The sequence below is a fragment of the Anaerorhabdus sp. genome, from assembly GCF_036641015.1.
In the GTDB taxonomy this organism is placed as follows: Bacteria; Bacillota_I; Bacilli_A; order Erysipelotrichales; family Erysipelotrichaceae; genus Anaerorhabdus.
The window spans coordinates 1-48,379 of record NZ_JAVWFO010000008.1 but is presented as its reverse complement, the minus strand read 5'-3'; the positions used below and the strand labels follow the sequence as shown (position 1 = coordinate 48,379).

General features: G+C 29.7%; 54 protein-coding genes and 1 tRNA gene. 38 read left to right on the top strand and 17 right to left on the bottom strand.

Annotated elements, in window-relative coordinates; all coding sequences use genetic code 11:
• Positions 1-298: 298 nt before the first annotated feature.
• Both RR430_RS02455 and RR430_RS02450 read left to right on the top strand, forming a co-directional pair.
• Positions 299-961, top strand: coding sequence for a glucosaminidase domain-containing protein (locus RR430_RS02455; protein WP_332486594.1), 663 nt, complete (start codon positions 299-301; stop codon positions 959-961).
• Positions 962-1,137: 176 nt separating this feature from the next.
• Positions 1,138-1,211, top strand: a tRNA-Gly gene (locus RR430_RS02450).
• Between the two features lie 274 nt (positions 1,212-1,485).
• Here RR430_RS02450 and RR430_RS02445 read toward each other — a convergent pair.
• Positions 1,486-2,634: a DUF4825 domain-containing protein gene (locus RR430_RS02445; protein ID WP_332486593.1), complete on the bottom strand. Its 1,149-nt coding sequence runs from the start codon at positions 2,632-2,634 to the stop codon at positions 1,486-1,488.
• A 247-nt stretch (positions 2,635-2,881) separates the two neighbouring features.
• Entirely contained in the window at positions 2,882-3,070 is a 189-nt protein-coding gene (locus RR430_RS02440) for a hypothetical protein (protein ID WP_332486591.1), read from the bottom strand.
• 620 nt (positions 3,071-3,690) lie between these two features.
• On the opposite strand from RR430_RS02440, the gene RR430_RS02435 reads away from it, so the two are divergent.
• From RR430_RS02435 to RR430_RS02385, 11 genes are all read left to right on the top strand, one after another.
• Entirely contained in the window at positions 3,691-4,203 is a 513-nt protein-coding gene (locus tag RR430_RS02435) for a hypothetical protein (RefSeq protein ID WP_332486589.1), read from the top strand.
• 96 nt (positions 4,204-4,299) lie between these two features.
• On the top strand, positions 4,300-5,211 hold the full coding sequence (locus RR430_RS02430) for a transglutaminase-like domain-containing protein (RefSeq protein WP_332486587.1): 912 nt from the start codon (positions 4,300-4,302) through the stop codon (positions 5,209-5,211).
• 12 nt (positions 5,212-5,223) lie between these two features.
• On the top strand, positions 5,224-6,255 hold the full coding sequence (locus tag RR430_RS02425; RefSeq protein WP_332486585.1) for a type II secretion system F family protein: 1,032 nt from the start codon (positions 5,224-5,226) through the stop codon (positions 6,253-6,255).
• Between the two features lie 2 nt (positions 6,256-6,257).
• Positions 6,258-6,563: a hypothetical protein gene (locus tag RR430_RS02420; RefSeq protein WP_332486583.1), complete on the top strand. Its 306-nt coding sequence runs from the start codon at positions 6,258-6,260 to the stop codon at positions 6,561-6,563.
• 5 nt (positions 6,564-6,568) lie between these two features.
• Positions 6,569-7,012 carry a DUF4860 domain-containing protein gene (locus RR430_RS02415; protein WP_332486581.1) on the top strand — a complete coding sequence of 148 codons (444 nt, stop codon included), beginning with the start codon at positions 6,569-6,571 and terminating at the stop codon, positions 7,010-7,012.
• 3 nt (positions 7,013-7,015) lie between these two features.
• Positions 7,016-7,390, top strand: coding sequence for a hypothetical protein (locus RR430_RS02410; RefSeq protein WP_332486579.1), 375 nt, complete (start codon positions 7,016-7,018; stop codon positions 7,388-7,390).
• A gap of 1 nt (position 7,391) precedes the next feature.
• On the top strand, positions 7,392-7,829 hold the full coding sequence (locus tag RR430_RS02405) for a hypothetical protein (protein ID WP_332486578.1): 438 nt from the start codon (positions 7,392-7,394) through the stop codon (positions 7,827-7,829).
• 10 nt (positions 7,830-7,839) lie between these two features.
• The gene (locus tag RR430_RS02400; protein ID WP_332486576.1) at positions 7,840-8,904 is read left to right on the top strand and encodes a type IV pilus twitching motility protein PilT; all 1,065 of its coding nucleotides are present in this window, start codon (positions 7,840-7,842) and stop codon (positions 8,902-8,904) included.
• Positions 8,901-10,079, top strand: coding sequence for an AfsR/SARP family transcriptional regulator (locus RR430_RS02395; protein WP_332486575.1), 1,179 nt, complete (start codon positions 8,901-8,903; stop codon positions 10,077-10,079). Before RR430_RS02400 ends, RR430_RS02395 begins: the two co-directional genes overlap by 4 nt.
• Before the next feature lie 73 nt (positions 10,080-10,152).
• Positions 10,153-11,373 carry a GGDEF domain-containing response regulator gene (locus RR430_RS02390; RefSeq protein ID WP_332486574.1) on the top strand — a complete coding sequence of 407 codons (1,221 nt, stop codon included), beginning with the start codon at positions 10,153-10,155 and terminating at the stop codon, positions 11,371-11,373.
• 3 nt (positions 11,374-11,376) lie between these two features.
• Complete coding sequence (locus RR430_RS02385; RefSeq protein WP_332486572.1) at positions 11,377-11,733, top strand: Hpt domain-containing protein; 357 nt, start codon at positions 11,377-11,379, stop codon at positions 11,731-11,733.
• Here RR430_RS02385 and RR430_RS02380 read toward each other — a convergent pair.
• Positions 11,717-12,601 (bottom strand): LysR family transcriptional regulator, encoded by an 885-nt coding sequence (locus tag RR430_RS02380; RefSeq protein ID WP_332486571.1) that lies wholly within the window; start codon positions 12,599-12,601, stop codon positions 11,717-11,719. The genes RR430_RS02385 and RR430_RS02380 overlap by 17 nt on opposite strands.
• Positions 12,602-12,709: 108 nt before the next feature.
• On the opposite strand from RR430_RS02380, the gene RR430_RS02375 reads away from it, so the two are divergent.
• The 4 genes from RR430_RS02375 (at position 12,710) to RR430_RS02360 (ending at position 15,944) form a co-directional block, all read left to right on the top strand.
• A complete protein-coding gene (locus RR430_RS02375) occupies positions 12,710-13,300 on the top strand; it encodes a chromate transporter (RefSeq protein WP_332486570.1) in 591 nt (196 codons plus the stop codon).
• Positions 13,297-13,872 carry a chromate transporter gene (locus RR430_RS02370; RefSeq protein ID WP_442878261.1) on the top strand — a complete coding sequence of 192 codons (576 nt, stop codon included), beginning with the start codon at positions 13,297-13,299 and terminating at the stop codon, positions 13,870-13,872. The genes RR430_RS02375 and RR430_RS02370 overlap by 4 nt, the downstream gene beginning before the upstream one ends.
• A gap of 81 nt (positions 13,873-13,953) precedes the next feature.
• Entirely contained in the window at positions 13,954-14,454 is a 501-nt protein-coding gene (locus RR430_RS02365; protein WP_332486569.1) for a flavodoxin family protein, read from the top strand.
• A gap of 116 nt (positions 14,455-14,570) precedes the next feature.
• On the top strand, positions 14,571-15,944 hold the full coding sequence (locus RR430_RS02360; protein ID WP_332486568.1) for a polysaccharide deacetylase family protein: 1,374 nt from the start codon (positions 14,571-14,573) through the stop codon (positions 15,942-15,944).
• 83 nt (positions 15,945-16,027) lie between these two features.
• Here the strand turns inward: RR430_RS02360 and RR430_RS02355 are convergent, their stop codons facing one another.
• Positions 16,028-16,747, bottom strand: a complete 720-nt coding sequence (locus tag RR430_RS02355) for an NAD-dependent protein deacylase (RefSeq protein ID WP_332486566.1) — start codon at positions 16,745-16,747, stop codon at positions 16,028-16,030.
• Between the two features lie 39 nt (positions 16,748-16,786).
• On the opposite strand from RR430_RS02355, the gene mutY reads away from it, so the two are divergent.
• Positions 16,787-17,782, top strand: a complete 996-nt coding sequence (gene mutY / locus RR430_RS02350; protein ID WP_332486565.1) for an A/G-specific adenine glycosylase — start codon at positions 16,787-16,789, stop codon at positions 17,780-17,782.
• Here the strand turns inward: mutY and RR430_RS02345 are convergent.
• Positions 17,750-18,709, bottom strand: a complete 960-nt coding sequence (locus RR430_RS02345) for a helix-turn-helix transcriptional regulator (RefSeq protein ID WP_332508600.1) — start codon at positions 18,707-18,709, stop codon at positions 17,750-17,752. The genes mutY and RR430_RS02345 overlap by 33 nt on opposite strands.
• 98 nt (positions 18,710-18,807) lie before the next feature.
• On the opposite strand from RR430_RS02345, the gene RR430_RS02340 reads away from it, so the two are divergent.
• Positions 18,808-19,344, top strand: a complete 537-nt coding sequence (locus RR430_RS02340) for a hypothetical protein (protein WP_332486563.1) — start codon at positions 18,808-18,810, stop codon at positions 19,342-19,344.
• Between the two features lie 58 nt (positions 19,345-19,402).
• Complete coding sequence (locus tag RR430_RS02335) at positions 19,403-20,569, top strand: cation diffusion facilitator family transporter (protein ID WP_332486562.1); 1,167 nt, start codon at positions 19,403-19,405, stop codon at positions 20,567-20,569.
• 24 nt (positions 20,570-20,593) lie between these two features.
• Here the strand turns inward: RR430_RS02335 and htpG are convergent, their stop codons facing one another.
• Positions 20,594-22,489 carry a molecular chaperone HtpG gene (gene htpG / locus RR430_RS02330; protein WP_332486561.1) on the bottom strand — a complete coding sequence of 632 codons (1,896 nt, stop codon included), beginning with the start codon at positions 22,487-22,489 and terminating at the stop codon, positions 20,594-20,596.
• A gap of 216 nt (positions 22,490-22,705) precedes the next feature.
• On the opposite strand from htpG, the gene RR430_RS02325 reads away from it, so the two are divergent.
• A complete protein-coding gene (locus RR430_RS02325; protein WP_332486560.1) occupies positions 22,706-23,104 on the top strand; it encodes a helix-turn-helix domain-containing protein in 399 nt (132 codons plus the stop codon).
• 291 nt (positions 23,105-23,395) lie between these two features.
• Positions 23,396-23,821: a DUF523 domain-containing protein gene (locus RR430_RS02320; RefSeq protein WP_332486559.1), complete on the top strand. Its 426-nt coding sequence runs from the start codon at positions 23,396-23,398 to the stop codon at positions 23,819-23,821.
• Here RR430_RS02320 and RR430_RS02315 read toward each other — a convergent pair.
• Positions 23,818-24,597, bottom strand: a complete 780-nt coding sequence (locus tag RR430_RS02315) for a putative RNA methyltransferase (RefSeq protein WP_332486558.1) — start codon at positions 24,595-24,597, stop codon at positions 23,818-23,820. The genes RR430_RS02320 and RR430_RS02315 overlap by 4 nt on opposite strands.
• Positions 24,598-24,678: 81 nt before the next feature.
• Between RR430_RS02315 and RR430_RS02310 the strand changes: the two genes are divergently transcribed.
• The 3 genes from RR430_RS02310 to RR430_RS02300 all read left to right on the top strand — a co-directional run bounded on the left by RR430_RS02310 (position 24,679) and on the right by RR430_RS02300 (position 27,759).
• On the top strand, positions 24,679-25,113 hold the full coding sequence (locus RR430_RS02310; protein ID WP_442878260.1) for a peptidylprolyl isomerase: 435 nt from the start codon (positions 24,679-24,681) through the stop codon (positions 25,111-25,113).
• Between the two features lie 9 nt (positions 25,114-25,122).
• Positions 25,123-25,992 (top strand): YitT family protein, encoded by an 870-nt coding sequence (locus tag RR430_RS02305; RefSeq protein WP_332486557.1) that lies wholly within the window; start codon positions 25,123-25,125, stop codon positions 25,990-25,992.
• A 135-nt stretch (positions 25,993-26,127) separates the two neighbouring features.
• Positions 26,128-27,759 carry a putative manganese-dependent inorganic diphosphatase gene (locus tag RR430_RS02300; RefSeq protein WP_332486556.1) on the top strand — a complete coding sequence of 544 codons (1,632 nt, stop codon included), beginning with the start codon at positions 26,128-26,130 and terminating at the stop codon, positions 27,757-27,759.
• A 38-nt stretch (positions 27,760-27,797) separates the two neighbouring features.
• Here the strand turns inward: RR430_RS02300 and mgtE are convergent, their stop codons facing one another.
• From mgtE to tgt, 4 genes are all read right to left on the bottom strand, one after another.
• Positions 27,798-29,141: a magnesium transporter gene (mgtE, locus tag RR430_RS02295; protein WP_332486555.1), complete on the bottom strand. Its 1,344-nt coding sequence runs from the start codon at positions 29,139-29,141 to the stop codon at positions 27,798-27,800.
• A gap of 161 nt (positions 29,142-29,302) precedes the next feature.
• Positions 29,303-29,971, bottom strand: a complete 669-nt coding sequence (locus RR430_RS02290) for an epoxyqueuosine reductase QueH (RefSeq protein WP_332486554.1) — start codon at positions 29,969-29,971, stop codon at positions 29,303-29,305.
• Complete coding sequence (gene queA, locus RR430_RS02285; RefSeq protein WP_332486553.1) at positions 29,964-30,992, bottom strand: tRNA preQ1(34) S-adenosylmethionine ribosyltransferase-isomerase QueA; 1,029 nt, start codon at positions 30,990-30,992, stop codon at positions 29,964-29,966. The genes RR430_RS02290 and queA overlap by 8 nt, the downstream gene beginning before the upstream one ends.
• A gap of 2 nt (positions 30,993-30,994) precedes the next feature.
• Positions 30,995-32,125 carry a tRNA guanosine(34) transglycosylase Tgt gene (tgt, locus tag RR430_RS02280; RefSeq protein ID WP_332486552.1) on the bottom strand — a complete coding sequence of 377 codons (1,131 nt, stop codon included), beginning with the start codon at positions 32,123-32,125 and terminating at the stop codon, positions 30,995-30,997.
• Between the two features lie 92 nt (positions 32,126-32,217).
• On the opposite strand from tgt, the gene RR430_RS02275 reads away from it, so the two are divergent.
• The 8 genes from RR430_RS02275 to rlmD all read left to right on the top strand — a co-directional run bounded on the left by RR430_RS02275 (position 32,218) and on the right by rlmD (position 39,011).
• Positions 32,218-32,682: a hypothetical protein gene (locus tag RR430_RS02275; RefSeq protein ID WP_332486551.1), complete on the top strand. Its 465-nt coding sequence runs from the start codon at positions 32,218-32,220 to the stop codon at positions 32,680-32,682.
• Positions 32,679-32,972 (top strand): ArsR/SmtB family transcription factor, encoded by a 294-nt coding sequence (locus RR430_RS02270; protein ID WP_332486550.1) that lies wholly within the window; start codon positions 32,679-32,681, stop codon positions 32,970-32,972. The genes RR430_RS02275 and RR430_RS02270 overlap by 4 nt, the downstream gene beginning before the upstream one ends.
• Before the next feature lie 12 nt (positions 32,973-32,984).
• The gene (locus RR430_RS02265) at positions 32,985-33,986 is read left to right on the top strand and encodes an alpha-hydroxy-acid oxidizing protein (RefSeq protein WP_332486549.1); all 1,002 of its coding nucleotides are present in this window, start codon (positions 32,985-32,987) and stop codon (positions 33,984-33,986) included.
• Positions 33,987-34,059: 73 nt separating this feature from the next.
• Complete coding sequence (locus tag RR430_RS02260) at positions 34,060-34,449, top strand: Inorganic pyrophosphatase (RefSeq protein ID WP_332486548.1); 390 nt, start codon at positions 34,060-34,062, stop codon at positions 34,447-34,449.
• A 155-nt stretch (positions 34,450-34,604) separates the two neighbouring features.
• Positions 34,605-35,159: a DUF4358 domain-containing protein gene (locus RR430_RS02255; protein ID WP_332486547.1), complete on the top strand. Its 555-nt coding sequence runs from the start codon at positions 34,605-34,607 to the stop codon at positions 35,157-35,159.
• A 3-nt stretch (positions 35,160-35,162) separates the two neighbouring features.
• Complete coding sequence (locus RR430_RS02250; protein WP_332486546.1) at positions 35,163-36,563, top strand: MBOAT family O-acyltransferase; 1,401 nt, start codon at positions 35,163-35,165, stop codon at positions 36,561-36,563.
• Positions 36,564-36,572: 9 nt separating this feature from the next.
• Positions 36,573-37,679 (top strand): DHHW family protein, encoded by a 1,107-nt coding sequence (locus tag RR430_RS02245; RefSeq protein ID WP_332486545.1) that lies wholly within the window; start codon positions 36,573-36,575, stop codon positions 37,677-37,679.
• A 9-nt stretch (positions 37,680-37,688) separates the two neighbouring features.
• Positions 37,689-39,011: a 23S rRNA (uracil(1939)-C(5))-methyltransferase RlmD gene (gene rlmD, locus RR430_RS02240; RefSeq protein ID WP_332486544.1), complete on the top strand. Its 1,323-nt coding sequence runs from the start codon at positions 37,689-37,691 to the stop codon at positions 39,009-39,011.
• 68 nt (positions 39,012-39,079) lie between these two features.
• Here the strand turns inward: rlmD and RR430_RS02235 are convergent, their stop codons facing one another.
• Both RR430_RS02235 and RR430_RS02230 read right to left on the bottom strand, forming a co-directional pair.
• Entirely contained in the window at positions 39,080-39,322 is a 243-nt protein-coding gene (locus tag RR430_RS02235; RefSeq protein WP_332486543.1) for a NifU family protein, read from the bottom strand.
• Positions 39,319-39,774, bottom strand: a complete 456-nt coding sequence (locus tag RR430_RS02230; RefSeq protein WP_332486595.1) for a divergent PAP2 family protein — start codon at positions 39,772-39,774, stop codon at positions 39,319-39,321. The genes RR430_RS02235 and RR430_RS02230 overlap by 4 nt, the downstream gene beginning before the upstream one ends.
• Positions 39,775-39,871: 97 nt before the next feature.
• Here RR430_RS02230 and RR430_RS02225 point away from each other — a divergent pair, with 97 nt between their 5' ends.
• The 5 genes from RR430_RS02225 to RR430_RS02205 all read left to right on the top strand — a co-directional run bounded on the left by RR430_RS02225 (position 39,872) and on the right by RR430_RS02205 (position 44,240).
• Entirely contained in the window at positions 39,872-40,240 is a 369-nt protein-coding gene (locus RR430_RS02225; protein ID WP_332486542.1) for a CvfD/Ygs/GSP13 family RNA-binding post-transcriptional regulator, read from the top strand.
• Positions 40,237-41,511 (top strand): glucose-6-phosphate isomerase, encoded by a 1,275-nt coding sequence (locus RR430_RS02220; protein WP_332486541.1) that lies wholly within the window; start codon positions 40,237-40,239, stop codon positions 41,509-41,511. Before RR430_RS02225 ends, RR430_RS02220 begins: the two co-directional genes overlap by 4 nt.
• Before the next feature lie 103 nt (positions 41,512-41,614).
• Positions 41,615-42,298, top strand: coding sequence for a Crp/Fnr family transcriptional regulator (locus tag RR430_RS02215; protein ID WP_332486539.1), 684 nt, complete (start codon positions 41,615-41,617; stop codon positions 42,296-42,298).
• A 106-nt stretch (positions 42,299-42,404) separates the two neighbouring features.
• A complete protein-coding gene (locus tag RR430_RS02210; RefSeq protein WP_332486538.1) occupies positions 42,405-42,725 on the top strand; it encodes a PadR family transcriptional regulator in 321 nt (106 codons plus the stop codon).
• A gap of 3 nt (positions 42,726-42,728) precedes the next feature.
• On the top strand, positions 42,729-44,240 hold the full coding sequence (locus tag RR430_RS02205) for a DUF1700 domain-containing protein (RefSeq protein ID WP_332486537.1): 1,512 nt from the start codon (positions 42,729-42,731) through the stop codon (positions 44,238-44,240).
• A 22-nt stretch (positions 44,241-44,262) separates the two neighbouring features.
• Here RR430_RS02205 and trxA read toward each other — a convergent pair whose 3' ends face one another.
• The 4 genes from trxA to RR430_RS02185 all read right to left on the bottom strand — a co-directional run bounded on the left by trxA (position 44,263) and on the right by RR430_RS02185 (position 48,150).
• A complete protein-coding gene (gene trxA, locus RR430_RS02200) occupies positions 44,263-44,580 on the bottom strand; it encodes a thioredoxin (protein WP_332486536.1) in 318 nt (105 codons plus the stop codon).
• Positions 44,581-45,201: 621 nt separating this feature from the next.
• On the bottom strand, positions 45,202-45,834 hold the full coding sequence (locus tag RR430_RS02195; protein WP_332486535.1) for an ATP-binding cassette domain-containing protein: 633 nt from the start codon (positions 45,832-45,834) through the stop codon (positions 45,202-45,204).
• Positions 45,834-47,879, bottom strand: coding sequence for a hypothetical protein (locus RR430_RS02190; protein ID WP_332486534.1), 2,046 nt, complete (start codon positions 47,877-47,879; stop codon positions 45,834-45,836). Before RR430_RS02190 ends, RR430_RS02195 begins: the two co-directional genes overlap by 1 nt.
• 13 nt (positions 47,880-47,892) lie before the next feature.
• Entirely contained in the window at positions 47,893-48,150 is a 258-nt protein-coding gene (locus tag RR430_RS02185; protein ID WP_332508599.1) for a KilA-N domain-containing protein, read from the bottom strand.
• Between the last annotated feature and the right edge of the window lie 229 nt (positions 48,151-48,379).

Below are 48,379 nucleotides of genomic sequence, written 5' to 3'. Positions count from 1 at the left end.
TTCAGCTACAACTAACGAAATTCAAGTCTATAACAATTATACAAATGAGTGGGAACCACTTAACACAGTTTTGTAATAAATTAATTAATCGAAGAATATTTCAAAAAGTAGAGTTAGATTATGCTGCTAATAGAACTAGATACTATGTATATATTCATGTAATAAAAATAAAATTTTAATTTATTTTAGTTTATGAATGATTATATTAATTTTAATTTTTAGGCATTTAACTGGGTGCTAATTTGCATTTTAAGCTCATTTCCTATACAATAAACAAGTTATTTGAAGAGGTGAGTAAATGTTTAAAAAGTATTGGAGATTATATGCGGGGATTCTAGCTATATCGTGTGTTTTACCAACATCGGCATTGGCTTTAGAAAAACCATTAAATATGAATTCAAATGTAAATCCAAGTTCATTTAATTTAGAAACATTAAATGTTATGGAACTAAGAGAAGATGTAGTTGAACAGTTTGTTAAACTAATGGATGAACATGCAATTGCGGTTAATGTTGCAAAACGAGAAGGTCTTGCTTCTACATTGACTGGTGCAATGGAAAATCAAGAAGCTTTGTTTTATGATAAAGCAATTGAGCTTGGTTTAGATCCTGTATTTGTAGTAGCCTTAGCAAACCATGAAACAGGTGCTGGAAGTAGTTATATATGTATAAATAAACATAATTTCGGTGGAATGCGCGGTGGCGATGGTTGGATGTCATTTGCTAGTAGAGAAGCAGGAATAGATGCTTTCTTAAATCTTTTAGTTTCCTATTCTGAAAAAGGATTATCTACTCCAGAAACTATGGTAGTTAGATATGCAGCAAATAGCCCTGCTTGGGTTGGAGCAATTAGAAAAGGTATGTGGAAAATTCAAGGTAGTATTGATCAAAAAGTAGCGGAAGTTAATAGCTATTATCAACTTCAATATGATGAATTAGCAAAAGAGTTACGTATCTATTAGATTATATGATGAGCCTTAAGAACTCTGCTTAGTTCATAAGGCTTTTGTTTTAGACTGGTTTAATACATATTTATGACAAATCATAATAAATTTTATTTTCAAAAAATAGAAAAATTGATTAATAACTAGTTGTCTATAAATTAAATTTATGCTAATATATTAAAGCAGTTGTTATTGCAGATGTAGTTCAATGGTAGAACGCGACCTTGCCAAGGTCGACACGAGGGTTCGATTCCCTTCATCTGCTCCAAATATAAAATAAACCCTTGAATAAAGGTTTTTTTTGTTTTAATAATCAAAAGACTACAAAAAGACTACAATTTTATAAAAAGGAATTTTTGGCAAATAGAATTAATAATATTAAACTAATAGTAAAAAATATAAGCAATGTAAATATATAACAAAGTTTAAAGAGCACCATAAAAATATGTTGTTCTTTAAACTAACGATACAGCCATAATCAGGACCTTTCTTCCAACAAAAAAAGACTATCCTTTACTGATAGCCCTCTATTAGATAGTATTTTAAAATAATTTTTCAAATGTTTTTATGACAAAATTATAATCGTTCATTTGATTCTCAACATATTTATTGAATTTTTCCTTATCAATTTTATTATCTTTAATTACTTGTAAATAATCTGAATATTCTTTTTCTATATTATCTCTTTTAATAGTGTAAGAGTTACCACTGAAATTATAAGTGATATATTCTACATTATCTATAAGCATAAATATTGATACAGAATTATAAATCAATGCCCTTTGGATATAATTATTTTCATTGTTGTACCAGTCCGTTGTATGGTAATCAATAATTAGTCCTAAATCCTTTGAATCAATTTCAAATACATATCCATATTCTGATAAAGGTAAACTATTTATCAAATTGCCATTATTACTGTTATTTCCAACATATTTATTTTTATATTTCATTAAGTTATCTATACCACTTTTATCCCTATTAAATGGTGATGTAGGAACAGTATCAATAGTGTACTCTTTTGCATAATCAATAATGTAATACTCATTTACGCTATTTGTATTGATTCTAAATGCATTATAAAATGGTGCTTGATAAAATATTATTTTATCAAGAGTTTCCGTATTATAAGAAAATCTTGGTACTTGTCTGTTAATTGCCACATTTGCGTAGTCAAGCGTAAATAATAGTATTACAAAAAGTATAAAAAAGCCAAAATTAAATAATACTCTTTTTAGATAATCTAATTTTTTTGTGAATTTAGAAAAACCAGTTAAAGCAACTATACATCCAAATACTGAATAAACCGAACTCCAACTACTTTCCGACGGAAATATAGAAATAGCAGTTAATACTATTAAAAATCCAAATACTAATAAAATAACTCCTAGATTTTTATTTTTATTAGTAATTTTCTTGTTGGTATAATCAATGGTGTTAATAATATTATCTTCACACTTTTCTTGATAATTATCACTTACTATTTGTTCTCCGCTTAATAATTCGTTTACTTTTATTTCTAATTCTTTGCATAACGGTTCAAACAAAGATAAATCTGGCATACATTTTCCTGTTTCCCATTTTGAAACAGAACGATCAGATACTCCTAATCTTTCTGCTAATTCCACTTGAGTTAATTTTTTTATTTTACGCCTTTCTGCAATAAATTTTCCTATTTTTTCTTGATTCATATAATTTCACTCCTTTCACCTATTAATTTATAATGAAAAAGTGTTTTTTAACACGAATCATAGGTTGAGTTTAGAACAATTATAATTTTTTGATGCTATTTTCAAAATAGTAGTTTAGTAATTACTTAATAACAAATTTTTCTGTTTTTAAATCACAATAATATCTACCACTTATAGCAGTAAATTTCAATACACAATAATCTGGATTAGTTACAGCTTTTTTATAAAACATGGTATCTCCCTTTTTCTAAATCATATTTTTAGTTTCTTGATCTGTTAATACTTCCATTTTACCTTTTAGCATGATTCCAACGTATTTAATTAGTCCTTTATGATAAAAGTATATACTAGCATTAGGATAGTTTGCATCATCATTAGAGCGTATAAAACTAACATTTTGTTTATCAATAAATTTTTCTGTTTTTTTTAAATCCATACTACTTCATCCACCATTCAAATTGTAATTTGTGATTTAAAACTTTATTGGTTTGATAATAAATTTTTTTCGAATTTGTCTTCCTAATTTATGCAATTCTTTTTCTTGTTCATCATTCAATTCAGGAACACGTTTCCACAGGATTCTAATCAGCTGTTCTGCCTCATTAGCATCTTTTAATAATTAAAACAATTACTCTGTATTATATAAAAGTTCTTCTGGTTTACAACTTAGTAATATTTCAAACATAATGTCATCCTACTTTCAAATTACTATTTATTATATTATATCGTTAAATAATAAAACTTTAAATAGCGACACTCATTATCATTATTCTGCTTTTTTCGGTAACAAAAATTTATTAAATTTTATATATCTACATTGAAATATTACAAAATATCATATATATCATATATAATACTTATAGAAAGAAAACATACTATATAGTTCGTAACTTGTAGATGAATTGCTCCAATTATAAAATAAGCCGATTATATCGGTTTTTTTTCTGCTGATTTACTTGGAAAAACGTGTTTAAATCAATGAACATTTTCAAAAAAGAGTGAAATATAACCAACTTATAACCAAAGAAGTAATATTATGTTAAAGAGGTATATATAATGAGAAAATTGACATTAATAATATTGCTGGCAATAGGAACTATGTTTACTACAATAACACCTCTTGCAGAAGAAAATCAAAGTGAAGTTGAAATTCAGGAGGAAACTACTCCAGAAGCATATAGAAAAAATAACAATGAGGAGTTAATTTTTAAATTCGCTATTTTTTGTGGGTTTGTAGTTGTTATTGGTGGAGTTATTATTAAAATTCGTAATCAAAAAGGATTTGCATTGCATGCAACTGAGTTAAATGATGATGGAAGCTATACAGTCACAATTAGAAGTAAAGAAGTTAAGAAGATGGTAGATGCCCCAGAGGATATTCATGTAATCATTCGACAAGGAAGTTGTATATTTCTAAAGAAACCTGATTTTGCAAGTTCAGGAATAACAAGCAATGATGATTTATTTGTGGCAGTAGTCAATGATAAGAGCATTATTGAGTTTAATTTTAGAAATGAAACATTGGTTATTGATGGAAAAGAACTTCAATCAAAGCAAATGAATAAGTAATTAAGGCGCTATGGATAATAGCGCTTTTACCTTTATTTAACAGTCTTTCATAGTAAAATAGCCAAGAATTGATTATAATTATATACAGGTGGTGCCATGAAGGTATATAGAATAACGATTTGTTTGCTAGTACTATTGGTGGGTTGTTCTAATAGTGGGCAAAGCAATGACAGCTCAAAGTATCCAATTATAGAATCATCTGGAAATGAAATAGTTCCAACAAAAGAATCTATAAAAATGCCAGAAGCATCTGGTATTTTAGTAGTGAGTGATTCAATGATAGAAATTGATTATTCAAATACCAATTTAGGATATATAATGGTTAAAACGCTAACAGAAGAACATAATCGATTAAAGATTCAGATTATCAATGGTGATACAACTTATAATTATGATATCTCAAAAGATAATCAATACATATCATATCCACTAAATTTAGGTGAAGGTATGTATAATATACAAATAAGAGAAAATGTTAAGGATAACACTTATGCATTAGTATTAAGTCAAACAATTGATGTTAAATTAGATGATCCAAATTATCCATATTTATATCCAAATCAAATAATAGATTACGATTTAAAAACGGCAGCTATAAACAAATCGTTTGAAGTTTGTGAGGATGCTAAAACAGATTTGGATAGAGTATATCAAGTGTATAATTGGGTAGTAAATAATATATCGTATGATTGGGATAAAGTAGAAGAAGTACAAAATAAATTTGTGGTACCTATTATTGATGAAACATTAGAAATTAAAACAGGGATATGTTTCGATTATGCAGCATTGATGACGTGTATGTTAAGGGTACAACAAATACCTACTAAACTAATTACGGGATATGTTGAAGAAGGATATCATGCGTGGGTAGAGGTGTATATTCATGATGTAGGATGGGTTGATCCAGAAACTTACTTTAAATCAGATAAGTGGCAGAGGATGGATCCAACATTCTCATCAGCAAACCAAAAATATGATGGCTCTTATGAGACAAAATATAATTATTAAGGGGGTAATCAAATGATTACATATCATGAAACTTCATTATTTTGTGAACAGTTAAGTATGATTCTCGATTCAGGATTGTCACTTAGTGAAGGATTAGAAGTTATTGTAGATGAAATAGAAACTACTAATTTTAAAAATGCAATAATTAAAATTAAAGAAGAACTGTCTACGGGGGAAAGTTTTTATAATGCTGTTAAATCAGTAGATATATTTGATTCATATTTTATAGAAATGATACAGGTTGGTGAGAAAACAGGATATTTAGATCGAGTTATGAAACAATGCGCAATTTATTATAGTCGTATAGACTCAATGCAAAATAAGGTTAAGGATGCGTTGTTTTATCCGTTAATTTTATTGATGGTGATGATAGTTTTAATGGGGATACTTGTTATTAAAATACTTCCTATTTTTAGAGAAGTATTAAATAGTATGGGTGTTGATTTATCAGCGGCATCATTAACATTAATGCAATTAGGTCAATTTGTTGCGCAATATGGATTTATATTCTTAATAATTTTGGTTGTAACTATATTTAGTTGTTTTCTATATTTTAAACTTAAGTACAAAGATAATGCATTAACAAATTTCTTATCATCATTTGTCTTAACTAAAAAATTGATGATTAATATAGAAACAAGTAAAGTTGCTTATGCGTTAAGCTTGTTAATAAATAGTGGGTTAAATCTTAAGGATTCATTTTCCTTATTGCATAAATTAATAAGTAACAAAGATATTTTACAAAAAATAAATAACTGTAGTCATAAAATTGAACTAGGTGAAGATACCATGGAAGTATTCACAGAATCTAAAATACTTAAACCAGTGTACACAAAAATGCTTAAGCTTGGTCTAAGATCAGGAAAATTAGATGAAACTATGAGTAAAGTAGCGATTGAGTATGAAGGAGAATCAATAAATTCAATTAATCGATTCTTAAACGCAATTGAACCAACGATGATGATTAGCTGCGTTATTATTGTTGGTGTAATACTGTTATCTGTTATGCTACCGCTTATGAGCATAATGACTAGTTTGGGATAACGATGATTAGGAAGAAAAGGGAAATAAGTCGATTAGTATATGTAATTGGATTTCTAATCATAGTGGCTGGTGTATTATTAAGTTTATCATTAACACAGCAAAGGTTAGATGAAGAGGGAACTAAACGACTACAAGAAGCTATACAACGTGCAGCAATAACATGTTATAGCAATGAAGGTATATATCCTTCATCAGTAGATTATTTAGTTGAAAACTATGGTGTTTATATTGACACAAATAAATATCATGTATTCTATGAAACTATTGGTGCAAATATTCAACCGGAAATAAAAGTTTACCAAAGGTAGAAAAAATGAAAAAAACAAAAGTTATTGAATTTTTATGGACGTTAACTTTACTTACGGCAGTTGTTGTAGGGTGTTTTTACTTATTACTTTTGGGCAGTAGATGTTATCAAATGGTTATTAGTAATACCAATCAATCAGAAGATGAAAGATTACCAATTGCATATATTGCAACATCGATTAGACAAGCGGATAAGAATCAAGTAACAATCAATGAAATTGATGGAATAGAGTATTTAGCCATTACCTATGATGAATATATTAAAATGATTTATGAGCATGAAGGAGAATTAAAAGAACTGATTATTTTGCCAAAAACAGATTTTGAATTTGAAAGTGGTGAAGTGATTTGTAAAATAAATGATTTAGATTTCAATATTAATGATAATGCTATTGAGTATAGTGTAAAGGTTAATAATAAAGAAATTAATATGAAAATAGCAATGAGGTAATAAATGAAGAAAGAAAGAAAATCAAAATTTTATATTTTCTTAATTGAGATTCTTTGTGGAATACTTTTCTTTGCGCTTTCAAGTATTGTATGCGTTAATTTTTTTGTTAGAAGTAATAATTTATCACGCGAAGCAGTTTTGAAAAATGAAGCGATGATATTAGCGGAAAATGTTGCAGAGAACATGAGAATCTTTGATGGAAAAACACTAGATGGATTTCGACAAATAAATGATTTGCAAATGCAAATGAAACAAAATGACTATGTGATAAATGTAGATTCTATTAAATTAGATTTAAATTATATGAAACATAATATAACAGTTAGTATAGATGACAAGGTACTAGTTGACTTTAATGTTATGTCAGGGGGTTACTGATATGAAAAATTCAAAAAACTTTGGATTATCTGTTGGTTATTCTTCCATTCTCATTGTATTTATTATTTTGGTATTTGTAGCATTTTCAACCTTAAGTTATAAACAGGCACAAACAAGTTTGAAAAGGGTAGATCATTCGATAGATATATTAGAAGAAAATTATGTGGCTGACACTAAAGCGATGGAGATTAGATTAGAAATTGATCGTATATTAGCACAATCGGAAAATATAACAGAAGCCTATAAAACAATCCAAAATAGTGTAAGTGGCATAAATTTATTGGATAATGTGGCTGAATATACTATAATTATTAATGATAAAGCGCAACTAAAAGTAAAACTGTGCATTAATGCGACTATAATGAAGAGTGAGGTTTTATGTTGGGTTGTAGAAACAATTAACCAGGACGAATATTCCCAAAAAGGTTTTAACTTTTAATGGAGGACATATGTCAATACAAGAAATTCTAGAAAAAGCAGTAAGCAAAAATGTATCAGATATTTTTATTATTGCAGGAAGTCCAATATCTTTTAAAGTGAATGGTAGTGTTGAGCCAATGGATGAGAACGTAGTTCATCCAGATATAGCACGTTTAATCATTAATGAGATATATGAGCTAAATAAGAATAGAACAATGGAACATCTTGATGAAATTGGTGATGATGATTTTTCGTTTTCCATTTCTGGGCTAGGACGTTTCAGAGCTAGTGTATATTATCAAAGAGGTTCATTGTCAGCTGTATTGCGATTTGTGAAGCCTAATTTACCAAACCCTGAAGAGTTATCAATTCCAAATACAGTTATACAATTTTCAAAATTACTTAAAGGTTTAGTTCTTGTAACAGGGAGTGCGGGATGTGGTAAGTCAACAACACTTGCATGTATCATTGATGAGATAAATAAAACGAGACAGTCACATATCGTAACGATTGAAGATCCAATTGAATATTTACATCGACATAAAAAATCAATAGTATCACAAAGAGAAATAGGTAATGACGCTAGTGACTATGCTCAAGCGCTTAGAGCTACTTTAAGACAGGCTCCGGATGTAATACTGGTAGGAGAGATGAGAGATTATGAAACAATAAAAATTGCTCTTTCTGCTGCTGAGACAGGACATCTTGTTTTATCAACTCTACATACATTAGGTGCTGCTGAAACAATTAATCGTATCATTGATGTATTCCCACCTGAGCAACAAAGACAAATTCAGATACAATTATCAACAGTATTGCAAGCAGTTGTTTCTCAACAATTACTTCCTACTGTTAATGAAGAATTAAAGCCAGCATTTGAAATATTGCTTACTAGTAATGCAATTAGAACACAAATTAGAGATGGTAAGACATATCAAATTGATAATTACATAGCAACTGGAAAACAAGATGGAATGGTCGCAATGGACGATTCAATTTATGGATTATATAAGGATAATATGATTAGTAAAGATACAGCAATTACATATGCTGTTAATTCAGAGATAATGGAAAAGAAGATAGGTAAAATATGAGTACAGTAGAATTTAAAATGTTAGGAAAATTCTATATAGAAGCATCAGGCAATACTGTTGATGCGGCAGATATATTGGGTAGACAGTTATCAAGTTTACTCGCATATTTTGTGTATCATCGTAATCGTATTGTTTCTAAAGATATGTTAATTACATCTTTTTGGCCGGAGAGTGAAAATCCTAATAGTGCAATTAAATATGCGATATTTCGATTAAGAAATGAATTATCAAAGATATGTGAATATGATTGGATTATAACTTCTAAGATGGGATATATGCTTAATCCTGCTTTAGAGGTAAAAGTTGATTTAGATACTTATGAGAGTTGTTATAAATCAATTGTTGAAACTAAAGATTTAAAAAAACTATTTGAATTAGGTGATACTCAATCGGAGTTTTTGGTTGAATATAGTGAAGAATGGATATTATCAATTCGTGAATATTTCAATGAATTATATAATAAAATGATTGTTACAGTTTGTAGTGAAGAGTTTAGTAAGGAAAACCCTAACTATGCAGATTTAATACATGTATGTAAAAAAGCATTAGAGAAAGATCCATTTTCAGAGTCAATAATTTTGTTTTATTGTAAAGCATTGATTGAGACTCGTGAGTATAATCGAGCACTGGCTTTTTTTGAAAAGATGTGCAAAAAATTTAATGATGATTTAGGTATTCCATTAGGTGATAATATTCGTAAACTATTTTTAGGTGATCAACAAGAAACAGGGAAAACAGTTCATATTGAAGAGATACCAAAGGAATTTGAAGAAGATTTAATTGCTAATGGACCATTATTTTGTTCACAACTTACATTTAAGAAATTGTATCAAGTATATGTGCGTAAAGCACGACGTGATAAGACCAATTATCATATCATTGTATTTGAGTTAAAAGATGTTAAAGGTAAACAAACGCATTTACATGAAACTTTTGAAAATGTTGTATTGGATACACTAAGGAGAACAGATATATATACCAGCTTTGTTACAAATAATTTTGGGTTATTAGTTGAAATTAAAAGTACTGAAGATATATTTGTTGTTATTGACCGTATTCAGAAGAAGTTTTACAGTAAAATACCTAGTAGAAATGCTAGGATATATTATTACGAAAAATCATTAAGTACTGTTGAAGATGTAAATCATTTACCAAATGTCGAGACGCATGAATAGATATAAGCGCTAGTGTACTTATTTTCTGTTGTTAAATCAAAAGGCTATTGGAAATGCATAAGTGGGAGAAACCATGAAAGATACTATATTAATAATCGATGATGTCGAATTAAATTGTAAAATATTGATGGAATGCTTAGGAAATCGATATGATTACTTACAAGCTAGTAATGGCAAAGAAGCTTTAGAAATATTAGAAATTTATCATACAAATATAGAAGCAATACTATTAGATATAGTTATGCCAATTATGGATGGGTATGAATTTTTAAGTGAATTTAAGAAGATTAAAGCTTACCAAGAAATTCCAGTAATTGCGATGACAGGCGAAGAACTTAATGAAGTAGAAGAGAAAATAATTGAGGCAGGAGCTGTAGATTTTTTTGAGAAACCATATAATCAAGCAATAATACGTAATCGTTTGAGAAATACATTGAATTTAACACGTGCTTTAAAAGCAGGGAGAACAGATGGCTTAACAGGACTACTTAATCGTGGAGCATTTCGTCATGAAATAGAAACTTATTTGATAGAAAATAAGAAACCAGCAGCAGTGATGATTATCGATATTGATAATTTTAAAAGAGTTAATGATGTTTATGGGCATTTCTTTGGTGATAAAGTCTTAATCGAATTTGCTAATATTATGTTAGATTGTTGTAGTGAAAATAGCGCGATTGGAAGACTTGGCGGAGATGAGTTCATAGTTTTACTTAAAGAAGTTGAAAGTACTGAACAAGTAAAGAAAATTTCAAACGATATTATAAATAAGTTTAATAAAGCGATGTCTCAATTTGAGGGTGAAGTTCCTTCGTGCTCAATAGGTATTTCTTGTTATCCACAAGACGGAATTTCAATAAGTGAAATATATTTACATGCCGATGAAGCATTATATAACGCCAAAAGACTTGGTAAATCAAAAAGTAGTTTTTATTTAGATGGTCAAAAAGTATTACCTAAATCAATATCAGTTGTGGGTAAAGAATGGATTTTAGAATCGTTAAATGCATATATTTATATCGTAGATTTAGAAAGTAATTATCTATACTATGTAAATAATAAAGTGGCACAGGTCATGAATGACAGAGATATTTTTGTCGAAGAAGATATTACTAAATGTTTTGACATTGAGGCAGAAATAAAGGAAATAAATTCAAATTTACTAGAGAATAAGCATTCAAATAAAATATTTAACAAAAATGGCAAAGATGTTATTTCTATATCTAATATTACTAAATGGGGAGAATCGAATTGTGCTAAGATACAGGTCTTCATTGAATTGGATAAGGAGTAAAGAATGGATGTTATACAATATTTAAATGAGATCGGTTGTGATACTAATAATGCATTGGAAAGAGTTAATAAAGATAAAACATTTTATGTAAGTTGTTTGATTGATTTAATTCAAGATCAAAATTTTAATCAATTAATTGATGCAGTTAATCAAGGAAATTTAGAGCAAGCTTTTTTTAGAGCACATACATTAAAAGGCATTCTTGCAAATTTAGGAATTACTCCGTTTTATCAAGAAATAGTTCCGCTTGTTGAACTATTAAGAGAGAGTAATATGAAAGATGCAAAAATACCATGTAATTTATTTATAGTTAAGTATGAAAAGTTTATAAATGACTTAAAATTTAAAGTAAGCTACTAAAGTTGGTAAATAAAGTTTTATAAAAATCTAGAAGGTGACTTGTATCGGGGTCACCTTTTCTATATATAAAGTAAAATGGATGTTCTAACTTGAATCCTTTTAGATTTAATGTTGAAAGTTTATTGTTTTTAATTTCTTTATTTGCGACACCTTCATATAAAAATGTAACAGCATTTGTTTTAGCAACAATTTCTTTTATTAGTGTAAAACTTCCAAGTTCTATACATTCACTAAACGATTTAAATGAGTCATTTTTTTGTAGTAGCCAATTTTCAAATATTTCTCTAGTGCCAGAGCAAGGTTCACGCAATACCAAAGGAAACTGATGTAGTTGATTAATCGTTACTGATTTATTCGCATACGGATGAGAATGTGATACAACAGGGATAAATGGCACTTTAATTAGTTCGATTGATTCAAATATATCATTATCAAATAATCCTTCTACAAGAGCACAATCAAGATTACCATTGCTTAATTCATGTAATATAGTTGTAGTATTACTTACAGATATTCTAATTCTTTCTTTACTAAAATTAAATTGCTTTTTAATTAATCTTGGTAAATAATAATCAGCAATTGATAAGGATGCGCCTAAACACATCGGGTTAATTGTTTTCTTTAATTGTAATTTGAATTTATCTTCATTAGCTTTTTGTAAACTCAAATAATTATATAGTAATTTACCTGATTCAGTTAATTTGATAGAACGTTTAGAACTATCTATTAGTTTACAATCATAATAATCTTCTAGCTTATGAATATGCTGTGTTACTGCAGGTTGAGTCATGTGCAAAGATTCAGCTGCAGCAGTATAACTTTCATAATGAACAACAGCGATAAATGTCTCTATTTTAATATCTAACATAAAACCTCCATATATAAAAAATATTTATATAACATAATATATCATAATTGGTAATTATATAAAAGGAGTGATATATTAAAAACGTTGGAATTTAAGAGGGGGAGAAATATGAAGAAAAAAGCTGATAAGAAAATGCTTTGGCAATTATTTTGTTCCACATTCATGTTAAGTGCATGCACATTTGGTGGAGGGTTTGTCATAGTTTCATTAATGAAAAAAGAATTTGTTGAAAAACTATGTTGGTTAGAAGAGGATGAGATGTTGGATGTAACAGCAATTGCTCAATCATCACCAGGACCAATACCGGTGAATGCATCTGTTATATTGGGATATAGAATGGGTGGAATAGTGGGATCATTTGTTGCGGTTGTTGGAACGATATTACCACCAATGGTTATTATTTCAATTATTGCGATATTCTATGAACAGTTTAGATCAAATATAATTATTGCAACAGCATTGCAAGTTATGCGTGCAGGTGTTGCGGCAGTAATCTTTGACGTTGTGTTAAATTTGGCTAAAAATGTAGTAGCAACTAAACGAGTATTATATATTGGATTAATGGGTACTGCCTTTTTTTGTGCAGTTGTGTTAAACATGAGTGCGATGCTTATTATTGTTGCATGTTTGGCAATTGGATTTATTGATTTAGGATATGATTGTTTTTTTAATAAAAGGAAAGTTGGTGTTAATGAATGATATTATTACTTAAACTATTCTTTAGCTTTATACAAGTTGGATTATTTTCAGTAGGTGGTGGTTATGCAGCGATTCCATTAATTCAAAATCAAATCGTAAATGTGCATGGATTAATGACTATGGCAGAGTTTACAGACTTAATCACGATTGCAGAAATGACTCCTGGTCCAATTTCTATAAACTCAGCTACATTTGTAGGAACTCGTCTTGCAGGCCCATTTGGCGCAATAATATGCTCTATAGGTTGTGTCATTCCTGCTTTTATTATTTGTTTATTGTTAGCGCATTTCTATTATAAATATCGTAACTTTGGTGGTGTTCAAACAGTGTTATCAGCGCTTAGACCAGCGGTAGTTGCAATGATTGCTTCAGCAGGTTTATCAATTTTAATTCTAGGGTTATTTAACTCTGATTTACAATCAATTGTAATAAGTGATTTTAGAATTATTGAATTTGTATTATTTATAGTTGCATTATTCTTGTTAAGAAAATATAAGCTAAATGCAATATCTGTTATCTTTGGTACAGGTGTAATAGGAACGCTTATTTACTTACCAACACTAATAAAATAATTAATTTTCACATTTTTTAATATACTTAATTGACTACTAAATTAATTAAGGATATAGTAAAAATAGAGCTTGGAGGGAAATATGGAATACGCAATAGTATATGTTTCAAAAACAGGCAACACAAAAAAGTTAGTAGATATCATCAAAAAATGCATTCCTGGGGATTGTGTCTATGAAGGTGATGTAACAAAAACGGAGAATTTACCAGAACTTGTATTTGTAGGATCAGGTGCAGAAAATGGCAATTTTTATCCAACAATACTGGAGTTTCTAAAAAATTCTCGTAACAAAAATATCTTCTTATTTGGAACAGTAAGATTTCAAAAAACACAAACGTATTATGATCGAGTTATTAAGAATGTTAAGACATGTATTTATCCAGGTAATAAATTATTGGGTGAATTTCTATGCCAAGGTAAAATGCCTTTATCTATCAAAGAAAAATGTGAAAAGATGGATAGAAAAACTGCAAAGTTTGATATTGATGCATTTTTAAAAGGATTTGATGAAACATCAAAACATCCAAATGAGGATGATTACAAAAATTTTGAAAAGATATTAAGTCGAGTATTTCCTAAATGATTGGTTAGCCCAGTCATTTTTTTTCTTAAAAATTAAGATATTCTAAAGTTTATGCTTATGACTAAATTAATGACTATATCTATGATAAAATAGAGTAGGTTTGAAAGGGTGATGAAATGGTTAAGAAATCAACTGTAAGAAATAAAAAAATTGCAATCTTTATTATATTAATCGCATTAATTTGTGGCATTAGTCTAAGTGTTATGCTTATAAATGAATACATTCCAGAGCCTCTTAAACAAGTTAGTAGTCATGATGAGAAAGTAAACTTAATAAAAAAAATACAGAAAGATTTTTCAATAGCTTTGTATTATCCAAAACTTGAGAATACTATTGGAGAAACAGTTGCACTGGAAGCTGAAAAGATTTTTACTAATATTATAGATATGAAAGAAGAATTAATAAAAGATGATGCATCAGTAATGTTATTGATAGATTATAAACTGAAAGAAATCTCTGATTCAATCATTCAAATACGATTTGAAATAGTTGATAAAAATAATCCAGAAGGTTACTATCCTTCTCAAACTATTTTATTGGATAAGAATACAGGTAATAGAATTGATACAACACAAAGTTTCGATGATATAGCATTACGATTAATGAGACAGAACTTAAGAAATATGTGTAAGGAGAATGCAGATACAAAAGAGTTAGGATTCTCAAGAGTCTTTTTGGAGAAAACAGCAGATGATATAAATATATTTTCAAACTTCTATATAGAAGGTAATGAATTAGTATTTATTATTGATGAGTTTGAACAACCAATTATATTTAGACAAAATGCTGAAGAAATTGCAAATCATATAAATTTAAATTTAGGAATTATTCAAACGATAGAGGATCCTGTTGTTTATATCCCTAATAGATACATAGATCCAAGTAGACCAATGGTAGCAATAACATTTGATGATGGACCACATCTTGAAAATACGCCTCAAATACTTGAAGTATTACGCAGGTATGATAGTGCAGCAACATTCTTTGTAGTAGGTAATCGCATTGGGGAAAAAGGAAGTCAAGTAGTGTTAAATGAAATTGAATCAGGTAGCCAAGTAGGAAGTCATTCTTATAGTCATCCAAATATGGCCAGGATGAAAAATTTAGATGAACAGTTTTATTTAACACCAACTAAAGTATATGAAGATGTAAGTAAATGGTGTTATCAAATATCGTTATTTAGACCACCATATGGTGCAGTAAGTAAACGAATGGCAAACGAGTCTCCATTTCCATTTATAATGTGGAATATAGATACAATGGATTGGAAAACAAGAGATGTTCAAAGTACTGTAAATGAAATAATGAATAAAGCTAAAGATGGCGATATTATTTTGATGCATGATATTCATGTAGAATCTAAAGATGCATTTATTGAAGTAGTACCAAAGTTAATCGATTCAGGATTTCAATTGGTAACCGTAAGTGAAATGATGAATGCCAAGGGAATAACGATGGAAAATGGTAAGAAGTATTTTAGTGCGAATTAAAAATCAATCGATGAAGTGATACAATAAAAGTAGACTACCCAAAAAAGTATAGTCTACTTTTATTTAATCAGTTTGCAATTATTTTATATTTGTAATGATGAGAAAACATTTCCCAATGAATCTTGAATGATTAAATCTGCTTGATCATCATAAGCTGTAGCAGTTTTATTTATAAGAACCAAATGTTTGCCTTTAAAGAATCTTAGAAATCCAGCGGCAGGATACACTGATAACGATGTGCCGCAAATAATTAGTAAATCAGCACTTTGTATTAGCGAACATGCTACATCTATATCGGTTTCATTTAATGATTCTTCATATAAAACAACATCGGGTTTAATTAAACCGCCACAAGCACATATAGGAGTTAAATCTTTACTTAGTATTTCGGGAAGTGAGTAGAATTTTTTACATTCAGTACAGTAATTCCTATGTATTGATCCATGTAATTCAATTACAGCTTTAGATCCTGCTAATTGATGTAAACCATCAATATTTTGAGTAATAACACCAAGACATTTGTTTAATTGTTCAAGTTTGGCGATGGCAAGATGTGCTATATTTGCTTTAGCATCTGGATATATCATTTTATTATGATAGAATCGATAAAATTCATTTGGGTTGTTACAAAAGAAATGATGGCTTAAAATAGTCTCAGGTGGAAAATCATAATCTTGGTTATATAAGCCTGATGTACTGCGAAAATCAGGAATATTACTTTCTGTTGATATTCCTGCACCAGTAAAAAAAACAATTTTATTGCTAGAATCAATATATTCTTGGAGTTGCTTGATTTTATCCATAAAGTACCTCAGTAATATTATAGTACGGGAGATAGTAGAATGAAAGTTAATGAAAAAATAGAAAATTGGTATGATGAAAATAAGCGAGAATTACCATTTCGTAAAACAAATGACCCATATTCAATTTGGGTAAGTGAAATCATGGCACAACAAACGCGAATTGATACGATGATACCATATTACAATAGATGGATGACTAAGTGGCCTACGATAGAATCATTAGCGAATGCCGATATTAATGATGTATTGCATCTATGGCAAGGATTGGGATATTATAATCGCGCTAGGAAACTACATGAAGGTGCAATAACAATCAAAGAAAGATTTAATGGTATATTTCCTAATAATTTAGATGATATACTATCTATCAATGGAATTGGTGAGTATACGGCAGGAGCGATATTAAGTGTTTGTTTTAATAAGGAACAGCCTGCTGTAGATGGCAATGTGTTTCGTGTTGTAACTAGAGTAAAGGCTTGGGATGATGATATAACTAAACAAGCAACTCGAAAAAAAGTTACGATGTTATGTGCAAAATGGATGAAAGATTCACAACCATCAAAATTTACACAAGGGTTAATGGAAATAGGTGCAATGGTATGCACCCCAAAGAATCCAAGTTGTTTGTTATGTCCACTTGTTGATGATTGTAAAGCCCATAAATTGGGTGAAGAAGAAAAGTATCCAGTAAAAACAAAAGCAAAAGCACCACAGGAATTAGAAGTGTATACTTATGTATTAATAAACAATGATGAAATATGCATTAGCCAAGATGATTCAGATGGATTAATGAAAGATTTATATCGTTTGCCTCAATTTTCATCTGCATTAAATATTGAAACAACTAAACTTAAAAAGAGAAAACATGTGTTTTCTCATCGTATTTGGCAAATGAATTGTTTTTATAAGGAATTAGATAATAAGATACAGTTAGATCATTGTAAATGGATTAAAATTAATGATTTAAAACAATATCCATTAGTTACAGCGCATAAAAAACTATTAATCAGTGTAATAGGAAAGCATATCTTTTAACATAGAAGTAATTTCATCTACTAGGCTTAAAGGTGAGATTACTTTTATTTTTGTTCGAAATTGTAATAACCAACTTATAAAAGTTAAAGAACTAGTAGTTTGAATAGTAACTGTATAAATACCTAGTTCAAGTTTTTGGAATATAATATCTTGACCAAATGAATCAATAACAGTACTTATTATTGATTCATCTACTTGTAATGTAATTGTTTCAATATTACCAATGGACATATTAAAATTTGTGCTTTGATATTTCTGTAAATTAAAGCGTTTTTTTTCAATTTTTTCTATTTGTTGTAGATCATCCATTTTATCAACTCGATAATGGGAAAAAGAATTATGTTTAGTTGAGTAACCAACACAATAGTATCTTTGATTTTCGTAAATTAATGCATAGGGTATCAACGAATAATATGTCGCATCTTTACGATATTTCTTTTCGTTTTTCAATGTTAAATCAAAATATCTAAACTCAATAGACATATTATTATGTATTGCGGTTTGTAGTGAATCTAAAGAGTAAAAAACCTGTTCATTTTTGAATTTCTTATTATTTAATAAAATTTGTTTTCGTAATTCATTTGCATCATGGCAATTAGTTAGACTTAATAAACGCTCATTTAGTGATTCAGTTTTCTTTTTAGTTAAAAAATCTGACGAAGAAATGGCATCAATTAAAATTTTTAATTCCACTAAATCAAAATCTGAAGAAGCTAAAAAGTATCCAACTGGTGGTTTGCTTGAGTACAGAATATCTAATCCCCAGTCTTTAAGAGTTTCAATGTCAGAGTAAATAGCTTTTCGTTCAGATTGAATACCTTGTGACTCTAAATAATCTATTATCATTGGCATTTTTACTGGGTGTTGCTCGTTAGTCCTGTGCTGGAAAAAATCTAATAAGAGTAATATCCTGGCTTTCTTGTTCATATTTATCACCAATATCATTTTAACACAGTGTACCAAAAATAGGACAGTGAATATTTTATAAAGTGTTAAAGTATAAACACTTGATGGAGGTAGTTAATATGAAAACAAGAAATGAGTTATATTTTACTGTAGCTTGCTTAGTACTTGCTTATGATTATGCTTGGAGTAACTATGCACTGCCATCCATAGTTATGGCCTTTATCGCAATATCACTGGCATATTATTTTGCTAGACCATCAAGGAAAGAGACGTTACATTTATTTGTACGCTCAATGAGCATCCTAAGTATTGAGGCAATTGTATTTCTATTTATTTTCCAAGAAACTAGCACTTGGTTAAATCCTTTCTTAGCAGGAAGTACAATTGTCTTTTGCGGATGCTGGAGTCTTGTATATCAAAAATCAAAAATTAAAGTAAAAAATATGTTTGAAAGATTTCTAACAGGGACATTTTTAATTTCAATATGTTTTCTAGTGATACCACTAATTCTATTTATGAATAATTCAATAATGCAATATCAAATAACTGTATTTTTAGTAGGGATGATAATGCCTATAATGTTAACTCTAGGTATTCAAGTTACAAAATTTAAGTTAAGCATGACTTACTCATTACGCAAAAGAATTAATGTATAATTATTATTCGATTTTATCACTGTAATAGTTTATAATGATTAGACTGAGGTGAAGAATTATGATTAATATGATAGTTAAAAGGTTTGTTAAAGACTATGAAAATGTAACTGATGAAACAGTACGTGCAAGATATGGAACATTAAGTAGCCTTGTTGGTATTGTGTGTAATATCCTTTTATTTTGTCTGAAAATGATTTTAGGTATTCTATCACAATCAATTGCAATTACTTCTGATGCTTTTAATAATCTATCAGATTCAGCAAGCTGTATTGTTACTTTATTTGGTTATAAGCTAGCGGCCAAACCAGCTGATAAAGATCATCCTTTTGGACATGGACGAATTGAATATATAGTAAGTTTGATAATTGCGGTTATTATTTTATTAGTTGGATTTGAATTGTTTAAATCATCATTTGAGAAGATTTTGAATCCAACACCAATACATTTTAGTTGGGTAGTACTAGTCTCATTATTACTTTCCATATTTGTAAAATTTTGGATGAGTTATTTTAATCGAACGTTGGGTAAAAGAATTAATAATAGTGCAATGATTGCAACTAGCAAAGATAGTCAAAATGATGTTATTGCGACAAGCGCTACTGTTATTGCTTTAGTGGGATCTTCATTTACTTCTTTACCATTAGATGGAGCTATGGGTATTTTAGTTTCGGTGTTTGTATTTATTTCGGGATGTGGAATTATTAAGTCAACATTTGATGATTTAATTGGTCAGCCAGCAGATGAAGAAATTGTGGAACAAATTAAAAATATTATTACAAAAGAACCACAAATACTTGGTGTACATGATTTAATTATCCATACATATGGTCCTGGAAAAATGATTGGAAGTGTTCATGTTGAAGTAAATAGTAATCAAAGTTTCTTAATCATACATGATGTTGTTGACGAAATAGAAAGAAAAATTGCAAATGACTTACATATTATGATGACAATTCATATGGATCCGATTGAACAAGATAATGAAATTGTTAATCAATACAAGGAAATCATTGAAAATATACTAATAAAAATAAATAGTAATTTGTCTATGCATGATTTTAGATTGGTAAGTGGTCCTACGCACATAAATTTAATTTTTGATGTCTTAGTTCCATACGAGTTAAAAATTAATGATGATGATCTTAAAAAAAATATTGATAATGAACTTAGTAAATACATGTCTAATGTATATACAGTAATCACATTTGATCGAGGTTACTATTAAAAAATAGTTTGGCTTTTAGCCAAACTATTTATTTGCTTCAATCATGAATTCGCAAACTTTATTTGCGTAATCAATAGGATCTTCTACTGGTAGTCCTTCAATTAATAAAGCTTGATTGTAAAGAACATCAGCATAATTCTTAACTGCATCTGGATTCTTTTCGTATAGCTTTTGTAATGTTTTGAAGATTTCATGATTAGGATTAATTTCTAATATCTTACTAGCTTTAATTCCTTGATTCATAGGAGATTGTGCTAATACTTTTTCCATTTCTAAAGAAATACCATCTTCAGATACTAGACAAACTGGATGAGATTTAAGACGTGAAGAAATTCTTACTTCTTTTACTTTTGCTGATAAAGCATCTTTCATTGAAGTTAATAATGATTCATTTTCTTTAGCTTTTTCTTCTTTATCTTTCTTTTCCTCTTCAGTATCCAGACCTAAATCGCCTTGATTTACTGATTTGAATTTTTTATCTTTATAAGTTTGAAGAATATTGATAGCAAATTCATCAACATCATCTAAGAAATAAAGAACTTCGTATTCTTTTTCTTGAAGTCGTTCCATTTGAGGTAATTTTTTAATTGTCTCGATTGAATCTCCACAAGCATAATAAATAAATTCTTGTCCTTCTTGCATACGATCAATGTATTCTTGAAGTGTTACATATTTGTCTTCTTTACTTGATTTAAATAATATTAAATCTTGTAATTGATCTTTATGCATTCCATAGTCTTGATATAGACCATATTTAAGTGTTAATCCAAAGTTAGTAAAGAATTTTTCATATTCTTCACGTTCTTTCTTTAACATATCTTCAAGACTTGATTTGATTTTCTTTTCAACACTTGCTGCAAGAGATTTCATTTGACGATCTTGTTGTAAAATTTCACGTGAAATATTTAAGTTTAAATCATCACTATCGACTAATCCTTTTACAAAACGGAAATAGTCTGGTAATAAGTCTTTAGCTTTATCCATAATGAATACGCCCTTGCAATAAAGTTGTAATCCAGGTTCGTAGTCAGCGTTATAGAAATTGTATGGAGCTTTTGATGGAATGAATAATAATGCGTTATAAGAAATATTTCCTTCTACATTGTAGTGGATAACCTTTTGAGGATTTTCCCAGTCCATAAATTTATTTTTGTAAAAATCATCATATTCATCTTTCTTAACTTTTTTCTTGTTTTTCTTCCATAATGGAATCATTGAGTTAAGAGTTTTATCTTCAATGATTGTTTCCATTTCTTCAGGATTATCTTTTTTAGGTTGACTAGTTTCTACTAACATTTGAATTGGATAACGAACGTAATCAGAGTATTTTGTAACTAACTCTTGAATAGTATAAGAGTCTAAATATTCACTATACTTCTCTTCATCACTATCATCTTTAAGTTCAAGAATAATTTTAGTACCAATGTCTTCTTTTGTAATAGGGTTAATCGAATAACCATCTTCACCAGAACTTACCCAAGCAAATGATTCACCTGTAGTAATAGATTTTGTTTCAACGATTATTTTCTTTGCTACCATAAATGCTGAGTAAAAACCAACACCAAATTGTCCAATAATATCGATGTTTTTATCAGCATCTTCTAAACCTTTTTTAAATTCTAGAGATCCACTTCTTGCGATAGTACCAAGATTGTTTTCTAATTCTTTATCGGTCATACCAATACCAGTATCAGTAAGGGTTAGGGTACGGTTGTCTTTATCGATATCGATGTGAATCTTTAAATCCTTTTTATCTATACGTTTTGTATCATCAGTTAGTGATAAATAATAACGTTTATCTAAAGCGTCTGATGCATTTGAAATTAATTCTCTAAGGAAAATTTCACGATTCGTATAAATTGAGTGAATCATTAAATCAAGTAGTCTTTTAGACTCTGCCTTAAATTGCTTGTTTGCCATTAAATATTCCTCCTTTAGCACTCGATTATATTGACTGCTAAATAAATATATCATGTTCTTATAATAAATTCAAGTATTTAGAAAGTATATTTAAATATATGAGGGTAGAAATAAGCAGGGGCATTTTTTGGTAAAATCGATACTGTCTATACTATCGAGAATAGGCTAACTAAACTTGGGAATATGAGTTATTATTTAAGAGATAGGGAGGGTTTTATGCTGTCGTTTGGAGCGAAAATAAAGTATTTCAGAAAAAAATATAATCATACGCAAAAACAATTAGGGAGGTTGTGTGGAATTAGTGGCAAAGCAATATCGCGGTACGAGAATGAAACATCTGCACCAGATATTTTTATGTTGAAAAAAATAGCAGAAATTTATGATACAGATCTTAATTACTTAGCGGGGATATCGAGTAAGGTAAATAACAAATTTGATCTTGAACTGTCTGGTATAGAATTGGATTTAATTATGTGGTATCGAAAGATACCTAAGAAAATGCAAAAAATCATAAAAAAAATAATACGTGTAAGTTTCCAAGATGATACAATATCTTATAGTGATCAATCGGAAGTTTCACCATGCGTAAATGAAAACAAAGACGATGAAAAATAAAATTATGATATAATTTTAAAAGAAAGTGGTAACATACATCGTAAATTAATTGATAGTTAGTTAACATTATCAAGTTTAGTCAATAGTTACTATTGCGTGTTTAAACCTGAATTCTAAAGTAGGGTTTAAGTGTAGACATTAGCTAATTCAAATAAGATGTGAAAGTTGAGATATAACTTATTTAATTTGAAAAGGTTATTGTCACTTATACAGTAATGTTTATTTGCGATAAATTATCATGCGATAAAAGCTATTGAAGGAGAGGTGTAGTCGAGCGTAACTCGAAATGATATGAAAATAGTAAGTGCATGTTTGGCGGGAATTAACTGCAAGTATAACGGTAGTAATTATCTTGTTCAGGAAATTAAAGATATGGTTAATTGCAATGAAGCAATAGCCGTGTGCCCAGAGGTTTTAGGTGGTCTAAAGATACCAAGAGATCCCGCTGAGATTATTAATGGTAAAGTAATAACTGTAAACGGTATTGATGTTACTAAAGAATATGAATTAGGTGCTTTAAGAACGTTAGAGAAATGTCAAAAATATGAGGTTGATCAAGTCATACTAAAATCAAATAGTCCAAGTTGTGGTGTTGGGTGTATTTATGATGGAAACTTTAATGGTACAATTATTAATGGAAATGGAAAAACAGCCGAGCTATTACTCAAACATGGTTATTGTGTAATAAGTGACATAGAATATAAAAAGAAGGACTAAGCCTTCTTGTAATGCATTAAATAGAAATCAATTGTAATATCTAAATCATTAATACAATTGATTTTTTCTTTGTCTTCAAGTGATGTTTTAAAGTAATAAGGAGTCATCATAAATAAATTTTTTAAATCATCATTGTTATTGATATTTATGGAAGTTGTAATTCTAATTGTTTCCATTAGTTCTAGTGTTGTTAATTTATTTGGGGCTTCATTTTTGTAAGGAGTATCATAAATAACTTCCTTAAGTTGATATAAATGGTTCTCGGCAGGAAATACACAGAAGAAATGTCCGTTTGGTTTTAAACAGCGTTTTATTTCTTCTTCAGCAATTGGTGCAAATATCGTTGTCATACAATCGATACTTTCACTCTCAATAGGGCAATCAAAGATTGATGCGACAATATATTGGGTAGATTTATCGTGTTTACTAGCATAAGTAATAGCATCTTTAGATAAATCAATTCCTATTTTATGGATTACTGGCATATCGGTTGTGTAGTATCCCTCACCACATGCTAAATCACATAGCGTGATAGGATTAACTTTTGCAATTTCTTGATTAAGGCGATCTTTTAATATTTTGTAATAGTTTTTTGACAAAAAGTTAGATCTTGCAAGAACCATCTCTTTATTATCGCCATGAACTTTGGATTGATTATTAATAAAAAGGTTTAGATAACCACTTTTAGCTAAATCAAAAGAATGATTGTTTTTACAAACAAATGTCCGTTCTTGTTTGGTTAAGTTAGTGTGACAATGTGGGCATTGTAGTATCATAGTTAATCTCCTTGATAAATATTGTAACACGATATAGTAATCAAAAGACAAAACAAGTATAATAAATTCGAGGTGGAAATTATGACGAAAATTATAGGACAAATTACAATGAAAAATGGAGCAGTGATTCCATTTGAACTTTACCCAGATGAAGCTCCAATTACAGTAGAAAACTTTGTAAAACTAATTAAAGAAGGTTATTATGATGGAAAAACATTTCATCGTGTAATTCCTCACTTTGTATCTCAAGGGGGTTGCCCTTATGGTACAGGTGCTGGAGATCTTGGATATACAATTCCATGCGAAACTAAAAATAACCCGCACAAGCACATCCCAGGTGCTATTTCTATGGCACATGCTGGTAAAGATACTGGTTGTTGCCAATTCTTCATCGTGCATGATGCGCAACCCCATTTAGATGGTGTTCATACAGTATTCGGACAAGTTACTGATAACTTAGGAGCTGTAAGAAATATGCAAAATGGCGATATTATGGAAAAAGTAGAAATACTATAAAAATAATATATGACGCGAAGTGATATAAAAAAATATTTCATGGTAATTCTAGGTGCTACCATGTTTTCGCTTGCGACAAATCTATTTATTGTTCCTCATGGATTATACAATGGTGGTTTTGTCGGGGTAGCCCAACTAGTAATTGAATTAATTAATCGTTTTACATCACTTAATTTATCAAATAATTTGGTGGGGATGGTTAACTTTATTATCAATATACCTATATTCATCTTTACTTATCGTTTAATAAGTAAAAAGTTTTTCTTTGCATCACTAGTAGGTATGCTGGTGATAACTGCTACTTTATCATTGATACCCGTTTCAAGCGCACCAATTTTGGAAGATACATTAGCATCTTGCGTTATTGGAGCAATTCTTGGAGGATTAGGTATTGGATTAGCTCTTCAATATGGTGGTAGTGGTGGAGGTATGGACATTCTTGGTGTTTATGCAGCACTAAAATGGAAAGGATTTAGCGTAGGTAAATTACAATTATTTATAAATGTTGTGATTTATTGCTTGTGTGCTATTCTATTTGACATATCTACAGCAATTTATTCAATTATATTTCAATTCTTATTTTCAATGGTAATTGACAAAATACACTATCAAAACATTGAAATCAACGCTATGGTATTTACTAAGAACGCAGATATCAAGCATCATATCAATAGTGAGATGGGTAGAGGCGTTACTTTCTGGCAAGGCTTTGGAGCATATACAAATCAAGAAACTGAAGTATTTGTAGTGGTAATAAGTAAACTTGAAGTACATCGCTTAGAAAAGTTAATACGTGATTTAGATAGCAAAGCATTTATTATATTTTCAGAGAGCTATCGTGTTTCAGGTGGCTTTGAAAAGAGATTGGTTGAGAAATAGGCTAGTTTATAATTTATAAACTAGTTTTTCTTTTTATTAAGTAGATTAAAAGAAATATACAATGAAATGTCATTGTAAGAGGTTACATTTATAAATTTGCTATGCTACAATCAAACTAGATATAGGAGGAATCTTATGCGTGATATGATTTATGTGACAGGTCATAGAAATCCTGACACAGATTCAATTTGTTCAGCAATTGCTTATGCTAGTTTAAAAGAACAGCTAGGTTTTTCAGCGGTTGCATGTAGAATTGGTGAAATTAATACAGAGACATCATATGTATTAAAGAAATTTGATGTTCAAGCTCCTTTACTGATTGAGAATGCGAAATGTCGATTAGAGGATATTGATATCGATACAGCATCATTGATTAGCCCTGATTTAACCATTAAAAAGGCTTGGGAAAAGATTACTTTAGGTAAAAATAAGAGTTTATTTGTCGTTGATGATGAAAATAACTTAAAGGGTGTTGTCTCAATGTCAAATATATCTGATGTTCAAATGAAAGATATTGAACAAGTCCAAGAGTTGATGAAAACTGTACCACTCTCTAATATTACTGAAACGATTGAAGGTGTACTACTAGTTACTCCTAAAAATTATCATTGCGATGGAGAAGTTAAAATTATGATTTCTCGCAATAATAATTTCTTAGATGAAGAATTTGTAGATAGTATTATCATAATGAGTGATAATGAAGAACTACAAGAGAAAGCTATCGATAAAAAAGTAGCTTGTTTAATAATAACCGAAGATAAGGATGTATCGGATAAGATTATCCAAAAAGCGATTGAAAGTGATGTTGCGATTATTACAACACCTTATGATGCAATGAAGGTAGCACGTTATGTGTATCAAACACCACCGGTATCGATGATAATGACAAAAGATATAGTTACTTTTAAAATAACTGATTATGTTGATGATGTTTCGAAACGTATGAGTAAGACACGTTATCGTTCGTATCCAGTAATTGATAGAAAAGGTCATGTTATTGGGGCAGTATCACGTTTCCATTTATTTTCATATAGTCATAAGAAATTTATCTTATTGGATCATAACGAAGCATCTCAAAGTGTTGAATCACTTGAGGTAGCGGATGTATTGGAAATCATTGATCATCATCGTATAGGTGATATTGAAACAAATAGTCCAATTAATTTTAGAAATCAAAACTTAGGTAGTACAGCTAGTATTATTGCGACAATGTATAAAGAATTTAGAGTTAATCCTACTAAAGAAGTAGCTGGGTTATTATGTTGTGCAATTATATCAGATACTATGAATTTCAATAGTCCAACGACAACAGAAGTTGATAAAGAAATAGCAAGAGGACTTGCGGAAATTGCTGAAATAGATTTAGATCAATTAGCGATAGAAATGTTTGAAGCAGTTGCGACTCTACGTGGATTATCATTTAGCGAGATTCTTTATAATGATTTTAAAGAATATTCCATTGAAGGATTTAGAATTGCTATTGGACAAATTAATATTCTGGATATCAAAGAATTGGAAATCATAAGAAGAGAATTTGTATCATATATGGATAAAATTAATGCAATTAACAAATATGATTTACTTGTAATGACATTTACTAATGTAGAAGGTAAAGGATCTAATTTTATATACATGGGTAAACTATCATGGGTAATTGAAGAAATATTTGAAGGACAAAAAGAAAATGAAGTCTTATTTGCTAAAGACATCGTTTCAAGAAAGAAACAAATTATTCCAAGATTATCTGCTGTATTAAAACTAGCGTAAAATAAAGACTTAAGAGTTTGTAACTCTTAAGTCTTTTGCTATATAAGGTAAGGTAATAATTCAGTAGCTAGTCCAAGGAATACAAAGAATCCTAATACATCAGTAGCAGTTGTAACAAAGACACTAGATGCTAATGCAGGGTCAATGTTGCATTTCTTAAGTAACAATGGAACGGTGTAGCCAGATACAGTTGCAATGATTAGATTTAATAGCATTGCAGAACCTGCAACAAATCCTAAGTATGGGTTACCATAGAAGAAATAACATCCAATTCCAACTACTATTCCTAAGGTTACACCGGTGCATAACCCAACACCTAATTCTTTCAAAAATACTTTTCTAGCATTTTCACCAGTTAACTCTCCTAACGCAATACCTCGAACGATAATTGTTAACGATTGAGTTCCAGCATTTCCACCCATACCTGCAATGATTGGATTAATTGCGGCTAATGCCACAACTGCTTCAATCGTTGAGGAGAACATTGCTACAACTGATGCAGCAAGTATTGCGGTGATTAAATTAATTGATAACCATGGAAGTCGTGAACGAATAGATTCAATAAGGGTACCATCTACTTTTTCTTCGGCATCCAAACCAGCCATACGGTGGATATCTTCGGTTGCTTCTTCTTTAATGATATCTAAAATATCATCGATTGTAATAACACCTTTAATTAAATTATGTTCATCAACAACCGGAATCATAACGTAGTCATATTTATCTAACATTTTAGCTACTTCTTCTTGGTCATCATAAACATTTACTGAATGAACATTAAGATTTGTTATTTCAGATATTAATGTATTAAATGGTGATGAAACTAAATCTCTTAGTGATACTACACCACGAAGGTAACCTTCATTTGTAGTTACATATAAGTAATAAGCCATCTCAGCGTTTTGAGCAACTCCTTGGAGATATTCTAATGTCTTTTTAACTGTTTTATCTTCATGGATACTAATAAACTCAGTAGCCATGATACCACCTGCAGTATCCGGTGGATATGATAATAATTCTCTTACTTCTTCAACGTCTTCTTTAGACATTTTACTTAAGACATCTTTACTTTCATCTTCATCCAATGCTTGTACGAAGTCAGCGATTTCATCTGAAGACATTTCTTCTAAAATTTCTTTTTGACGTTTTGTAGAGAATTGGGTTAGTAATTCATAGATATCTTCATCATCTTCTTCATCTAACAAGTGGGCGATATCTTCATCTGATAAACGATTTAAGATTGAAACTGCTTCGTCTTCATACTCATGGATAATAGCTAAAAGATCCACTGGGTGGATAAATTCTATCATCTCTTGAAAATCATGATCATTTGCATTGAGTAGAAAATCTTTCAACTCTTGTTTGCTAATTTCTAAATTCATAAATTCCTCCTATATTATTAAGAAAGAACTTTACCGTTTTGATAAGAACTTTCAGTTAAAAAGATACACGTGCAATTTTCTCCTTCCATTCTTATCACCTCGTTTCAATTCTTTAATTATATGCTTAAATTAGAATAAAATATATAGAAAAAAGTGTATAATTACACTTTCTTCTCGATATATTTTTGATATGAATAAATACACCCACAATATTGTTGACGATAGAGATTATGTTGCTTAGATAATTCTCTAGCTCTATCAATTCCTTTTTTCTTTTTAAAGTCAGAATAAAAATATTTAACGGTTGGATAATGACTTTGAAGTTTACTACCAATCTCATTTAATTTTTGACTATCTTTTTGTCTAGATATTGTCATCACGGTTGTAAAGTAATCAAAATGATTATTACTAGCATAGTTGTATGCTTCTTCCATACGCAATGAATAACAAGTGAAACAACGAATACTACCTTCTGGATAGTCTTTAAGTGGTTCTAATTTTTTTGTATATAACTCATTGTCATAATTAACTTCAACAAGTTTAATTTTATTTGTAGCTACCTGATTGAATTCATCAAGATATCTTTTTAATTCATTCAATCTTCTATAATATTCATCACTTGGATAAATATTTGAATTGTTATAAAGAATAGTACAATTAAAAACATTATTTAAGAATTCTAATGGAAATGCTGCACAGGGTGCACAACAAGCATGGAGTAATAAGCTAGGACGTTGTTTTGTTAATTTGATTTTTTCTATTTCATCTAAACTTTGTTGATAATAATTGATTTTGTTTGTACTTTTTTTAATTTCGGGGAAATTAGTCATTGTTTATAAACATGCAATCACCAAATGAGAAGAAACGATATTCATTTTTAATTGCTTCATCATAAGCTTTAAAAATTAATTCTCTTGATGCGAATGAAGAAATCATCATTATCAAAGTGGATTTAGGTAGATGAAAATTAGTAATAATACAATCTACTGCTTCCCATTTATAACCTGGGAAGATAAATATATCTGTAGCATCGTGACATTCTTTAAATGTACCATATTTTTTATAGATTGCTTCAAGTGTTCTAGTGCTTGTTGTACCAACTGTTATAATACGTCTTCCTTCTTTTTTTGCTTTATTTAGAATAGCTGCTGTTTCTTCACTCATCCAATAAATTTCTGAATGCATTATATGATCTTCAATAGTTTCTGTATCCATTGGTCTAAAAGTACCAAGACCAACATGAAGTGTTACATCAGTGATGATGACCCCTTTGTCTTCTAATTGTTTAAATATCTCATCGGTAAAATGTAATCCAGCAGTAGGTGCGGCTGCACTTCCTTTTATCTTTGCATATACTGTTTGATAGCGCTCAGGATCATCTAATTTTTCTCTAATATATGGAGGTAGAGGTACTTGACCTAAACTTTCTAAGATTTCCATAAAGATACCATCGTAAATCATACGCATCTTACGAATTCCTTTTTCACCAATTTCGATACATTCAGCTTTTAGTTCGCCTTCATTAAATGAAACAATTGATCCGATTTTAACAACTCGTGCATTTCCAACCAAACATTCCCAAATATCACCATCTTGTTTAAGAAGTAATAATTCAACATGGGCTCCTGTTTCTTCTTTAGTACCAAATAATCTTGCTGGTATTACTCTTGTATTGTTTCTTACAAGGACATCACCTTTTTTGAAGTAATTTACAATATCATAGAAATGTTTATGTTCAAGTTCTCCTGATTCTTTGTGAACAACCAGTAGTCGACTTGTTTTTCTATCTTCTAATGGATGCTGAGCAATTAAACGCTCAGGTAACTCGAAATCAAATTCACTTGTCTTCATTTCTAAAACCCTCTTTCATCAAACGCATATTTTTCTAATATTTCTTTTTTAAAATCACCGAAGCGATCTTCTTTAATAGCGGCTCTTGCTTGTTCTGTTAAGCGAAGAAGGAAACGTAAGTTATGAATTGACATTAAACGATTTCCTAAACCTTCATTACAACGATGCAAATGATTTAGATAGGCACGAGTATAATTTTTACAACACACACAATCACATTCAGGATCTAATGGTCTAAAGTCTTCTTTGTAGATTGCTTTTTTAATATTTATACGACCTTCACTAGTCATGCAGGTACCATGTCTTGCGATACGAGTTGGTAATACACAATCCATCATATCTATGCCATTTTCAATTGCTACTAAAATATCATTTACTGCCCCAACACCCATAAGATAACGAGGTTTATTTTCTGGTAAATATTTTACGCTGTATTGAATCATACGAGTCATTGTTTCCTTGTCCTCACCAACAGATGTTCCGCCAATTGAATAGCCTGGGAAATCCATTTTAGTTAATTCTTCAGCACAATGTCTTCGTAAGTCTTCATAGTCTCCTCCTTGAACAATACCAAAAAGAGCTTGATCATCTTTTCTTTCATGAGCATCTAATCCGCGCTTTGCCCAACGTAATGTTCTTTCAACACTATCCTTAACATAATCGTAAGTAGCAGGATATGGTATACATTCATCAAATGACATAATTATATCTGCACCTATTTTGTTTTGTATTTGGATTGATTTTTCGGGACTTAAAAATAAAGTATCACCATTTAAATGACTCTTAAAAGTAACACCTTCTTCTTTAATTTTTCTTGCATCAGCTAATGAAAATACTTGGAATCCTCCGCTATCAGTTAACATTGGTCCTGGGTAATTCATAAACTTTTGTACTCCGCCAGCTTTTGCTACGATGTCCTCACCAGGTCTTAACCATAAATGATAGGTATTTGATAGGATTATTTGTGATCCTATTTCCATCAATTCTTCAGGAGAAACAAATTTAACAGATGCTAATGTTCCTACAGGCATGAACATAGGTGTTTCAACACTTCCATGAGGTGTGTGTATAACACCACAACGTGCTCCTGTTTGTTTGCAAATATGCGTTAATTCAAATCTAAATTTTTCCATAATATCACCGCGTTTATTATACATGAGTTCATAATAATATGATAGAGAAACCAACTTGGAAATGGTATAATATAAAAGATTAAGGTGAGCGTATGAAATCTAAAACTTTAAAAATTAGGAATATACCAAAAGAGCCCCCAATTATTGCAACGATTAGTGTTAAACCTACAGCTGCATTAATTGTTTTGTTATTTGCGAGTTTTATTATGATTTTATTTAGTCATATATTTTCTTATTTTGGGGTAATTTTATTTGGTGTTTCGTCTTTTTGCTTGTTTGTTTTGCCCGATCGTAAATTATTAGAATTTACTCATGATTATGTTATTTTCTATAATTGTAAAGAACGTGGTGATTGTACATTTATTTATTGGGAAGATATATTAACGTGGCAATATATTTGGCATCCAGATCGAGATGAACTTGAAATTGAATTAGTTGATCATTCAGTTGAAACGGTAGAATGTTTTTCTAAAAAAACAGTAGTACCTTTATTACGTGCGTTTGCAAGAGATAAAGAAAAGATTATACAAAGAGGAAAGCGAGTGAAAGCAGCATGAAGAATTTTGAACTGGATAGTCAATATGAAGAAATGTCTCTGCTTTTCAAGATGTTTTCAGATAGTACTCGATTGAAAATACTACATCTATTATTTGAGCAAGAAAGATGTGTAAGTGATTTTGTTGAAAACTTGGAAATGAGCCAATCAGCAGTATCGCATCAACTTGCATCATTAAAGAAAACACATTTAATTAAATCGAGAAAGTCAGGTAAAAATGTTTATTATTCTTTAGCGGATGAACATATTGTAAGTATATTTAAAATGGCGTATGAGCATGTTAATGAATAAGGAGAAATTGTGATGAAAAGAGAAGCAAATCTATGTAGAAAATGTCCTGTTTGCAATGGTAACGCATGTAAAGGTGAAATTCCAGGAGTTGGAGGAATAGGACAAGGAATATCGTTTATTAACAATGTTCAAGCTTTTAAAAAAATAGGTTTACTAATTGATGTAGTAAATAATATAAAAGATATAAATCCAGAAACAAAATTGTTTAATAAATCAATTTCATTTCCAATGATGGTAGCTCCAATTGCAGGTATTAAAAATAATTATGGTACTGATGTGACGGATTATGAATATAACTCAGATTTAGCAAGAGCATGCAAAGATACTGATACTGTTTGTTTTGTTGGTGATGGAATAGATATGGAAAATATGTTTCACTTACCGGCAAGAGCAATTCAAGAACAAGGTGCAAGCGGCTTTGTTACAATTAAACCATGGATTATGGATAAAGTGACTGAACGTATTAATTTAGTTAATGAGTTTAATGTTTTGGGTATAGCTATGGATATTGATGCTGCAGGATTACCACTATTACGAAATTCAGCAACACCAGTTGAAAATAAAGATTATCATGGATTAAAGAAAATAAAAGAGTTGTGTAAAGATAAACCATTTGTAGTTAAAGGAATAATGACGATAGAAGCTGCTAAGATAGCTGTTGCTGCAGGTGCAGATGGAATCGTTATTAGTAATCATGGAGGACGTGTCTTAGATGATTGTGTTGGTACGATGGATGTGTTGGAAGAGATAGTAGAAGCGATAAAAGGGGAAACAACTATTTTAATTGATGGAGGCTTTAGAACAGGTACTGATATTTTTAAGGCAATTGCATTAGGTGCAGATGGAGTTTTGGTAGGTAGACCGATTGCATTAGCTTGTGCAACAGAAGGTGATGAAGGCGCTAAAAAGGCAATAAATAAGCTGAAATCTGAATTTATTCATGCAATGCGCATGACTGGTTGTGCAACTATTAAGGATATAAACAAAAGTAAAATTAAGAAACTAACTATGTAAATTTTTACATAGTTTTTAATTTGTTTACATTTCTTTCATTTTTGATATAATGATGTAGAGTTGAGGTAATAATATGGCAGATTTTGAAAATAATGCTTTTTTTTGGCAAAAAATTGATACGTTGTATTTATCAAATAAGTTAGAAATTTTACGTGAAAAGGGTGCAAAGCATCCTGATTATAGTAATTTAGTTTATCCTGTAAGTTATGGGCGACTAAAGGATACACAAGCTTCTACAACTGAAGGAATTACTGTATTCAAAGGTAGTCTTAAAGCGTCAAATGTTCAAGCTTTAATAATAGCTGCGGATATTTTGAAGAAAGATTTACAAACAAAATTATTATTAGGTTGTACTGCTGAAGAAGAAGAAAAAGTCTTGCGATTCTTAAATCAAACAGATTTTCAAAAAACTGTTTTGATTCGTAGAGGTACAGAAATTCCTAATTGGGGTATTTCAGATTAACCTACCAATGAGTAGGTTTTTTTTGTATAAGAAAACCATACGATATGTTATGAAACCACCTTGTTCACATAAAATTCAGAGTGTTTTGGTGGTACATTGAAAATAGGTTTGATATAATCTAGTAGCATTCCATTAACGGAATGTCGGAGGAATTTATGAAAAAATTATTAGCATTAATGTCATTATCACTAATTCTAGCTGGATGTACTTCTACACCTAAAGAAGAAGTAGCAACTCCAACACCAGAAGCTACTGCAACTCCTGGAGAAACAACTGGTAATGAAGGAACTACTGGTGGTGAAACAGTTACTATGACTGAATTCCAAACAGCTGTTGATTCAGTTGTAAATGGGGGTACATATGAATTTCCTAGTTTTATGACTATCAATGATGAAACATTATCTAGTGTATATGGTTTAACACCTGAAGATGTTGAAAACTATGCAATTTATGTACCAATGATGAATGTACAAGCAACAGAAATCATCGTAGTTGAAGCAAAAGATGGAAAACTTGATGCAGTTAAAGAAGCACTTGCAAAAAGAATGACATCTTTAGAAGATACTTGGTCAACATATCTTCCTGATCAATATGAGTTGGTACAAAATCGTGTTGAATTCGAAGATGGCAATCTTGTAGGTATTGTTATTGCAGAAAATGCTGATCAAATTGCAAAAGATATACAAACAGCAGTAATGCCTAAGAAATAGTTTATGGTATTCAGTAGTTTACTATTCTTATTTGTATACTTACCGATAGTTTTAGTGGTGATGAAGTTATCACCACTAAAACTTCGTAATTTATTCTTGTTTCTTCTTAGTTTAGTTTTCTATGGCTGGGGAGAACCTTTTTATATTGTATTACTACTTTTATCAACAGTAGTGGATTATATTAATGGTTACTTTGTACATAAGTATAGAGATCAAAAAAAGATAGCAAGAAGATTTGTAATTTTTTCAATAGTTTTTAATTTAGGATTATTAGGATTCTTTAAATACTATGATTTTATAATTGGTAGTTTAAATACCATTGGATTTGATTTGTTGAAACCTTTGGGATTAGCATTACCTATTGGTATATCATTTTATACTTTCCAAACGATGTCTTATCCAATTGATATATATCGTGGACAAGCTGATATGCAAAAGAGTATGGTTTCATTTGGTGCATATGTATCAATGTTTCCTCAACTTATTGCAGGACCAATTGTACGCTATAAAGATATTGCACAACAACTGGTAAAACGTGATGAAACAGTGGATAAGTTCACTGAAGGCATTCAAAGGTTTATGGTTGGATTAGCAAAGAAGGTATTATTAGCAAATAATATAGGATTAGTATTTGAAACAATAAAAAGTGCACCGACAACACAACTATCTGTATTAACAGTTTGGCTAGCTATAATTGCCTATGGTTTTCAAATATATTTTGATTTTAGTGGTTATAGTGATATGGCTATTGGACTAGGTAAAATGTTGGGATTTGAATTCATGGAGAATTTTAACTATCCATATATTTCAAAATCAATTACGGAATTTTGGCGAAGATGGCATATCTCTTTAAGTACATGGTTTAAAGACTATGTTTATATCCCTCTAGGTGGTAATCGTTGTAGTTCAATAATTAATATGCGGAACATTTTAGTAGTTTGGTTATTGACTGGGTTATGGCATGGAGCAAGTTGGAACTTTGTATTGTGGGGCCTTTATTTTGGAATTATATTAATGATTGAAAAATCATTCTTATTGAAAAGATTAGAAAAAATTAAACCTATTTTTAGACATATTTATACACTTGGTTTAGTAATTATTAGCTGGGCGATATTTGCTTTTGAAGATATAAATAGTTTAGGGAATATTTTATTAACGATGTTTGGTTTTAAAGGTTTACCGTTAATAAATAGTTATTTTAGTTATTTAATTCGTAATAATATTGTATTGATTGTTGTTTTAGTAATTGCGTCAACACCAATAGTAAAAATAGGTTATGACAAGTATATTAAAGGAAGTAAGTATGAATGGATTACACCGATATTAATTCTATTAGGATTAATAGTATGTACAGCATTTATTGTCGATGCAACATACAATCCATTTTTATACTTTAGATTTTAGGAGGATAATATGAAACGGAAAATACAAGTTTTGTGTTGTGCACTCTTTTGTGGATTTATTGGTATCTTTGCGGTACTGAATATTATTAAACCAGAGAAGACATTCTCAATGAATGAAAATAGATATTTGAAAAAGTTTCCAAAATTTAGTTTAAATGAATTATTTTATGGTGATTATACAACTGATTTGGAATCTTATGTTACAGATCATTTTATATTTAGAGATGAGTGGATAAGTGTTAAATCGTTGACTAAACAGTTAACAGGAAGTATTGAAAATAATGGTGTTTATTTTGGGAAGAACAATCAATTATTTCAAATGTTTTCAAATAGTGATATGAGTACAGTAAATCAATCACTTGAGTACATTAATCGATTTGTGCAAGCGAATGATATTCCAGTAGATTTAATGCTTGTACCTACTGCAAGTGAAATTGAAGGAAGTAGTTTACCAGTATTTGCTTACAATGAAAAACAGGAGGGTATCATTGATGATATAACTACTAAGTTCATTGGGAATTCAATTGATGTATATTCAGCATTATCGGGATCTAATGATGTTTTCTTTAATTTAGATCATCATTGGAATGAAAAAGGTGCATTAATTGCTTATTTAACATATATGGATGCATTAGGAGAAAAACCTGAAGATTTTAGCTTTGAGAAAGTTTCTGATGATTTTAAAGGAACATTGTATTCAAAAGCAGGAACATTTTGGTATAATGGAGAACCATTGTATAAAATGATGCCTAATCATCAAATTGATTCTACTGTAACATTTGAAGATGGTACTAGTATGGATAGTTTATTTAGTGATAAATATTTGACTCTAAAAGATAAATACTCATATTATTTAGATGGTAATCATGCATTGGTTCGTATTAAAAACGAAGGTGTAGAGAATAGTTTGGGTAAACTTTTAGTAATAAAAGATTCATATGGGCATATTCTAATACCATATTTAGCATCTCATTATGATGAAGTGGTAGTAGTTGATTTAAGGTATTATCGAGACTCAATTTCAAATTTAATAAAAGAAGAGGGAGTCACAAGGGCATTAATGGTATATAATATAGAAAACTTCTTAACGGATAAGAATTTCGCGTTTTTGAAGTAAAGGAGAATTATGGGAAAGACAACAGTAAAAATTATTAAGATGGGTATCAATGGAGAAGGTATTGGTTATATCAACAAAATGCCTGTTTTCGTTGAAGGAGCACTTTTAAATGAGTTAGTGGAAATTGAGCTAACAGAGAAGAATCAGAACTATGCGAAAGCAGTAACAACAAAAATTGTAGAGAAAAGTGAACATCGTGTTAAACCAAGTTGTCCTTACCAAGAAAAATGTGGTGGATGTAGTTTGATGATTAGTGACTATAAAACACAACTTGAAATAAAAAAAGGTATTCTTAAAGAAAGTTTAGTTAAGTATACTGGTATGAATGATTTTCAAATTGAGGATGTAGTAGAAAATCCAAATCCTTTTCATTACCGTAATCAATGTAAGCTTCCAGTCAAATGGTTAAAGGGTACATTATATAGCGGTTTATATGAGGCTAATTCAAGTCGATTAATCTATATGGATGAATGTAAAGTTCATGAAAAAGGATTAGATAGTACTAGAGTTAAAATTATGAAGATATTAAATGATGCTGGATTTAGGGATTACAATGATAGCATCGAAAGAGGTGTTAGATATTTTGTGCTCCGTGGATTTAAAGGAGTTTATCAATGCACACTTGTAACTGGAAAAATGACTATTGATAAAGAAGTGATTGATCGAATTATGGACCTGAAAGAAGTTGGTTCATTATATCAAAACATTAATATATCAAAGCGTAATTATGATATTTTTGGTAGAGACTTTATTCATTTAGGTGGTAGTAAAACAATTGAAATGAGAATTGAAGGGGTTGTTTGTCGATTATCTCCTGCTTCATTCTTTCAACTTAATGTAGAACAAGCAGCGAATCTTTACAGAACTGTAGTATCATTGATTGAACCTTGTAATACGATTGTTGAAGCTTATAGTGGAATTGGCGTTATGTCTTTAATGTTAAAGGATAAAGCAAATAAAGTTATAGGGATTGAATCGATAAAAGATGCTGTTAAAAATGCAAATAACAATGCAAGAATCAACCATTCTGAAACAAAAGTACAATTTGTTTGTGGTGATGCTGCTGAAGAAATGAAATATATTGCTAAAAAAGAATCTGTAGATACTTTAGTAGTAGATCCGCCAAGAACAGGATTAGATGAAGGAATGTTAGATTGTATAAGCAAAGCTAGACCTAAACAATTAATCTACGTTTCTTGTAATCCTGCAACTTTAGCAAAGAATTTAAACTTCTTATTAGAATATTATGAAGTTGATCGCATTATTCCATTTGATATGTTTTCTCAAACTCCTCATTTGGAAACAGTTGTGAGTTTAAAAAGAATTAAATAAAAAAACTAGTAGAGTTTATTCTCACTAGTTTTTTTGTTTTTACAAATTAATTTAAGGACTAATTGTGCCTAAAATAATATATTTTCCGGTTCTGCAAGTTTTACAGCAGTTACTCCTTCAACTTCATCAAGTAGAATGGCTTCAATACCATCAGTTAATGTATCGTCTAATGATAGACAGTCTGAACAAGCTCCTAACATTCTTACAGTTACAACACCGTGCTCATCTACTGAGACAAATTCTACGTCTCCGCCATCACGTTGGATATAGGGACGTATTTTTTCTAATGTTCTAATAATTTCATCTTTCATATAAAACTTACTCCTAAGAAATAAATAACACCAGCTACCACAATACCATGAAATATTCCGCCGATGACTTCTATCCATTTGTGACCAAGGACTTCCTTAACCTTTGTTAAGTAAATAGGATCTTCTAGTTTAACTTGCGTAAGAATTTGAATATCTTTTATTAATTGTTGGGTAATTTGTATATTACGACCAGCATAAAATCTTACATTAGCAGCATCGTAGGTAACGATTAGTGAAAATGCTAAAGAAACAGCAAAAATTGTGCTAGAAAATTGTTCTTGTAAGCCTACAGCTAAACTGAGCGCGGCAACTCCGGCAGTATGTGAACTAGGGTAACCTCCGCTAGCAAACATTTCTGTCCAATCCCAGTGTCTAGTTCTAAAATAAACAAACACGGGTTTTACGAGTTGGGCTGAAAAAATAGCTATTAAGCAAGCCCAAAAGGGGTACATGCTACTGAGTGTTTTTATCATTCTTCCACCTCGCTTTACAGTATAGCATACTTTGAGTTCATTGTGGTATACTATTAGGGGTTAAAGGAGTGATTAAATGCAATACCAAATAGGACAAATTGTTGAAGGAAAAATAACAGGTATTCAGCCATATGGGGCGTTTGTATCGTTAGATGAGAATACAAAAGGACTTGTGCATATTTCTGAGATTAGTGATGGTTATGTTAAGGATGTTGCAAATTTTGTATCACTCAATGATACAGTTTGCTTTAAGATTATCGACTTTGATGAGAAAACACATCAAGCAAGACTATCACTTAAAGCAATTCAACCAAATCGTTTTAGGAGGGAACGTAAACATCAAAAGATGGGTGCACTTCCTACGATGAAAATTGGATTTAAATCGATAAGTGAAAAGATGGATCAATGGATTATTGAAGCTAAGGCTATGGAGGGAAAAGAATGATTCAATTTGATAGTACACATGCATTTTTAAAAGAAGATATTACAAGTTATCAAGACCAAGTTACTAAAATTCATGAAGCATTGCTTGCTAAAGAAGGAAAAGGTAACGATTTTCTTGGTTGGGTTGAATGGCCAAATCAATATGATAAAGAAGAATTTGAACGCATTTTAAAAGTAGCTGAAAAAGTAAAAGATAAAGCAGAAGTTTTATTAGTTTGTGGTATTGGTGGATCTTATTTAGGAGCACGTGCTGCAATAGAAATGATTCAAGGCTTATACTCTCAAAATAAAACTGAAGTTATTTTTATTGGTAATACTTTCTCAAGTACATATTTCAAACAAGTTGAAGCATATATTCAAAATAAGAGCGTTATTTTAAATGTTATTTCTAAATCAGGAACAACTACTGAAACAGCTATGGCATTTAGAATGTTAAAACAAATCATGGAAAATAAATATGGCAAGGAAGAATGTAAAACACGTATTATTGCAACTACTGATAAGTCACGTGGTACATTAAAAGATCTTGCTACAAAAGAAGGATATGAAACTTTTGTAATTCCTGATGATATTGGTGGTAGATATTCAGTTACTACTGCTGTAGGTTTATTACCTTTAGCAATTATGGGTATTGATATTAAAGCAATTATGGATGGTGGTATCCAAGCTTATAATGATTTAGCAAATCCTGATCTTAAAACAAATGCAGCATATCAATATGCAGTAGCACGTCGTATTTTACAAAATCAAGGTAAAGATGCTGAAATGCTAGTTACTTATGAACCACAAATGACTATGGTTGGTGAGTGGTGGAAACAACTTTTTGGTGAATCTGAAGGTAAAGATGGTTTAGGTGTACTACCTTGTAGTGCAACATTCTCAACAGATTTACATTCTCTTGGACAATTTGTTCAAGATGGAAAGAAAGTTTTATTTGAAACATTATTACTTGTTGAACATCCTACAATGGATGGTTTATTCCCTCATGATGAAGAAAACATGGATAACATGAATTATCTTGAAAATAAGAGTTTAGACTGGGTTAATAAAATGGCTTGTAAAGGTACTCTTGAAGCTCATGAAGTTACAGGGAATGTTCCAAACATTATTCTTACATTACCAGATATGAAAGAATTTAGTTTTGGTTACATGTGTTATTTCTTCTTTAGAGCGTGTGCAATTACTTGTTACTTAATTGATATCAATCCATTTAATCAACCAGGTGTTGAAGTATATAAGAAAAACATGTTTAAACTATTAGGTAAGAATTAGTTGTTGGATTTCCAACAACTTTTTTCTTGTGCGTGAATTAAAGTAAGTGAAATGTATTGATATTCTTCGTATAATGGAATTGTGAAAACGAGGGATATTGATTATGCATGATAAACACATTCTAGAAGTTATAGAAAATGGATTACCCGCATGGAAGAATTTATCAAAAGAAGAACAGGCATATTTACTACAAAACTCAATTGAAGTTGGTTATAAAGCCCATCAAACTATACATGGTGATGAAGAAGATTGCTTAGGTGTTTTACTCGTAGAGACTGGTGAATTAAGAATTTATATATTATCAGAGGAAGGAAGAGAAGTTACTTTATATCGTCTTGGCGCAGGGGATGTATGTATTTTGTCTGCTTCATGTATTTTGTCATCGATTAGTTTTGATGTATTTATTGACACAGAATCAAATGTAACTGCGGTGTTAATGAATACTGAGGCATTTTCAAAAATAATGCGAAAGAATATTTATTTGGAAAATTATGTATATCAAGTAACTACTGAAAGATTCAGTGATGTTATGTGGGCTATGCAACAAGTATTATTTATGAGTATGGATAAAAGATTAGCTATTTATTTGTTGGATGAGGTGAATCGAACTAAAACACTATGCGTAGAAGTAACCCATGAAACGATTGCAAAATATATAGGTAGTGCAAGAGAAGTTGTAAGTAGAATGCTTAAATACTTTGAGAAAGAAGGTATTGTGGAACTGAATCGTGGTGGAATATTAATTATAAATAAAGAGAAATTAAAGAAGGCAATTGATGGAAGGTAGCTTAAATGGCTACCTTTTACTATTATAAATTCTTTAATAATTGGTATTAAACAGTACTTGACAATGCATAGTAGTGGTGATAAAGTATCATCAAGGAAGTGATAGAGTGAATACACAATTCAAAAAAGGAGTTCTTGAACTTGTAGTAATGATGGTAGTTTCTAAAAAAGATATCTATGGATATGAACTGGTAAAAGAGGTATGTAACATAGTACATGTAAATGAAGGAACAATCTATCCTTTACTTAAACGTATGACAAATGAGTCGATATTTGAAACTTATTTACAAGAATCAACGGAAGGACCACCTCGGAAGTATTATCGTATTACTGCAAGGGGTCTTGTAGTAATGAAGGAAATAAAGACTGAGTGGTTGGAATTTTCGACTAGTATCAATAAATTTATAAATGAGAATAAGGAGGATTAGAGGATGAATAAGAAAGAGTTTCTTAATGAACTTAAACATAAATTAGACATATTAACAGATTCAGAGGTAAAAGATATATTAGATGAGTATTCTGATACCATTGATCAAAAGATTCAAGAAGGTAAAACAGAAGAGGAAGCAGTAAAAGATTTTGGAGATATTGATGAGTTAGTTGCTGAAATATTTGACGCATATAAAATTAAAGGTAACAAGAATGCTAATAAACATAAGGATGCTGCTAGCAAAGTTGGAGATGTCCTAAATGATATGATTGACAGTTTATCTAGTTTCTTCTCTACAGTATTTAAAGATTTATCAGTGGAAGGTATTTCTAGAACTTTAGTTTTAGTTGGTGTTGGTTTAGTTGTCTTACTTCTTCTTAAAATCCCATTTGCAATTCTTGAAGGCTTATTTAGAAGTATTGTATATATGATTATTCCTTTTGGAATATCGCATGTATTTAATGGATTAATATCGTTTATCTTCACACTAGTATTTCTAGTGTTATCGATAGTAATTATTATCAGTTTCATTCGTGTTGGTGTTAATGGAGAAGAAATAAATTCAGAAAATTTATTTAAAAGACCATTAAGCGAAGGATTAGATAGTTTAAAAAGTACAAAAAAAAAGACTTCAGTAAATGATGATATTAAAAAAGAGTATAAAGCAGAAGATAAAGAATTTAAAAAATCAGAACCTGAATATTCTACGTTTAAAGAATCAGAAACAAAAGAAGCTAAATCGACAGAAAAGCATTCAACAAGTCATTATTTTGGTAAAAGTTTAGTAAATATATTCGTTTGGGTATTACGTTTCTTTGGAATAATACTAATGATTCCAATGTGGATGACTATTATTGGGTTAGGTATTGGAGTTGGCTTAGTAGTTTATTTACTAACTCAAAATGTTTCTATTTGGGGTGTATTTATATTACTTGTTGGTATTATGGGGATTATCATAGTAATTATCAATTTATGTATGCTACTAATCTTCAACAAACGTGTAAATGGTATTGTAATCACAGTGAATTTAATTGTTTCTGCAATATTTATTGGCGTAGGGATTCCTCTAACTATGCATGAAATCTCTAGATTTGATATTGTCTATATTGATTCAGAAGAATCAGCTGATTATTTAAATAATCGTTTAGAAGAAATTGGAAGAATTGATTATGATAGTAATGCAATTTATGATTTATCATATTATGAAAATGTGAAGTTTGTTAAAGATGATACTCTTAACAATGAAATAGTAATTGAAACATATGATTCATTTGATTACTACTTAAGAACAAGTGAAGTGGATAATGATGTAAGAATTAGTGTTTACCGTGATCATTATGGAAATGATTTTGATGAGTTTAAAGATTCAATTGGATTTTCAATTAATGCCTTAAAAGATGGCAAAGTATCTGGATATGATTTAAGAATGATTCAAATTGTTGTACGCTATCCTGTCAATGAGCATGGCATTACATACATTGATTATCATAATAATCAACGAATTGAAAAATAAAAAAATAAGCAGCGTATGCTGCTTATTGTGCGTGTTTGACCAAGTCTAATACCGCTGCTTTTGGCTTAAATCCAACAGATGTTTGAACTGGTTGACCATCTTTAAATACAATTAAAGTAGGAATAGTCATTACGCCGTATTTAGCTGCAAGTTCTTCTTGTTCATCAACATCAAGTTTGAAAACCTTAAAATCTTTTGCTTCACTAGCAATCTCTTCAATTACTGGTGATAACATCTTACAAGGTCCACACCATGTAGCGAAGAAATCAACCAATACTGGTTCTTTTGCGCTTAATACTTCTTGTTCAAAGTTATTTATATCTAAATGTTTTACTGTCATAAGTAAATACCTCCTTGTTTATGACCTCATTATAGATGATTAAAAGGGTTGTTTCAGTGACTTTGTCACAAAAAACTTACACAAATCTTTCACATAACCACCATACTTTTTACACAACCTTCCTCTATAATAAAGACATCAAATAGGAAATAATACCATTTGATATAGATTTCTTTCCCCCGTTAATGGATTAATAGTCCGTAAAAAAATAGATGTTCTTACAACATCTTTTTTTTTGTTTTATATTTTTGAAAACGATAAGGTAACTTTGAGTCCACCAAATATGCTGTGATCAATAATCATCATTCCATGATGAACATCCATTTTTATTATGTAGCATACTATTCTGTATTAAATTAACTAGAGCACGTTTCAATAAATCTTTATCAATTTTTTTTAAAGTTTAATTAACGATGTTATCTAAATTAATAATAGTATTAATATGAGCATAATAATTTGTTGGATTTTCCTTTTTCATTCACTAACAAAAATAACATCTGATTGTGCTCTTTTTATGTCATGATATCTATGGTAAGTTCAAATTTGTCATTGTTAGTGGAGTACCGGCAAATAATGTTAAACAACTAGAAAAGATATATTCTTAGTTAAAGTCGTATATTTTTAAAATGATTGTTTGTTGGAAATATTATACGAATAGTCACAAAAATCTCGAATATTCTTATCATGGGAGACAATTACTATGGTTTTCCCAAGTCTTGCAAATTCCCTTAATGTATTCATCACAAGATTTGCGTTCTCTTCATCAAGAGACGCAGTTGGTTCATCAGCTAGAATAAGGTCAACATTTTTAAGGTATACTTTTGTTAAAGCTACTCTTTGTTGTTCGCCACCTGAAAGTTCAAATATTTTCTTATTCAAAATATCAATTAAACCAAATTTATTAAGTGCTTCATTGATTTGACAATCAGATAAATGCTTATTTTGCTTAGAAATTTTAATGTTTTGTATAACAGTTAAATTGTCAACTAACCCAAAATTTTGAAAAATAAATCCTATTTTGTATGCAAGATAATGTTGAATATCTTTTTGACGTGATATTTTTATTCCATCATAGTATATATTTCCTGAATCATAAGGTTCTATCATTCCAATTATATTTAAGAGTGTTGTCTTACCACAGCCGCTACCACCATATAGACAAGTTAATGCAGCACTTTGAATTTCAATATTAAAGTTATCAAATATTTCTAAATTTCCATATGTTTTTTTAAGTTCTTGAATTTTGATGTTCATTAGTCAATACCTCCAATATTTCTTGTTTTGTTTAAAAAATAATAGTTTAAAACTATTTCAACAGTTGTAATACAAATGATAATAAAAAGATAAGTTAAATCAAAATATTTATATGAAAGATAAAATAATAATGAAAATAGAAGTATGAAAATGGAACTTACAATCAAATTCTTTATCACAAAATCACTAAATAAAATTCCCTCACATTTTTCGATAAATAATTGCTTTTTATTTGAACAAAAGGTTAATGAAATATATTGGTAAGAGACGATAATATAAACTAGGTACATTAAAAATGATGTAAATATACTTTTTGTATTTCTATTTATTGAACTGGAATAAAAATTATTGTAGCTTTCTTTTATGCTTGAAACATAATATGGATCATTTATATCGAATTTTTCGAATTTTGAATTTATATAATTTTGTGCTTGTTTGCGATTTCCTTGATAATAAAAGTACATATTGAATAATCCATTATATTTAATATGGTCTTCAGGGATAAGGAAAATGGGACTGTTTTCTATGGAAATAGAAGAGTAATGATACAATTCACTGAAATTATCGGCTGTACCAGAATAATAAATGTAATTAGGTTTAGGTAAGGACCCAAAGTTTTGATATGCACATTTATTTAGAAATTCATAATAAGAATCATCTTGCTTGTAATCTTTATTTAGGAAGATAGAGGTCGAGGAAAGAGGTGTACTAGGCAGTGTAATTTCTTGATTAATTAAGTATTGTTCATCGACAATGTAAAACTGTTTATACTTATCTTTCATATTTTTATCACTAGAGTATTCAAATTGACTTATAAAATAAAATGCATTGGATTCTTCTCTTAGTTCATCAATTATTATTTGAAACTCATTTGTGTCGAATAGATCAGTTAATTTTTTTATCGGCGACATATTTTGAATTGAATAGAGATTTTTATATTTATTTTCTAATGTTGATTTGTTTATTTGTCCATTTGCAAATGCGTTAATTTCAAATGCATTTTTAGAAAGAAACGGAATAAATGAAATTATTAAAATAATTTTGGATATCATTACCACATTAGCTGCAATAGATAAATATGATTTTCCCTTCATAGCAGAGTTTATTGGAACAAATAGGATGAATATGAATAATAAGTAGCTAAATAATATGACTAACATTAGGTTTAATATAGCTAAAAGAAAGGAAAATAAATAAAGCTGCGGAACTATTGAATAATTAAAGGGAATTGAAACAGAAAAAATAAGTGAAAAAAATACAATATAACAAAGAAACGATAAGATAATTTTATCAAATATTAAATAACGGAAAATACTCAAATTTGAATATCCGTTCAATTTGAGACAAGTTATTTTTTTTTGTTCTTTTAATAAATCGGTAATCATAATTAATGTAAATAGAGTAGTAAATAGCATACTAATTATAAAAGACTGAGAAAATTGTGTTTTCATGATATCCGATAGTCCACCATGAGTAGTTTCATATTTATTAAATTCAATAATTATATCTCCATACTTTGATGAAATTTCATTTTTAACCAATTGAAATAATTGATAATCAATTGGATCACCTTGATTTGTGTATACACCAAAGTATCCAAAAGGATTCATCAATCCATCATATTCAAATGGTAGAATTGTCATCGGTTCGCTGAAATTTAAATTGAAAATTCGATTTTCCTTCTGTTTAGAGTTAGTTGAATATCCTTTAAAGTTTTTTAAATCAGATATTTGTCCAACTTCAAGCAATATATTACTCATATATGCTTTATTTGATGAACTAATATATAAATTAGTGGAGTTATTAAGACTATCAGAAACTTGTTGTAAAATAGTGATATTATATTTTTCAACAGTGTTTTTTAAATAATCTACAAATTCTGTGGGCTCTATACCATCTGTATTTTTGAACATTATTTGGGTAGATTGATTACTATTGCTCCATTTTCCAATTTTTTCAACCATTGAAGAATTATAAAAATCACTAATAGAAATGAAGCTGATTACTGAAAGCAGTAAGAAAAGAATACAATATTTTTTAAGCATTAGTTTTCTCCTATCATTCTTTTACACTGATTTTGTAACTATTGAGACCTGTTTTGCTTTTAATTATGGCGAATTCGACATAATTAAAATTCGGATTGTATATTTGTTCCCATACACCTAGGAATTCAACTGTATTTCTATTTCTAAGCCAATCCGATATAAAGAAATCGCCGTCTTTTGCTTTGATCATATCTGTAAGTGAAATATAGTCTTTATCATCAAAAATTGTCATTGTAATTTCTGTTCCATTTACCAATAGTTTAGTTGCCATAGAAACCTCCGTTCTTATTAAAATTATAACATACAGGAAAAATACTTCACTTGTAAATGAGTAAAGTTTTCACATTAAATGAGTAATTTTTTCAACATCTATATTGATCAAAAACTTGGGTATTTGTAGAAAAATAAAAAAAGAGTCTTTCAAAAAGGCTCTCAATTTTGAATATGAGGTATCTATATGCAGTGGATATTTACTGTACTCTATTCTTGGTACTTTAGTT

What these genes read in the sequence shown, in the direction of transcription:
- RR430_RS02455 (WP_332486594.1), top strand. Translation starts at nt 299, where the DNA reads ATGTTTAAAAAGTATTGGAGATTATATGCGGGGATTCTAGCTATATCG.
- RR430_RS02445 (WP_332486593.1), bottom strand. Translation starts at nt 2,634, where the DNA reads ATGAATCAAGAAAAAATAGGAAAATTTATTGCAGAAAGGCGTAAAATA.
- RR430_RS02440 (WP_332486591.1), bottom strand. Translation starts at nt 3,070, where the DNA reads ATGGATTTAAAAAAAACAGAAAAATTTATTGATAAACAAAATGTTAGT.
- RR430_RS02435 (WP_332486589.1), top strand. Translation starts at nt 3,691, where the DNA reads ATGAGAAAATTGACATTAATAATATTGCTGGCAATAGGAACTATGTTT.
- RR430_RS02430 (WP_332486587.1), top strand. Translation starts at nt 4,300, where the DNA reads ATGAAGGTATATAGAATAACGATTTGTTTGCTAGTACTATTGGTGGGT.
- RR430_RS02425 (WP_332486585.1), top strand. Translation starts at nt 5,224, where the DNA reads ATGATTACATATCATGAAACTTCATTATTTTGTGAACAGTTAAGTATG.
- RR430_RS02420 (WP_332486583.1), top strand. Translation starts at nt 6,258, where the DNA reads ATGATTAGGAAGAAAAGGGAAATAAGTCGATTAGTATATGTAATTGGA.
- RR430_RS02415 (WP_332486581.1), top strand. Translation starts at nt 6,569, where the DNA reads ATGAAAAAAACAAAAGTTATTGAATTTTTATGGACGTTAACTTTACTT.
- RR430_RS02410 (WP_332486579.1), top strand. Translation starts at nt 7,016, where the DNA reads ATGAAGAAAGAAAGAAAATCAAAATTTTATATTTTCTTAATTGAGATT.
- RR430_RS02405 (WP_332486578.1), top strand. Translation starts at nt 7,392, where the DNA reads ATGAAAAATTCAAAAAACTTTGGATTATCTGTTGGTTATTCTTCCATT.
- RR430_RS02400 (WP_332486576.1), top strand. Translation starts at nt 7,840, where the DNA reads ATGTCAATACAAGAAATTCTAGAAAAAGCAGTAAGCAAAAATGTATCA.
- RR430_RS02395 (WP_332486575.1), top strand. Translation starts at nt 8,901, where the DNA reads ATGAGTACAGTAGAATTTAAAATGTTAGGAAAATTCTATATAGAAGCA.
- RR430_RS02390 (WP_332486574.1), top strand. Translation starts at nt 10,153, where the DNA reads ATGAAAGATACTATATTAATAATCGATGATGTCGAATTAAATTGTAAA.
- RR430_RS02385 (WP_332486572.1), top strand. Translation starts at nt 11,377, where the DNA reads ATGGATGTTATACAATATTTAAATGAGATCGGTTGTGATACTAATAAT.
- RR430_RS02380 (WP_332486571.1), bottom strand. Translation starts at nt 12,601, where the DNA reads ATGTTAGATATTAAAATAGAGACATTTATCGCTGTTGTTCATTATGAA.
- RR430_RS02375 (WP_332486570.1), top strand. Translation starts at nt 12,710, where the DNA reads ATGAAGAAAAAAGCTGATAAGAAAATGCTTTGGCAATTATTTTGTTCC.
- RR430_RS02370 (WP_442878261.1), top strand. Translation starts at nt 13,297, where the DNA reads ATGATATTATTACTTAAACTATTCTTTAGCTTTATACAAGTTGGATTA.
- RR430_RS02365 (WP_332486569.1), top strand. Translation starts at nt 13,954, where the DNA reads ATGGAATACGCAATAGTATATGTTTCAAAAACAGGCAACACAAAAAAG.
- RR430_RS02360 (WP_332486568.1), top strand. Translation starts at nt 14,571, where the DNA reads ATGGTTAAGAAATCAACTGTAAGAAATAAAAAAATTGCAATCTTTATT.
- RR430_RS02355 (WP_332486566.1), bottom strand. Translation starts at nt 16,747, where the DNA reads ATGGATAAAATCAAGCAACTCCAAGAATATATTGATTCTAGCAATAAA.
- mutY (WP_332486565.1), top strand. Translation starts at nt 16,787, where the DNA reads ATGAAAGTTAATGAAAAAATAGAAAATTGGTATGATGAAAATAAGCGA.
- RR430_RS02345 (WP_332508600.1), bottom strand. Translation starts at nt 18,709, where the DNA reads ATGAACAAGAAAGCCAGGATATTACTCTTATTAGATTTTTTCCAGCAC.
- RR430_RS02340 (WP_332486563.1), top strand. Translation starts at nt 18,808, where the DNA reads ATGAAAACAAGAAATGAGTTATATTTTACTGTAGCTTGCTTAGTACTT.
- RR430_RS02335 (WP_332486562.1), top strand. Translation starts at nt 19,403, where the DNA reads ATGATTAATATGATAGTTAAAAGGTTTGTTAAAGACTATGAAAATGTA.
- htpG (WP_332486561.1), bottom strand. Translation starts at nt 22,489, where the DNA reads ATGGCAAACAAGCAATTTAAGGCAGAGTCTAAAAGACTACTTGATTTA.
- RR430_RS02325 (WP_332486560.1), top strand. Translation starts at nt 22,706, where the DNA reads ATGCTGTCGTTTGGAGCGAAAATAAAGTATTTCAGAAAAAAATATAAT.
- RR430_RS02320 (WP_332486559.1), top strand. Translation starts at nt 23,396, where the DNA reads ATGAAAATAGTAAGTGCATGTTTGGCGGGAATTAACTGCAAGTATAAC.
- RR430_RS02315 (WP_332486558.1), bottom strand. Translation starts at nt 24,597, where the DNA reads ATGATACTACAATGCCCACATTGTCACACTAACTTAACCAAACAAGAA.
- RR430_RS02310 (WP_442878260.1), top strand. Translation starts at nt 24,679, where the DNA reads ATGACGAAAATTATAGGACAAATTACAATGAAAAATGGAGCAGTGATT.
- RR430_RS02305 (WP_332486557.1), top strand. Translation starts at nt 25,123, where the DNA reads ATGACGCGAAGTGATATAAAAAAATATTTCATGGTAATTCTAGGTGCT.
- RR430_RS02300 (WP_332486556.1), top strand. Translation starts at nt 26,128, where the DNA reads ATGCGTGATATGATTTATGTGACAGGTCATAGAAATCCTGACACAGAT.
- mgtE (WP_332486555.1), bottom strand. Translation starts at nt 29,141, where the DNA reads ATGAATTTAGAAATTAGCAAACAAGAGTTGAAAGATTTTCTACTCAAT.
- RR430_RS02290 (WP_332486554.1), bottom strand. Translation starts at nt 29,971, where the DNA reads ATGACTAATTTCCCCGAAATTAAAAAAAGTACAAACAAAATCAATTAT.
- queA (WP_332486553.1), bottom strand. Translation starts at nt 30,992, where the DNA reads ATGAAGACAAGTGAATTTGATTTCGAGTTACCTGAGCGTTTAATTGCT.
- tgt (WP_332486552.1), bottom strand. Translation starts at nt 32,125, where the DNA reads ATGGAAAAATTTAGATTTGAATTAACGCATATTTGCAAACAAACAGGA.
- RR430_RS02275 (WP_332486551.1), top strand. Translation starts at nt 32,218, where the DNA reads ATGAAATCTAAAACTTTAAAAATTAGGAATATACCAAAAGAGCCCCCA.
- RR430_RS02270 (WP_332486550.1), top strand. Translation starts at nt 32,679, where the DNA reads ATGAAGAATTTTGAACTGGATAGTCAATATGAAGAAATGTCTCTGCTT.
- RR430_RS02265 (WP_332486549.1), top strand. Translation starts at nt 32,985, where the DNA reads ATGAAAAGAGAAGCAAATCTATGTAGAAAATGTCCTGTTTGCAATGGT.
- RR430_RS02260 (WP_332486548.1), top strand. Translation starts at nt 34,060, where the DNA reads ATGGCAGATTTTGAAAATAATGCTTTTTTTTGGCAAAAAATTGATACG.
- RR430_RS02255 (WP_332486547.1), top strand. Translation starts at nt 34,605, where the DNA reads ATGAAAAAATTATTAGCATTAATGTCATTATCACTAATTCTAGCTGGA.
- RR430_RS02250 (WP_332486546.1), top strand. Translation starts at nt 35,163, where the DNA reads ATGGTATTCAGTAGTTTACTATTCTTATTTGTATACTTACCGATAGTT.
- RR430_RS02245 (WP_332486545.1), top strand. Translation starts at nt 36,573, where the DNA reads ATGAAACGGAAAATACAAGTTTTGTGTTGTGCACTCTTTTGTGGATTT.
- rlmD (WP_332486544.1), top strand. Translation starts at nt 37,689, where the DNA reads ATGGGAAAGACAACAGTAAAAATTATTAAGATGGGTATCAATGGAGAA.
- RR430_RS02235 (WP_332486543.1), bottom strand. Translation starts at nt 39,322, where the DNA reads ATGAAAGATGAAATTATTAGAACATTAGAAAAAATACGTCCCTATATC.
- RR430_RS02230 (WP_332486595.1), bottom strand. Translation starts at nt 39,774, where the DNA reads ATGTACCCCTTTTGGGCTTGCTTAATAGCTATTTTTTCAGCCCAACTC.
- RR430_RS02225 (WP_332486542.1), top strand. Translation starts at nt 39,872, where the DNA reads ATGCAATACCAAATAGGACAAATTGTTGAAGGAAAAATAACAGGTATT.
- RR430_RS02220 (WP_332486541.1), top strand. Translation starts at nt 40,237, where the DNA reads ATGATTCAATTTGATAGTACACATGCATTTTTAAAAGAAGATATTACA.
- RR430_RS02215 (WP_332486539.1), top strand. Translation starts at nt 41,615, where the DNA reads ATGCATGATAAACACATTCTAGAAGTTATAGAAAATGGATTACCCGCA.
- RR430_RS02205 (WP_332486537.1), top strand. Translation starts at nt 42,729, where the DNA reads ATGAATAAGAAAGAGTTTCTTAATGAACTTAAACATAAATTAGACATA.
- trxA (WP_332486536.1), bottom strand. Translation starts at nt 44,580, where the DNA reads ATGACAGTAAAACATTTAGATATAAATAACTTTGAACAAGAAGTATTA.
- RR430_RS02195 (WP_332486535.1), bottom strand. Translation starts at nt 45,834, where the DNA reads ATGAACATCAAAATTCAAGAACTTAAAAAAACATATGGAAATTTAGAA.
- RR430_RS02190 (WP_332486534.1), bottom strand. Translation starts at nt 47,879, where the DNA reads ATGCTTAAAAAATATTGTATTCTTTTCTTACTGCTTTCAGTAATCAGC.
- RR430_RS02185 (WP_332508599.1), bottom strand. Translation starts at nt 48,150, where the DNA reads ATGGCAACTAAACTATTGGTAAATGGAACAGAAATTACAATGACAATT.